General features: G+C 43.8%; 48 protein-coding genes and 1 pseudogene (1 of these 49 only partly in view). 16 read left to right on the top strand and 33 right to left on the bottom strand.

Features of this window, described 5'->3' with window-relative positions; translation table 11 throughout:
* From HUN01_RS10370 to HUN01_RS10360, 3 genes are all read right to left on the bottom strand, one after another.
* Window positions 1-410, bottom strand: the beginning of a protein-coding gene (locus HUN01_RS10370) for an AtzE family amidohydrolase (RefSeq protein ID WP_181931196.1). Its footprint begins 970 nt before the window's first position; only the first 410 of its 1,380 coding nucleotides appear in the window; its start codon is at window positions 408-410; its stop codon lies off the left edge, out of view.
* Window positions 411-419: 9 nt separating this feature from the next.
* Window positions 420-1,046, bottom strand: coding sequence for a DUF4328 domain-containing protein (locus tag HUN01_RS10365; protein ID WP_181931195.1), 627 nt, complete (start codon window positions 1,044-1,046; stop codon window positions 420-422).
* A gap of 101 nt (window positions 1,047-1,147) precedes the next feature.
* On the bottom strand, window positions 1,148-1,336 hold the full coding sequence (locus HUN01_RS10360) for a DUF4089 domain-containing protein (RefSeq protein ID WP_181931194.1): 189 nt from the start codon (window positions 1,334-1,336) through the stop codon (window positions 1,148-1,150).
* 238 nt (window positions 1,337-1,574) lie between these two features.
* Here HUN01_RS10360 and HUN01_RS10355 point away from each other — a divergent pair, with 238 nt between their 5' ends.
* The 3 genes from HUN01_RS10355 (at window position 1,575) to HUN01_RS10345 (ending at window position 5,132) form a co-directional block, all read left to right on the top strand.
* Window positions 1,575-1,856, top strand: coding sequence for a glutaredoxin family protein (locus HUN01_RS10355; protein WP_181931193.1), 282 nt, complete (start codon window positions 1,575-1,577; stop codon window positions 1,854-1,856).
* A 53-nt stretch (window positions 1,857-1,909) separates the two neighbouring features.
* Window positions 1,910-3,412 carry a UDP-N-acetylmuramoyl-L-alanyl-D-glutamate--2,6-diaminopimelate ligase gene (locus HUN01_RS10350; RefSeq protein ID WP_181931192.1) on the top strand — a complete coding sequence of 501 codons (1,503 nt, stop codon included), beginning with the start codon at window positions 1,910-1,912 and terminating at the stop codon, window positions 3,410-3,412.
* Window positions 3,413-3,650: 238 nt separating this feature from the next.
* Window positions 3,651-5,132: a DICT sensory domain-containing protein gene (locus HUN01_RS10345; RefSeq protein ID WP_181931191.1), complete on the top strand. Its 1,482-nt coding sequence runs from the start codon at window positions 3,651-3,653 to the stop codon at window positions 5,130-5,132.
* A gap of 75 nt (window positions 5,133-5,207) precedes the next feature.
* On the opposite strand, the gene HUN01_RS10340 is transcribed toward HUN01_RS10345, so the two are convergent.
* The 4 genes from HUN01_RS10340 to mnmE all read right to left on the bottom strand — a co-directional run bounded on the left by HUN01_RS10340 (window position 5,208) and on the right by mnmE (window position 7,822).
* A complete protein-coding gene (locus HUN01_RS10340) occupies window positions 5,208-5,537 on the bottom strand; it encodes a XisI protein (RefSeq protein ID WP_181931190.1) in 330 nt (109 codons plus the stop codon).
* Window positions 5,525-5,941, bottom strand: a complete 417-nt coding sequence (locus tag HUN01_RS10335) for a XisH family protein (protein ID WP_181931189.1) — start codon at window positions 5,939-5,941, stop codon at window positions 5,525-5,527. Before HUN01_RS10335 ends, HUN01_RS10340 begins: the two co-directional genes overlap by 13 nt.
* Before the next feature lie 153 nt (window positions 5,942-6,094).
* Window positions 6,095-6,391 carry a hypothetical protein gene (locus HUN01_RS10330; RefSeq protein WP_181931188.1) on the bottom strand — a complete coding sequence of 99 codons (297 nt, stop codon included), beginning with the start codon at window positions 6,389-6,391 and terminating at the stop codon, window positions 6,095-6,097.
* Between the two features lie 9 nt (window positions 6,392-6,400).
* On the bottom strand, window positions 6,401-7,822 hold the full coding sequence (gene mnmE / locus HUN01_RS10325) for a tRNA uridine-5-carboxymethylaminomethyl(34) synthesis GTPase MnmE (protein ID WP_181931187.1): 1,422 nt from the start codon (window positions 7,820-7,822) through the stop codon (window positions 6,401-6,403).
* A gap of 500 nt (window positions 7,823-8,322) precedes the next feature.
* Between mnmE and HUN01_RS10320 the strand changes: the two genes are divergently transcribed.
* On the top strand, window positions 8,323-8,523 hold the full coding sequence (locus tag HUN01_RS10320) for a hypothetical protein (RefSeq protein ID WP_181931186.1): 201 nt from the start codon (window positions 8,323-8,325) through the stop codon (window positions 8,521-8,523).
* Between the two features lie 62 nt (window positions 8,524-8,585).
* Here the strand turns inward: HUN01_RS10320 and HUN01_RS35290 are convergent.
* The 3 genes and pseudogenes from HUN01_RS35290 to HUN01_RS10310 form a co-directional block, all read right to left on the bottom strand.
* Window positions 8,586-8,678: pseudogene (locus HUN01_RS35290) on the bottom strand (Uma2 family endonuclease); the annotation flags it as partial.
* A 20-nt stretch (window positions 8,679-8,698) separates the two neighbouring features.
* On the bottom strand, window positions 8,699-9,745 hold the full coding sequence (locus HUN01_RS10315; RefSeq protein ID WP_181931185.1) for an N-acetyltransferase DgcN family protein: 1,047 nt from the start codon (window positions 9,743-9,745) through the stop codon (window positions 8,699-8,701).
* On the bottom strand, window positions 9,729-10,781 hold the full coding sequence (locus HUN01_RS10310; RefSeq protein ID WP_181931184.1) for a dipeptide epimerase: 1,053 nt from the start codon (window positions 10,779-10,781) through the stop codon (window positions 9,729-9,731). The genes HUN01_RS10315 and HUN01_RS10310 overlap by 17 nt, the downstream gene beginning before the upstream one ends.
* A 100-nt stretch (window positions 10,782-10,881) precedes the next feature.
* On the opposite strand from HUN01_RS10310, the gene HUN01_RS10305 reads away from it, so the two are divergent.
* The gene (locus HUN01_RS10305; RefSeq protein WP_181931183.1) at window positions 10,882-11,433 is read left to right on the top strand and encodes an NUDIX hydrolase; all 552 of its coding nucleotides are present in this window, start codon (window positions 10,882-10,884) and stop codon (window positions 11,431-11,433) included.
* A gap of 22 nt (window positions 11,434-11,455) precedes the next feature.
* Here the strand turns inward: HUN01_RS10305 and HUN01_RS10300 are convergent, their stop codons facing one another.
* Complete coding sequence (locus HUN01_RS10300) at window positions 11,456-12,862, bottom strand: cobyrinic acid a,c-diamide synthase CobB (RefSeq protein WP_181931182.1); 1,407 nt, start codon at window positions 12,860-12,862, stop codon at window positions 11,456-11,458.
* A gap of 255 nt (window positions 12,863-13,117) precedes the next feature.
* On the opposite strand from HUN01_RS10300, the gene HUN01_RS10295 reads away from it, so the two are divergent.
* Window positions 13,118-13,765, top strand: a complete 648-nt coding sequence (locus HUN01_RS10295) for a glutathione S-transferase family protein (protein ID WP_181931181.1) — start codon at window positions 13,118-13,120, stop codon at window positions 13,763-13,765.
* 105 nt (window positions 13,766-13,870) lie between these two features.
* Here HUN01_RS10295 and HUN01_RS10290 read toward each other — a convergent pair whose 3' ends face one another.
* Window positions 13,871-14,239, bottom strand: coding sequence for a hypothetical protein (locus HUN01_RS10290; RefSeq protein ID WP_181931180.1), 369 nt, complete (start codon window positions 14,237-14,239; stop codon window positions 13,871-13,873).
* A 111-nt stretch (window positions 14,240-14,350) separates the two neighbouring features.
* Between HUN01_RS10290 and HUN01_RS10285 the strand changes: the two genes are divergently transcribed.
* Window positions 14,351-14,512, top strand: a complete 162-nt coding sequence (locus HUN01_RS10285; protein ID WP_181931179.1) for a hypothetical protein — start codon at window positions 14,351-14,353, stop codon at window positions 14,510-14,512.
* A 25-nt stretch (window positions 14,513-14,537) separates the two neighbouring features.
* Here HUN01_RS10285 and HUN01_RS10280 read toward each other — a convergent pair whose 3' ends face one another.
* The 5 genes from HUN01_RS10280 to HUN01_RS36030 form a co-directional block, all read right to left on the bottom strand.
* Window positions 14,538-17,465, bottom strand: a complete 2,928-nt coding sequence (locus HUN01_RS10280) for an Ig-like domain-containing protein (protein WP_181931178.1) — start codon at window positions 17,463-17,465, stop codon at window positions 14,538-14,540.
* A 211-nt stretch (window positions 17,466-17,676) separates the two neighbouring features.
* Window positions 17,677-18,522, bottom strand: coding sequence for a sulfotransferase family protein (locus tag HUN01_RS10275; RefSeq protein WP_181931177.1), 846 nt, complete (start codon window positions 18,520-18,522; stop codon window positions 17,677-17,679).
* Window positions 18,523-19,055: 533 nt separating this feature from the next.
* Window positions 19,056-19,628: a CAP family protein gene (locus HUN01_RS10270; protein ID WP_181931176.1), complete on the bottom strand. Its 573-nt coding sequence runs from the start codon at window positions 19,626-19,628 to the stop codon at window positions 19,056-19,058.
* A 558-nt stretch (window positions 19,629-20,186) separates the two neighbouring features.
* Window positions 20,187-20,729 (bottom strand): hypothetical protein, encoded by a 543-nt coding sequence (locus tag HUN01_RS10265; protein ID WP_181931175.1) that lies wholly within the window; start codon window positions 20,727-20,729, stop codon window positions 20,187-20,189.
* A 92-nt stretch (window positions 20,730-20,821) separates the two neighbouring features.
* Window positions 20,822-20,950, bottom strand: coding sequence for a hypothetical protein (locus tag HUN01_RS36030; protein ID WP_257798122.1), 129 nt, complete (start codon window positions 20,948-20,950; stop codon window positions 20,822-20,824).
* A gap of 185 nt (window positions 20,951-21,135) precedes the next feature.
* On the opposite strand from HUN01_RS36030, the gene HUN01_RS10260 reads away from it, so the two are divergent.
* Window positions 21,136-22,509 carry a sensor histidine kinase gene (locus HUN01_RS10260; RefSeq protein WP_181931174.1) on the top strand — a complete coding sequence of 458 codons (1,374 nt, stop codon included), beginning with the start codon at window positions 21,136-21,138 and terminating at the stop codon, window positions 22,507-22,509.
* A 301-nt stretch (window positions 22,510-22,810) separates the two neighbouring features.
* A complete protein-coding gene (locus HUN01_RS10255) occupies window positions 22,811-23,458 on the top strand; it encodes a response regulator (protein ID WP_203219531.1) in 648 nt (215 codons plus the stop codon).
* Window positions 23,459-24,250: 792 nt separating this feature from the next.
* Here the strand turns inward: HUN01_RS10255 and opcA are convergent.
* The 5 genes from opcA to HUN01_RS10230 all read right to left on the bottom strand — a co-directional run bounded on the left by opcA (window position 24,251) and on the right by HUN01_RS10230 (window position 31,294).
* Window positions 24,251-25,624: a glucose-6-phosphate dehydrogenase assembly protein OpcA gene (gene opcA, locus HUN01_RS10250; RefSeq protein ID WP_181932639.1), complete on the bottom strand. Its 1,374-nt coding sequence runs from the start codon at window positions 25,622-25,624 to the stop codon at window positions 24,251-24,253.
* Between the two features lie 118 nt (window positions 25,625-25,742).
* Window positions 25,743-27,272, bottom strand: coding sequence for a glucose-6-phosphate dehydrogenase (gene zwf, locus HUN01_RS10245; RefSeq protein ID WP_181931173.1), 1,530 nt, complete (start codon window positions 27,270-27,272; stop codon window positions 25,743-25,745).
* A gap of 149 nt (window positions 27,273-27,421) precedes the next feature.
* Window positions 27,422-28,567: a transaldolase gene (gene tal, locus HUN01_RS10240; RefSeq protein WP_181931172.1), complete on the bottom strand. Its 1,146-nt coding sequence runs from the start codon at window positions 28,565-28,567 to the stop codon at window positions 27,422-27,424.
* A 329-nt stretch (window positions 28,568-28,896) separates the two neighbouring features.
* Window positions 28,897-29,946 (bottom strand): class 1 fructose-bisphosphatase, encoded by a 1,050-nt coding sequence (fbp, locus tag HUN01_RS10235; RefSeq protein WP_181931171.1) that lies wholly within the window; start codon window positions 29,944-29,946, stop codon window positions 28,897-28,899.
* A gap of 253 nt (window positions 29,947-30,199) precedes the next feature.
* Window positions 30,200-31,294 carry a hybrid sensor histidine kinase/response regulator gene (locus HUN01_RS10230; protein WP_181931170.1) on the bottom strand — a complete coding sequence of 365 codons (1,095 nt, stop codon included), beginning with the start codon at window positions 31,292-31,294 and terminating at the stop codon, window positions 30,200-30,202.
* Between the two features lie 548 nt (window positions 31,295-31,842).
* Here HUN01_RS10230 and HUN01_RS10225 point away from each other — a divergent pair.
* The gene (locus HUN01_RS10225) at window positions 31,843-32,562 is read left to right on the top strand and encodes a response regulator (RefSeq protein ID WP_069073764.1); all 720 of its coding nucleotides are present in this window, start codon (window positions 31,843-31,845) and stop codon (window positions 32,560-32,562) included.
* 405 nt (window positions 32,563-32,967) lie between these two features.
* Entirely contained in the window at window positions 32,968-34,656 is a 1,689-nt protein-coding gene (locus HUN01_RS10220; protein WP_181931169.1) for an NAD(P)H-quinone oxidoreductase subunit 4, read from the top strand.
* A 112-nt stretch (window positions 34,657-34,768) separates the two neighbouring features.
* On the opposite strand, the gene HUN01_RS10215 is transcribed toward HUN01_RS10220, so the two are convergent.
* The gene (locus HUN01_RS10215) at window positions 34,769-35,008 is read right to left on the bottom strand and encodes a hypothetical protein (RefSeq protein WP_181931168.1); all 240 of its coding nucleotides are present in this window, start codon (window positions 35,006-35,008) and stop codon (window positions 34,769-34,771) included.
* 60 nt (window positions 35,009-35,068) lie between these two features.
* Window positions 35,069-35,440, bottom strand: coding sequence for a hypothetical protein (locus HUN01_RS10210; RefSeq protein ID WP_181931167.1), 372 nt, complete (start codon window positions 35,438-35,440; stop codon window positions 35,069-35,071).
* A 206-nt stretch (window positions 35,441-35,646) separates the two neighbouring features.
* Between HUN01_RS10210 and thrB the strand changes: the two genes are divergently transcribed.
* The 3 genes from thrB to HUN01_RS10195 all read left to right on the top strand — a co-directional run bounded on the left by thrB (window position 35,647) and on the right by HUN01_RS10195 (window position 39,353).
* On the top strand, window positions 35,647-36,561 hold the full coding sequence (thrB, locus tag HUN01_RS10205; protein ID WP_181931166.1) for a homoserine kinase: 915 nt from the start codon (window positions 35,647-35,649) through the stop codon (window positions 36,559-36,561).
* A 29-nt stretch (window positions 36,562-36,590) separates the two neighbouring features.
* Window positions 36,591-37,100: a hypothetical protein gene (locus HUN01_RS10200; protein ID WP_181931165.1), complete on the top strand. Its 510-nt coding sequence runs from the start codon at window positions 36,591-36,593 to the stop codon at window positions 37,098-37,100.
* A 633-nt stretch (window positions 37,101-37,733) separates the two neighbouring features.
* Window positions 37,734-39,353, top strand: coding sequence for a tetratricopeptide repeat protein (locus tag HUN01_RS10195; protein WP_181931164.1), 1,620 nt, complete (start codon window positions 37,734-37,736; stop codon window positions 39,351-39,353).
* A 363-nt stretch (window positions 39,354-39,716) separates the two neighbouring features.
* Here the strand turns inward: HUN01_RS10195 and HUN01_RS10190 are convergent, their stop codons facing one another.
* Both HUN01_RS10190 and HUN01_RS10185 read right to left on the bottom strand, forming a co-directional pair.
* Window positions 39,717-40,382 carry a pentapeptide repeat-containing protein gene (locus HUN01_RS10190; RefSeq protein WP_238846139.1) on the bottom strand — a complete coding sequence of 222 codons (666 nt, stop codon included), beginning with the start codon at window positions 40,380-40,382 and terminating at the stop codon, window positions 39,717-39,719.
* 224 nt (window positions 40,383-40,606) lie between these two features.
* A complete protein-coding gene (locus HUN01_RS10185) occupies window positions 40,607-42,001 on the bottom strand; it encodes a TldD/PmbA family protein (protein ID WP_181931163.1) in 1,395 nt (464 codons plus the stop codon).
* A 351-nt stretch (window positions 42,002-42,352) separates the two neighbouring features.
* On the opposite strand from HUN01_RS10185, the gene HUN01_RS10180 reads away from it, so the two are divergent.
* Together HUN01_RS10180 and rpsU are read left to right on the top strand one after the other, a co-directional pair.
* A complete protein-coding gene (locus HUN01_RS10180; RefSeq protein ID WP_069073773.1) occupies window positions 42,353-42,673 on the top strand; it encodes an RNA recognition motif domain-containing protein in 321 nt (106 codons plus the stop codon).
* Window positions 42,674-42,888: 215 nt separating this feature from the next.
* Window positions 42,889-43,080: a 30S ribosomal protein S21 gene (gene rpsU, locus HUN01_RS10175; RefSeq protein WP_094333031.1), complete on the top strand. Its 192-nt coding sequence runs from the start codon at window positions 42,889-42,891 to the stop codon at window positions 43,078-43,080.
* 107 nt (window positions 43,081-43,187) lie between these two features.
* On the opposite strand, the gene HUN01_RS10170 is transcribed toward rpsU, so the two are convergent.
* The 7 genes from HUN01_RS10170 to HUN01_RS10140 all read right to left on the bottom strand — a co-directional run bounded on the left by HUN01_RS10170 (window position 43,188) and on the right by HUN01_RS10140 (window position 57,525).
* Window positions 43,188-44,489 carry a hybrid sensor histidine kinase/response regulator gene (locus HUN01_RS10170; RefSeq protein ID WP_181931162.1) on the bottom strand — a complete coding sequence of 434 codons (1,302 nt, stop codon included), beginning with the start codon at window positions 44,487-44,489 and terminating at the stop codon, window positions 43,188-43,190.
* Window positions 44,486-47,293, bottom strand: coding sequence for a CHASE2 domain-containing protein (locus HUN01_RS10165; protein WP_181931161.1), 2,808 nt, complete (start codon window positions 47,291-47,293; stop codon window positions 44,486-44,488). Before HUN01_RS10165 ends, HUN01_RS10170 begins: the two co-directional genes overlap by 4 nt.
* Before the next feature lie 156 nt (window positions 47,294-47,449).
* Window positions 47,450-48,436, bottom strand: a complete 987-nt coding sequence (locus tag HUN01_RS10160) for a DUF928 domain-containing protein (RefSeq protein ID WP_181931160.1) — start codon at window positions 48,434-48,436, stop codon at window positions 47,450-47,452.
* Between the two features lie 191 nt (window positions 48,437-48,627).
* Window positions 48,628-51,294 (bottom strand): CHAT domain-containing protein, encoded by a 2,667-nt coding sequence (locus HUN01_RS10155; protein WP_181931159.1) that lies wholly within the window; start codon window positions 51,292-51,294, stop codon window positions 48,628-48,630.
* A gap of 392 nt (window positions 51,295-51,686) precedes the next feature.
* Window positions 51,687-52,304 (bottom strand): Uma2 family endonuclease, encoded by a 618-nt coding sequence (locus HUN01_RS10150; RefSeq protein ID WP_181931158.1) that lies wholly within the window; start codon window positions 52,302-52,304, stop codon window positions 51,687-51,689.
* Window positions 52,305-52,354: 50 nt separating this feature from the next.
* Window positions 52,355-54,952: a two-partner secretion domain-containing protein gene (locus HUN01_RS10145; protein ID WP_181931157.1), complete on the bottom strand. Its 2,598-nt coding sequence runs from the start codon at window positions 54,950-54,952 to the stop codon at window positions 52,355-52,357.
* A 77-nt stretch (window positions 54,953-55,029) separates the two neighbouring features.
* The gene (locus tag HUN01_RS10140; RefSeq protein ID WP_420832787.1) at window positions 55,030-57,525 is read right to left on the bottom strand and encodes a two-partner secretion domain-containing protein; all 2,496 of its coding nucleotides are present in this window, start codon (window positions 57,523-57,525) and stop codon (window positions 55,030-55,032) included.
* Between the last annotated feature and the right edge of the window lie 146 nt (window positions 57,526-57,671).

Raw genomic sequence — 57,671 nt, 5'->3', positions numbered from 1 at the left:
GAATTTTCCGTCACAAACCCATAAGCGTACTCATCCATATTCAAAGCGCCAACCAGCACAGCACCCGCTTGTTTCAGCTTCGCTACTGCGGTTGCGTCTTGGGTAGCTGGTGGGTTTTCTGCATTGATTTTCGATCCCGCCAGAGTTGTTAACCCAGCGATATCGAAGAGATTTTTCACCGCAAAAGGCACACCAGCCAGCACTCCCGGATGATTACCTTGGACAATTTCCCTGTCAATACGGGCTGCATCTGTTAAAGCTGTTTCAGCAGTGACAGCCGTAAAACAGTTGAGTTGATCATCCCGCGTTGCTATTCGTGCTAATGCAGTTTTAGTAACTTCCACTGCGCTAACTTTACCTTCGCGGACAGCAGTTGATATTGTGATGGCATCGGCTGAATTAAAATTCATGCTGAAATATTAAGAGATAGCGCGTTTAGCTTTTTGAGTAATAGCAGTCCGCATAGTTTTTGTTAGTTGTAGCAAAGTAGCACTAAAACCTAAATCTAGAATACAAGATAATAAAAACCAAAAGGGCAAAAATTGGTTTTCAGGATTTTTAAAACTTTCTGTAAGAGCCATACGAGTCACAAGGTTTGACCCGATCATAAAACCATATAGCGGCCCTATTAACAATCGCACTTGTTCACTTAAACGTGTTAAATCATCACCTTCGGCTTTAAATCGATCGGCAAAAGTGGACAACGTGTTAGCTATTCCCCAAATGCTATATATGGGAATTAGAAATCGTGCGATCGCACCTCCTGGCGTAATCGGATATTCCTTAAATAGATTCTTTAAATCGGCATGGAGACGATATAGCCAAACAAAAAAAACAATGATTGAAATTAAGCTGATAAATAACGAAATGATTGATACAAGTGCATCAAGAGAAGCAAGTAGCTGGTAAAGTGGCTTTGCTATGACTTCCAACAAAGATAATAGCGTAGAAGCAATACCAAATCCTAACAGCATCCAAAGCAACCGCACCAACAATCTACCGACACCCGCAGACTTCAATGAACTAGAAGCATTGAAATTATTCATCTGATTTTCCAAGATATAGTCGGCTAATATCTTAGTATCGTTAGTTATACTGCAAGCTCGGTAATTTTACTAAAACATCAACATAGCTATTGTTGAAGTCATTATGGTTCAAACACTGGTGCAACTTCAATTTCTTCTGGTAAAGGGAAAGAATTTACAAGACTAGCGATCGCACTAATTCTCTCAAAATTTGCCACCACACCATCACGATACTCATCTCTGATCTCTAAATCCAACAAAAACCCCATCTGATCAACATACTCACCCACATTAAACTCTTCTCTTCTCATCTCTCCTCCTTTGCGGTAGCCTACGGCAAGTCGAAGCGTCTACGTTATTCTAAACTTATAACTTCCTGACTTTTTACGGCATCTGGAAAACCTCTCTCTAAATCTATCTCCTCAAAGGAGAGAGACTTTGAATTTTCCCCCTTCCCGCGTCGGGAAAGGGGTTAGGGGGTTAGGTTTTTGGTGGATTTTTCCTAACGTGAAAAGTCAGATAAGTTCTTAACGCCAACTCAAATAAACAATGCGATTAATTTTATACAGTAAACCCGGCTGTCATTTATGTGAAGGCTTGCAAGAAAAGCTAGAACAAATCCAAAATCTCAGTTTCGAGTTGGAAATTAGGGATATTACGACTCGTGAAGATTGGTTTGCTGCGTATGAGTATGAAGTGCCGGTACTTTATTTATCAAACCACAGAGGCGAGGAGGAAGAAGAGGAGAGTGAGAAACCATTGCCGCGTCCTTCTCCTCGTGCTAGTGTGCAGCAGTTGGAGCAAATGTTGCGAAAGTATTTAGCCAATTAGAAAAAAATAATGCAGAATAAGCGCAAGATTAAGAATGTGACGAGGTTCACAAAATGAAATTGCGGGAATTACTAACAGCGGTAGACAGTGTTGAACAATTACCTAGCCATCCAACTTTGGAGGATGTGGAAGTTAGGGGTTTGAAGACAAATTCTCATGCTTGTCGTGTGGGAGATTTGTTTATTGGGATGCCAGGAACGCGGGTTGATGGTGGGGAATTTTGGCAAAGTGCGATCGCATCGGGGGCTGTGGCTGCGATCGTTTCTCCCGAAGCTGCACAAAAAAATCCTCCCACAAATCAGGCTGTGGTCATCAGTGCAAGCAACATTACTCAAGCTTGTGCCCAGATAGCCAGTGCTTTTTACGGTTATCCGGGGAAAAAACTCAAGCTGGTAGGCGTGACTGGTACAAATGGCAAAACTACAACTACTCATCTAATTGAATTTCTCCTCAACAAAGCTAATCTAGCTACAGCTTTGATGGGAACTCTCTACACTCGTTGGGCAGGTTTTGAGCAAACTGCTGCTCACACTACCCCCTTTGCAGTAGAACTGCAACAGCAGCTAGCAGAGGCGGTAAATGCTGGTAGTGAGTTCGGCGTGATGGAAGTAAGTTCTCATGCTTTGGCCCAAGGTAGAGTGTTGGGTTGTGAATTTGAGGTAGCGGTATTCAGTAATCTTACCCAAGACCATCTCGACTATCACAGCGACATGGAAGATTACTTTGCTGCCAAAGCGTTGTTATTTAGCCCTGATTATCTCAAGGGACGGGCAATAATTAATGCTGATGATTCCTACGGGAAGCGGTTAATTGCCTCCTTAGATTCTGAGCGAGTTTGGAGTTACAGCGTCAACGACAACAGCGCTGATTTATGGATGAGTGATTTAAATTACCAGCCGAATGGTGTCAGTGGGACATTACATACACCGAAAGGTGATGTAGCTTTTCGATCGCCTCTAGTTGGACAATATAATTTAGAAAATCTTCTTGCAGCCGTAGGAGCAGTTTTACATTTAGGGCTAGATTTGCAATTAGTGGCATCTGTGATACCTGAGTTTCCAGGAGTTCCCGGACGAATGGAGCGAGTACAGATTAATCCTGAGCAGGATATTAGCGTGATTGTGGATTATGCCCACACACCCGATAGCTTAGAAAATTTACTGAAAGCTGCACGTCCGTTTATACCGGGTAAAGTGATTTGTGTCTTTGGTTGTGGAGGCGATCGCGATCGCACTAAGCGCCCAAAAATGGGTAAAATTGCTGCTGAGTTAGCTGATGTGGCAGTAGTGACATCAGATAATCCCCGGACTGAAGACCCAGAAAGGATTTTGCAAGATATTTTGGCGGGAATTGCTGATACAGTGCAGCCGACTGTAATTTGCGATCGTGCGATCGCAATTCGTACCGCTATTTTACAAGCACAACCAGGTGATGGAGTGTTACTTGCTGGTAAAGGTCACGAAGATTACCAAATTCTCGGCACCGAAAAAATCCATTTTGACGACCGAGAACACGCACGCGACGCCTTACACGAAAGACTGAAGACACAACATTAATTTGGGCATTGGGCATTGGGCATTGGGCATTGAAAAAAGGCAGAAGAGAAAACTCTTCCCCAGTCCCCATTCCCCAGTCCCCATTCCTCATTCCCCATTCCCCATTCCCCAGTCTCTTCCAGTTGGAGTTTTTTATAGTTAATATTTCTTTCCGTGGGGATTTTGTAAAAAATGCACACATAAAGGTGAAAATCGAAGACAGACTTATTTCTTGCTTCATCCTTTTTGTGCTTGACTCATGAATGTTTCTCTGGCCAAGGATCTGTCTGTTTATCAACTGGTTATGGGAGTGCAAGTGCCTCCTAAACCATTGTCCCTCAGTCCTGCGACTCTGCTATCACTGGTGAGAGCACAAATTGACTTACTAATTGAGCAGCAAATTGCAGCCACTTTATGGGTAAAGCTACCACCAGAAAAAATTTGGCAATCAGAATTAGCGCGTTATCAATCCTCGGTAGGTGCGTCTAGTCTCATTTATACTTGCCAGATTGACGAAAATGGAAAAGGGGGAGATGAGGGAGCAGGGGGAGATAAGGGAGAAGGAAAATTAAATACCTCCTCATCCCCCTCATCCCCCCTATCTCCCTCATCTTCCCATCATGTCCTCGTTCACCTACCACCAGATAGCCAACTGCGACGGGAAAACTTTCTGATGGTGTTATCGCCCCAGTTTTGCAGTTTAATTTTGGCTCATCGACCACTTAAAAAACGTAAAACTCAGACATCGGGGAAGGTAAATACTAATAAAAACCAGCCGTTGCTGATTATAACTACTGTTGAAGGGAGAGTAATTCAGCAAGTATTAGATGGTATCAAACAAGCGATTGCGCCAGAATTATCCCCAATTTTACCTGCTGATTTTATTTGTCCAAGCGTACCCCAAGCCGGATTGATGAATCAATTATTGGCAAAGCAACTCCTGCGACAAGATGAAATTAATCGTCAAATAATCACAGTACGCACCACCAAGTTTCAGCAACAAAATCAAGAACTGCACAACAAAGAGCAACTCAAAGATGAATATCTAAAAAATATATGCCAGGAATTGCGTATACCCCTAACGCACATGAAGACAGCACTTTCATTATTGAATTCCCCTAATCTTAAACCCCCCCAGCGACAACGTTATTTACAGATGTTAAATACCCAGTGTGATCATCAAAATTCCCTGATTACTGGTTTATTGGAACTGGTGCAACTGGAACGTAATTGGGAAGGGATGGCTTTGGAGTCAGTGCGGCTTTCAGATATTGTGCCTGGAGTAGTCAGTACCTACCAACCTGTAGCTCAAGAAAAAGGGATTATGCTAGCCTACACCATACCGACTGAACTCCCATCTATTTGGTGCGTGAGTGGTGGTCTGAGGCAAATTGTGATTAATCTGCTGCACAACAGTATTAAGTTTACCTCTAATGGGGGTGAAGTATGGGTGCGTGCCCGTCTTCAAGGTGATCATGTCCAATTAGAATTCCGCGACACAGGTATCGGTATTGCCGAAAATGAAATTCCCAAAATCTTTGACCGTTTTTATCGTGTGCGTACAGCAGCAACAGAAGATTATGGTGGTGCTGGGTTGGGGTTAACAATCGTACAGCAATTGCTACTACGCTGTGGTGGATCTATTTCTGTAAAAAGTAAATTATATGAAGGTTCTACTTTTACAGTGCAACTGGCAACTGTTGGCAATATTCCAAGAGCGATTACAGAAAATGAGTTATAAATTATGAGTTATAAGTGATGAGTTAAAAATTTATAACTCATCACTCATAACTTATAACTCCTACAGTTATTTTGCCTAACCTGCTGCAAACTCAGTAAACTTCCGCTTGTAAGGAGCATGAAAACCCAAAATAATATCTTGTTTTGGCACTCCAGCAGTTACTAACTCATTTGCTACTCCGGCCTCAGTTCCATCGCGCTGAATCCAAATTTTGTCGTCCTTAATATCAATATGGATGATGCAACCATAAACTCGCCTCAGTTCTTCCCATCCCAAATGAAGAACTTGATAATGGTCACGCTCTGTATCAAAAATTAACTGTACTTCTGTATCATCATTTGAGTGGTGAATTGAATGACGTTTCAGAATTGTCTGTACTAATTCACGGTAGTTTATTCTTTCCATAGCAAAACCTCTTCTTTAATTGGTTCAAAAATCAGAAGCTTCAGCCGATGTTCAGCGATTATTTCTTGAATAAATGGCCGAATAAAAAAGTCCTGATAAACATCTTCAGAGATAGCTAAGTATAAAATTCGTTCAGGGTGCTTTTTCCGTAATGCTGAACGGTAGGTGAGCGTCTGACCTAAAGCGACATAAAAATCACTAATTTCCGATGCACCGATAAAAGATTTAATCTCAACTGCGATTTTTTGACCAGCTTTTTGAGCAGCTAAGATTCTTTCTGCCCCTAAGTCTACATAAAATTCAATTTCATCAACTTTAACTGATAGAGGGTCATGGGTAATAGTCCACCCATCCTTTTTTAAAGCTGAACAAACAGCAATATGAAAAATATCTTTAGCTGACATAGTTTAATTATAAATATATTCACTGACAGTTTTTGTTGGCAGGGACTATAAAAATTCTATTCAAACAAACATTTTTTATTGATAATAATACTTAGATAATATTTCAAAATCAATGTATTTACAGAATTAATCTCATTGATAACAGACATAATGTTATTTGGATGAATCTTTTGACAACACTTGTGTAAACTCTCCACTTTCTCTATTACAAACTACTATAAATTCACTATTTGGCATTCGTAGCTCTACCGGAATTATTTCGGTTGGTAACTCCATTAGTAACCCACCATCTAACATCCCTACGCCGGGAAAGGCGATAACTGTGATTATACCTGGTCTAAGACACCCAATAACTTGAACTGGAATCTTATCAATCATTGCATTATATATTAGATTGATTAACAATTTGACATAAATATTCCGGGTTGGTACTTTCTTTTGCTTTGACACTTTTGTGTTTTATTTCCCAATACAAAACCTGCTGAAAATTCTCTCTAAAACTGATTCAGTGACTTCCTCTCCAGTAATTTCTCCTAAAGCTTGAATTGCACCCCGTAAGTCAATTGTCCAAAAATCGAGAGGGAACTCTTGGACAATTGTTGATTGTACTTGTTCCAAAGATATTTTAGCTTGAGTTAAGGCTGCTGCCTGTCTTTGGTTAATGGCTAAATCCATATCAGCAGCTTGCACTTTTCCTGTTTGAACTATTTCTAAAATTGCTGTTTCTAAATTATCAATACCTTGATTTTGGGCTGCTGCCGTGAAAATTTTAGATTTTGAGTCGCTACCTTGGTGCGCTTTCAGCGCAAGTGGAATTTTAGATTGAAGAGTTGTTCTCTCGCTTTCTTCTACTAAATCGATTTTGTTAATCACTATAATCAACGGACGGTGTTGTACCTTTTCGTAAATTTCTTGATCGCCTTCTGTCCAACCTGTTGAAGCATCAATGGTAAGCAAGACTAAATCAGCTGCATTGGCAGCAAGATGCGATCGCTCGACGCCAATTTTTTCCACTTGGTCTGTTGTTTCCCGAATCCCCGCTGTATCTAGCACTTGTACGGGAATTCCCCCGACAACTAACTGGGATTCCACCACATCGCGGGTTGTACCAGGTAAATCAGTCACAATGGCGCGATCGCTCCGGCTCCAAGCGTTCAATAAACTCGACTTACCCACATTCGGACGCCCAACAATTGCCACTTTTAAACCAGTGCGTAGCAATTCACCTTGATCTTTGGTTGCCAATAACCTAGTTATTTCTGCGGCAATTTTATCGATTTCTGATATTATTGCTTTATCATCCAGCGGAGGAAGGTCTTCCTCAAAATCAATCCGAGCTTCAATTTCTGCCAAAATATCCAAACAGTTAGCGCGTAACTGCCGAATCGGATGAGCTAATTTTCCTTGTAAACCAGCTAAGGCGCTTTGAGCCGCTTGGGGCGATTTAGCTCCCACTAAATCGGCAATACCTTCAGCTTGAGTTAAATCCAATCGTCCATTCAAAAAGGCGCGGAGAGTAAATTCTCCCGGTTGCGCTAGTCTAGCCCCATTTTCCAAACACAGTTGTAATACCTGCTGCACTGCCATAATTCCCCCGTGGCAATGGAATTCGACAACATCTTCACGGGTGTAAGAACGGGGTGCTTTCATAATCAACAACAGGGCTTCATCCACCAATTGTTGCGTTTGGGGATGGCGAATGTAACCGTAGAGAATCCGGTGGCTTTCCCAAACTTGTCGCCCTGGTGCATGAAAAAGACTTTGGGCGATTGCCATTGCTTGAGAACCGGATACCCGCACAATCCCAACACTACCCTGTTGGGGGACAACAGCAGTAGCGATCGCGGCTATAGTTCCAGTATTAGCAAAGATTTCCGACATGAGCGCCCTTTATAAAAGTGAGGAGTGAGGAGTTAGGAGTAAAAATCATACCTCATAACTCATGAAGAAGGCAGAAGGCAGAAGGAACTTTTTCGTCGGGGATTCAGTGGATTAGACGTAGGTTGGGTGGAGCGGAGCGCAACCCAACATATATCCTGACTTTTCACGTCATGTGGAAAAGTCCACGGAAAATCTAACTTCCAAACCAGTAATTCAAAGTCTCTCTCCTGCAAGGAGAGAGATTTAGAGAGAGGTTTTCCAGATACCGTGAAAAGTTAGAACATATATCAGGATGTTTGGTTACGCAAAGCCTTCACCCAACCTACAATTTTTTTGCCACTTTCTAAATGGTAAGTATTTGGACTAATGAAATGGCAACTGCAAGGTAAAATTTACCTGGAGGGTTATGCCTGATAGTAAAGAGTTAAGAGTGAAGAGTTAGGGGTGAAAATCATAACTCACAACTCATACCTCATAACTTTTAGAGAGAGGAATTTACTGTGGAGCAAAAGATTGACTGCGCCCAAGCCTGCGTTAACGGGTGTGTTTTAGGGGATAAATGTCCCAATATCGAGTTTAGAGAAGCAGCCGCAAAATTTATCGAAGAAACTCCCTTAGACAAAATGCTGGAGTTAGCACAAGAACGTCTGCGAAAAAAAATGACGGAACCGCCAAAATGGGTTTTTCCTGAAGATCCATAGTATTTGGGGTAACAGGCACAAGCAAGACAGCGTGGAAGTTAAATAGTATCTGGATCTATATTTTATTCTCGCAGTTTTGCTGCCAAGCGATCGCAGTGTTCCTTCTCCTGTTGTGCCACTTCTTCCGGTGTTGGAAGCAGTTCTCCTTCAGGAGTGGTTAAGTATTTTACAATAGCTAATTCTTCATCACTGCATCCAAAAGAATATTGGCATCAAAGCGGACTACATCGGTGCAAGGTAGCCCCGTTTCTGCTATTGTTTGAGCGATGCTTTCCTGTGCCGCAGCTTCATCTAAATGGGCTGTGTTCAGCGCTATACCCACTACAGGAACACTTCCAAAAGCACCACCGGCACTAGCAACAGTTTCATAAAGCCGAATCACCTCTGGTAAGGGTGGAATTATTACATGGGGATGATTACGTACATGAACTTGTCCCGCGCGATGTCCTAACACCAGTTGGGTTGGTTGCGAACCACGAATTAGGGGTAGGGTTGCCGTTGAACCAGGGTGTAGCAGTGAACCTTGTCCTTCAATATGCAAAATGTCGTAGTTTTTGCCATAGCGCATGACTATCTGTTCCACAGCACCGGCGGCAAAGTCTACCCGCACGGCATCTAAAGCTACGCCGTCTCCTTCTAACATCACCCCAGTTTGCCCTGTGGCGAGGAACTTAGAACGCCAGCCCCGCAGTTTTGACGCCCAATGTAACTCTAGGCTAGTTGACATTTTACCAATGGCCATATCGGTTCCCACTGTCAACACCCGGCGACAAGGGAGAGTGCGTGCCATTCCACTCGCAACACTGATATTAGATGGCTCTTTCCGCACATCCCAAATTAGTTGCCCTGGTTTGAGCAGTGCATTTAATTCTGGGATGCTTGCCATTGGTGTATGTAAACCGTTCACCAGCGACATCCCCGCTTCTAAAGCGTCTTTAATTTCCAGCCAATAATCATCTGGTACAGCACCACCACCTGGGGCAATGCCAATTACCAAGACTTCTGGCTTGTACTCTAGGGCTGCGGCTACAGATGCCACAATTGGCACATCACGCTTGATACCTGTTAATTCTGGTAGGGATTTGCCAGCACAATCGCGATCAATTACGGCTACGATTGGGGATTCACTGTAACGTAAAATCGCTAGCCCTGTTTTGCCGTGAGTCCCAATAGTTCCCTCATGAAGTAAAATAGCTACTCGTTGATTAAGTGGTAGACGCACTGTGTTGTACTCCCAAACCTGGTAAATCGTTTGGCAAAACTCTTCCTTCTTTTATCAATGCACCCGTAAAAGGGTCATCAATTAAATTCAGGTGACTATCTAAATCTAAATAATCAGCTAGTGGCGCTAGCTGTAATGCTGCTGTATTAGCTAGCGAACTGTCAGAATAGCAACCAAACATTACTTGCAACCGATATGCTCGTGCTGTATGTACCATTCGCATTGCCTCTGTTAGTCCCCCTGATTTCATCAGTTTGATATTAATACCATCCACGTAATTTGCCAAATAGGGAATATCGGTGCTGGTAAAACAACTTTCATCGACAAAGATGGGGAGGGGAGAATGTTCTTTGAGTTTTGCTAAACTTGGTTCCTGCCCCCGTGGCAATGGCTGCTCTACATACTTTATACCTAAATCTGCCAGCCAATTGCACATTGCGATCGCATCTTCTAAACTCCAACCCCCGTTGGCATCAACAAATAATTCTATTTCAGGCGCTTCTTCTCGCACCGCCAATAGCATTTTTTTATCTGCATCTATGCCATCAGGACTACCTAGCTTCACCTTGAAAAGACGGACATCGGTAAATTGTAGCCAGTCTCGCGCTCTTGCGATCGCACCTTCAGGCGAATTAATCCCAATTGTGACAGAAGTCGGGACTATTTGATTGCGATCGAGTCCCCAAATTTGCCACAAAGGTAATCCTACACGCTTACCCAACCAGTCGTGCATTGCCATATCCAAGGCAGCTTTTGCCGCAGAAGGAACTTGGTTTTGTGTTAAAACTTGTTCAATTTGCTGCCGCTGTAAGGGGCTGAATGCTTGTAAAAGTGGCACAACTTGTTCTAAAGCCTCTTTGATTGCATCAGTTGATTGCCGATGATTACCCACGCCAAATGGTGATGCTTCCCCCCAGCCTTCGATTCCATCGGATGAGATTCTCACCCATACATTAGTTGTTTGTGCCGTTGTACCTCGACTAATGGTCAACGGAAATCTTTTGTTGACTGTAAATAAATTTACATTTATTTGCATATTTATTTTGCATATTATGTTATTGCAAAAGCCAGTGTAAGTTCAAAGTTTAGATTATCGAATACATCTGTTATACTTTTTTACATTTATTACTTAATTTATGAGTAACTTAAAAAAATGGAAGATTTTAAAATCAAAAATGGTTTTAGATCACCCTTGGTGTCGGGTGAGGCAAGATGAAATAGAATTGCCCAATGGTAAAATTATAGATGATTATTTTGTCAGTATTAAGCCTGACGTAGCTATGGTTTTACCTATCACCAATAATAGAGAAATTATTTTTGTCCGGCAATATAGACACGCTGTAGGTGAATTTTTCTTGGAACTGCCAGCAGGGAATTTTGATCCTACAAAAGAGAGTGCGGAAGTAGCCGCAATTAGAGAACTGACAGAAGAAACTGGTTATATTCCCCAAGAATTTAGAAAACTCGTAACTCTATACGATAAGCCAAGTAAAGATACCAATCAAATACATTTATTTTTAGCAGAAAATGTGAGTAAAGTTGGGGAACAGCAACTAGATATTACAGAAGAGATTGAAGTTGTATTGATTCCTATAGAATCAGTTTTAGATAAAATTATTCAAGGAGAAATTTCGGTTTCCGGAACTGTTGCGGCTCTCTTCTTAGGTTTAAAATTTATCTGTGATTGAAGGAGGCTTTTCAAACATCCTCTTAAATCCATGTTCCTGAAGATGCTACTTTCAGACATTCTTGAAGAAACTGCTGGGGAATTTCTCTACTCTCTCCCCAATGCAGATGAACATAAGAAGCATGAACATTTGCAGGTAAACCCCATCCCTCGCATCCCATATTTTCCTCACAATCGTAGCGAGAAGTTTCAAAGAGGGGCTGAGTGGGAGTTAAGGTTAAATGGGAACGATGAAACTCATGTCCGTAAACAGTTGTATTTGCTTTAACTAACAGATTATCTTGCAAAGCTACTGCGCGACGATACCCTAAAGTTAAACGCCCACCCATCGCAGCAGATGTCGGTAACACTCCCGCCATTGGCCAAGATTTACCCTGAAAATCGATAATTTGCTCACACAAATACATCAATCCTCCGCATTCGGCAATTGTAGGCATTCCTTTAATTATTGCCGTTTTCACTGCATCACGAACCCTGGTATTTTCTGCTAATTGCTGGGCAAAAACTTCTGGGAAACCTCCGCCAAAATACATTCCCTGCACATCTTTTGGTATGTCAACATCTTCTAAAGGACTCCAGAAAACCAGTTCTGCACCAAGCTGTTGCAGCAAATCGAGATTGTCTTGGTAATAGAAATTAAAAGCGCGATCGCGGGCAATAGCAATCCTGACTGGGGATGATGGGGGATGATGGGGATGATGGGGATGAGAAAGAGGTTCTGATTTTAACAGGGGTAATAAGTGTTGCCAATCGAAGCAAGTATCTCCTAAATCGGCGAGGCGATCGATTAAAGCGTTGAGTTCGGGAAGTTCTGCTGTGGGAACTAAACCCAAATGGCGATCGGGAATTGTGATGTTATCTTGACGCCGCAGCACGCCGAGAATGGGTAATTGTAGGGGTTCTAGAGAATCTTTAAGGAGAGAGAGATGGCGATCGCTCCCCACGCGATTTAATACTACCCCAGCTATTTTAATTTGGGGATCAAAAGATCGATAGCCGTGAGCGATCGCAGCTACAGAACCAGATAAACGACTGCAATCAATCACCAACACCACAGGTAAATCTAAAAGCCGCGCAATGTGTGCCGTACTCGCAAAATCAGTTTTTTGTTTTTCTTGCCCATGCCCCATGCCCCATTCCTCATGCCCAATTCCATCAAATAACCCCATAACTCCTTCTACTAGGGCATATTCACTTAACTGGCTATGACGGGCAAAACATTCCTGAACGTAGGCTTCAGAAGTCAATACTGGGTCTAAATTCCGACAAGGACGACCAGTTACGTGTCGATGAAACATTGGATCAATGTAGTCTGGGCCTACCTTGAAAGATTGCACCAAGCGATCGCGACGACGTAAAGATGCTAAAAGGGTGAGCGTGACTGTTGTCTTACCCACCCCACTACGTTCTCCGGCAATGATTAAAGCCATAAATGAAACAAATGTGGTTTTTATACCCATTAAAAAGCAGAAAACTAGCCAATTAGGGGAGTTAAGCTGAAAAAGATTGTCTAATAATGACTAATAGCTAGAGATTATACCAATTTGAAAAAAGAATGCGACAAATGGTCTATTTGTAGAGACGCGATTCATCGCGTCTTTACCCAAGGATGTGTTGCAATCATTAATTGAATTGGTATTAGCTCAGATTGGATAGTAATCAGCCACCAGAAAAGGAACCTTTTTATGATCATTGTTCATCATCTTAACAACTCGCGATCGCAGCGTGTGCTGTGGCTCCTCGAAGAATTAGGTATCGAATATGAGATCAAATTCTATGAACGCGATCCAAAGACGATGATGGCGCCGGAGTCGCTACGCCAAGTTCATCCCCTCGGTAAGTCACCAGTAATCACAGATGCAGACCTCACCATTGCTGAATCGGGTGCAATCATCGAATACCTCGTTAATCGCTACGGCAATGGTCGCCTAGTTCCCGCATCCGATACACCAGAGCATCTGCGCTATACATATTGGCTGCATTACGCCGAAGGCTCTGCAATGCCACCGTTGGTAATGAGGCTGGTCTTGAACAATTTCGGGGAAGGAGACAGCAACGTAGTTAGAGGATTTGTTGCGCCCCAGATCAAACTTCACTTTGATTATATAGAAGGTGAACTTCGTAAAAGTACGTGGTTTACAGGAGAGGAATTCACCGCCGCTGATATCCAAATGAGCTTTCCCCTGGAAGTAGTCGCCATGCAAAAAGAAGAGGTTCAGAACCGGCCAAAGCTGAAAGAATTTGTCGATCGCATTCATGCGCGACCTGCTTACAAACGCGCCCTTGAGCGTGGAGGCGAGTATGACTATATCACAAAGACAAAGACGCGATAAATCGCCGTCTCTACAAAGGAATTATTGTAGAGACGGCGATTTATCGCGTCTCTTGCTCTTGGTGTAGAGCGATCGCACATCTAAAATGTGTTAATTTTTGCTAGCTCATGATGCGACTAACTTTTTGCGGCTAGGACGCTTATGGTCTGATTTTTTCTTCAGTCCTACAGCTTGGGCTTGATCGCTATCCGAACCATATTGTCCGCGCACAACTTCTTTCATTCCTAACACCGCATTGTGAAATTCCCATTCTGCTAATCGCGCAGCATCAGCAGCAGCACGGTATAAAGTTAGTTTTTCGGTTTCGGCTTGTTGCTGGGCTAACATAGCTTGATAAGTTTGCTGTAAGTTAGTAGCAGAGGCATCAGCACGGGTTGTTTCATAAGTGGCGATCGTTTGCAAACCGTGCCACGAAGTCACATCTTCACTAATTACTTGAGGGCGCAAACGACGTGTTTTATCTGGGATAGGCATATCAGTATACTGTTGTAATCTACATATTTAATGTGCCCATTGCAACCCTAAAGCTAACAGTAAGATGAGATTTTTAGATAAAACAAGGTTAAACAAAGAGTAAGCTCGTTCTTGCAGGGCGATGCATCAAAGGTGCAGGGCGATGCATCAAAGGTGCAGGGCAATGCATCAAAGGTGCAGGGCGATGCATCAAAGGTGCAGGGCGATGCATCAAAGGTGCAAGGCGATGCATCAAAGGTGCAGGGCGATGCAACTAAGCAATTTGTAGAGTGAGCAAACATTTGCCCACTCTACACACTTAAACAGAGATAAAATTGTTCTGTGTCAGCGTAGTGGTATTAAACCCACTCAGCACCGCTAGAGTTTGATTGCCTAAACTAATCTGATTGCCAGAGAAGGATAACTGATTGAAACTCAAGCCAGACAAGCCGATTTTATCACCCTGACCTAAACTAAAATCGGTAATTGTTTCTCGACCTGCGGCTTTCTCCAACACAAAGATATCGCTACCAGTACCGCCAGTCAAGTTATCATCTCCCTTGTCACCATCGAGGAAATCGTTACCCGCACCGCCGACGAGTAAATCTTGACCGTTACCACCAATTAGACTGTCGTTCCCGTCACCGCCATAGAGTTTGTCATCACCGTTATCGCCTTCAAGACGGTCGTTATCAGCATCACCATAGAGTGTATCTTGACCGTTACCGCCATAAAGTTTATCGTTGCCAGTACCGCCATAGAGTTTGTCATCACCATTGTCACCCACAAGGCAGTCATTCCCAGCATTGCCGGAAATGGTATCTTGGGCGTTGAGTCCGTTAATGATGTCGTTGCCGGATGTGCCGTTGAGGTTATCGTTATTATTAGTGCCGTTGAGGTTGACTCCCACAGCCACCGTTACCATTGCGACATCTGTGCCACCATTGCCATCGCTGACGGTATAGTTAAAGCTGCCATTGCCAGTAAAATTGGTTGTGGGAGTAAAGACGACATTGCCACTACCATTTAAGCTGACAGTACCGTTAACACCGTTACTCACAGCAGAGATGCTTAAAGTAGAACTGTCTACGTCGGTATCGTTAGCTAACAGGTCAGCTTTCAGCAGAGTCAAAGGTGTATTTTGATTGGCGCTGGCAGAGTCATCACCAGCGACAGGTGCATCGTTGACGGGAGTTACTGTTAGGTTAAAGGTATCGTTAGCACTGGCATTGCTGATGTCAGTTGCGGTAACTTTGATGCTAATTGTGCCGTTATTTGGGTCATTGGGGGTACCGCTGAAGGTGCGGGTATTGGCGTTGAAGGTTAACCAAGTAGGTAAGGGGTTGCCGTTAGCGAGGGTGGCTGAGTAAGTTAAGCTGTTACCAGCATCAACATCAGCAAAGGTATTAGTTGGAAGAGTAAAGCTGAAGAAACCATCTTCTAAGGTAGTTTGATCTGCGATCGCATTTGCTAAAGTTGGCGCATCGTTAACACCGTTGATGGTAACGACAATATCTTGAATAGCTGTGCCGTCAACAGATTGAACCGTAAAGGTTTCAGCTTTAGTTTGACCAGCACCTAAGAACTGCACTGCACTGTTAGCAACGCTGTAGCTGTAGGTTCCCGCATCGGTGATACTCAAGTTCCCAAGATTACCTATAGCTGATGTAACCGTAGTGTTGAATAGGCTTTCACCTGCATCAACATCGCTGACAGTGAGAGAACCTGTAGCGGTGAGGTTGGGGGTAGTTGTATCTTCTGTAACTGCTGCTGTGGCTGTGCCAGTAATACTTGCAGCATCATTAACACCGTTGATAGTGACGTTAACGGTAGCAGTATCCGTTCCACCGTTGCCATCAGAAATAGTGTAATCAAAGCTATCGGTAGAAGTTGCGCCAACAGCCAAAGATTCAAATTGACCGTTAGGGTTGTAGTCAAAACTTCCATTAGCATTAAGAGTCAGTAAAGCACCAGAGGTGAGGGTAATCTCAGTGCCAACATTAGCCGTATTACCATTAACTTCACTAACAGTCAGGATATCTCCCGTATCTGGGTCAGTATCATTGGCTAGGACATTGCCACTGAGGGTGGTGTCTTCATTGGTGGTGGCATTGTCGTCTACAGCAGTTGGCGGATTATTATTATTGGTGGAAGTTATTTCTGTGCCGTAGACATCATCATTATTAGTCGGTGTCCCCGCATCATTAGCTGCACTGTTGCCACTGAAGGTAGGCTGCGACCCCACAGAATTGACGGTAGGCAGAACGGTAGGCATTCCCTGGTTATTGCCGTTGGTATTGGTGGTGGACTGCATGATGAAGATTGCCCCACCTAAACCTTGACCTGAGTTAGTCCCCGTGCCACCTGTAGCCGTGTTGTTGGTAAAGCTGGTGTTGTCGAGGGTTAAAGAACCACTGCGGACGAAGATACCACCTCCTAGTCCAGCACCGCCGCCGCCGCCGTAGTAGCCGCCGTTGCCGCCGCCGAAGCCGCCGCCAGCGCCGCCATTGTTGCTACCACCGCCTAAGCCGCCGCCGCCGCCGTAGCCGCCATTGTTGCTACCACCGCCTAAACCGCCGCCGCCGCCGAAGCCGCCAGCACCGCTGCCGCCAGCACCGCCGCCGCCGAAGCCGCCAGCACCGCCGGCGAAGGTGCCACCACCGCCGAAGCCGCCATTGCTGCTACCGCCATAATTGCCGTTGCCGCCGTAACCGCCGTAACTGCCACTGCTAGAACCAAACAGTCCGCCGCCGCCGTTGCTAGAATTGCCAAACATCCCACCGCCGCCGGTACCACTGACAAGGACACTGCCGCCTTGTGCTGCGTTATTACTGAAAGCGACATTAGTTAAGGACACATTGCCATCATAGATAAATAACCCACCCCCCAGCCCGGCACCGCCGCTACCTAAACCACCGCCGCCTTGCGCCCGTCCGTTGGTAATCGTCAGGTCAGAAATACCGACGGTTCCTGACAGGATGAATAGGGGGCGCACGTCGCCATTGTCGTTGATGCCGTTGTTATTAGCATCGCCACTGATGCTGTTGCCGTTGCCCACAATAGTGATGTTGCTATTCACCAGGGTTTTCATTACCCCAGTGATACGGACATTGCTATTAATGGTAATGGTGTCATCCCCTTCTATTTGGTTAGCTTGCAGAATTGCCCAACTGAGAGTACCTTCAGTATTTCCAAGACCGTTATCTGTAGATTCGGTAACGATGAAATTATTTGAGTCTACTGGCATGATTTTTTCCTATTGTGTGAATTGAATGAGTAGAAACTTTCACCTTTAAAAAAACGTGAGTTTGACAAGTCTTATTTGACCTCTCCCCCAACCCCTCTCCGTGTCGGAGAGGGGAGCAAAAGGCTGAATTTTTCTTTGCTCCTCCCTTTCCGTTTCGGAGAGGGAGGCTGGGAGGGAGAGGTTCATTAAACTCACGTAAAAAAAAGGGGAATTAAGATTTAACCGTTGTGTCTGTTGGTTGGGCGACAATCAAATTCGCCAAACTATTGCTAGGATTTGTCCAAAAAGACAACTGATTAAATTGGGTAAATAAATCCGGTGGCAAAATGGTTTGCCTCTCTTGCAACTCGACTTTAGAACGAACTGTGTGCAGTCCTTTCAGGTTGAGTCGGTTGTCAAATTCCGGTGCATCATATTGGACATTTTCAAAGTCATGGTTAAATGGTTCTTCTTCTAAAAATTGATAAATTAAATGCAAAACCTTATCCGGCTTTTGCGCTAATAAGTCGTAATCGACTAACAATAACCGCGAGCTATATTCGCTATAAAAAGCTTCTTTAAGAGCGTTATAGGCAAACCCCACTAACCGTCCCCCTTGACTCAAGGCTTCGGTACGGGTGTAAACGGTGGCGCGTTCGGTGGGGTTGTTAAATAAGCGGGAAACATCAAAGGAGTTTTTTCTAACTAGCCTTTCGATGCTGTCCATAATCCAAGCCACATTCCGCACGCAGCAAATCACTTTGGAGTGAGGAAATAATTCGTGAATTAAGGACAATTTGCTACACCACAAGCGGTTAGTGTCGAAGATGACTTCTTTCTCGGCTTGGGACTGGTAGAATGTGGAAAAAATATTTAAAGTTAATGCCCGTTTTTGCTCTGGGGTGATGAAGACGGAAAATTCGTTGTCTTCGCTCATGGCTTCGAGCATTCGATTTACTAGACTACCCACAGGGCTAGACATACTGGCATGAAACTGGGGATTTTGCCGCAGTAAGGCTCCGAGTAAGGTGGAACCGGAACGAGGTAAGCCGGAAATAAAGTGAATTTTGGCAGTCATAATGGTTAATTAGCTTGATTTGTCGCCTGGAGAAATTGAATGTTTCTCTAGGCGCGACATCATTTAATAACGAACTAGCATTGAGGTTAGAAAAGCGCAGCGAAATCGCCCCCTATGCTGTCTGCGTTGGGGGATGAAAGCTAGAGCTTGATAGTCTGCTGACTAGGCAGTTGTTTACATTTTTGATAGTGAAGTGGATTATATAGCGATCGCCTTAATTGCCGCATCGAACAAAGATCCAAGTTTTGACTAGGATCTTTGTCCGATATAATTAATACTTATGTTGAATGATGAAAGTGGCGATACCTACGGTGGGCTACGCCAACGCTTCTACTCCATAAAGACTGAGCAAATATAGCGTTTCTCTGTTGAGTGCAATACAGACCTAACCCCCAGCCCCTTCCCTATAAGGGAAGGGGAGTAAGATTCAAAGCCTCTCTCCTTTTAGAAGAGAGATCAAAGTGTATTGCTTCCATTTAAGAACCGCTATATTTGCCCACTTTATTTAGACAAGTTGAGCAAACAGCAGACAACTAGGGTTTCAGCACGTTATCAGCAAACTGTCCTTGCACATTTCCTGCGGGAGAATACTGACAAACTACATAGAAGCCATCGTACTTAGTACCCTCAATTGTTGCAGGGCCAGGTGCAGCACCACAGCCTACTTTGGTACTGCCTTTCCAAACTACCTGAGTAAAATGCCCGGTGTCGCCAGAAAATACAGGCTTGGTGTAGTCATAGTTTTCAATTTCACTGTACCAGTCTTGAACTGCTGCGCTACCTAAGTTTGTTGAGTCTCCACCTCCACTCCAGTATATATTCTCTCCTACATTGTTTCGATTGGTACTGTGTTCTAAGTCACCTTTAGCTGCTATGGTTTGTGCCCAAGCTTGGGCGCTCTGGTTGAGAGTATCATCGATAGTCACGTTAGGACTCTTATGCTTGGCTCGATAAGTGTTGTGTGCAGGTACCACATCGCTACGCAACTTGGCTAGGTCAATAGATGTCTGTCCTAAAACAAAGTGAGTACCGATTGTTGCTCCAGTGAGTGCAATAGCTAAAGTTGTAGCTGTTGTTAGGGTTAGAGTTGAAAAAAATTTCTTCATGGTTTTGTATTTCTTGAGTTAACTTTTGTAGGTCAATGCAACTAAGGTGCAGGTCGATGCAACAACATTGGAGCCTGGTAGGTAAGGGGAAAAATTCCTAGAGCGGTAAAACTTGCTAGAGGTAGGTTGGAAGCATAGTAAACTCGTTTGATATTTTCTAAGACGCATACGTAATTAAGCCTTTAGTCTCACCTCTCCAGTTAGTTTTGCCGTTCTAGAAAAATTCAAAGCTTCATTAGCTCACCGCTTCTATCGGCTGGGCGACAATCTCACTTCCTTAAAAGCTACGGTGTACACACAAGTCTGAAATAGCTGAAAAACCCAAGGTTTTACCCCACCCTAACCCTCCCCGATGCATTGGGGAGGGAACTAGATTTTCTTGCCCAATGCATCGGGGGGATTGAGGGGGGTAATTCGACTTGTGTGTACGCCGTAGCCCTTAAAAAAGGAGGCTTTGAATTTTCTCTTTTCTAAGAAGAGAGCGTTAGAAAAAAGTGAAAAACTTAGAAGGTTCGGTTCCGCGTTGGATTTTGTACGCAGCTAAAACCCATGCCAAAGTTAATTGGCTTTGATTTGTTGTCCTGAAAAATTGAATGTTCCTACAGGCGGGACATTATCTAATAACGGATTAGCATTGAGGTTGAACAAACGCAGTGTGATAGTCCCTTGTACTGTCTGCGTTTGGGGATTAAAGCTGGCTTGATAGTCGGCTCGGCCAATGCTACCAGTAGATCCTGCGCTTCCTGGATAAGCAAAGGTAATTGATCTGGCACTGACCCCAGTTTTACCATCACACTTCCAAGCACCTTGTCCACTACTAAAGGGATTGAAGATGTTGGTAACACCACCTTGATTAGAGTCAATAACAAAAAAGTTACCATCTGCGGTAAGTGTTATGACTCCACGAGATCCGATTGTGCCATTTGGATTGAAAATTTTTGTTAGATAAGCACCAGTGACATTTAGGCGACAACGTGCTGTATTAGCAATAGTTTCTGGTACGGAGAAGTCGTCACCCCTAACGACATTAGGAGTGGCAAGCAATGTACAAGCCAAAACAGAACTAAACAACAAAGTATTGCGAGACCAGATTTTGTTCATTGATTACACAGATTTGGTTACTTTGTAAGTATTCTCAACCAAACATTGTGTAGAGATATTGCAATACAACATCTTTACGCAATGCAACGTTTCTACTGAACCGTATTGGCGCATAAGCTTCTACACCTGTGCGCTTCGATCGCAAAGGCAAAGCGATCGCCTAAATATTGCTTAAATCTTTGACGTAATGGATTGTACAGCGATCGCCTTGGTGAGCGCATCGGATACTTGTCCTATTTTTGACTAGGATCAATGACCTATAATGCACTAGGTCATTGATCCTATATATCTATAATTTTGTTCTATTTTCTGATTTGCAGAATCAACATTGATCTGCGCGAGTAGCAGTAAAGTACGGTGAAATTTCTACGTTATCTATCAAACAAGTTTCTTGTGAAATCAGGTAATGACTATTATTTCAACCCTCTTGGGTATATTTGCTGGCATTTGCTTGTATGTTGGTCTGTTACACCTGCTAATTGCCTCTGGGCGATTAAAACCGGTGCTGCACTTCTGCTTTGGGCTAACTTGTTTGGTAACTTTTAGTTATATCTTGGCTCTTATACCAAAATATAAAGCCATTGATGTGGATGAATATATCAATGCGAAAAGATTGGCATCGTCTTTAGGGTTTCTTTTCACAAGTGTTTGTGTCTGGTTTGTAGCTGTATATACCCAATTTAAGCCAGTGCGTATACTTTTGGGACTCAATAGCCTCTACGTCATCTGCTTCCTAATTAACCAAATTTCACCGGCTAGCATTCAGTATTCTTATATCAATAAGCTATCGACTATCACTATGCCTTGGGGTGAACCGATTACCCAGCCAGAAGGTATGCTCAATTACTTATTTGGGTTGCAACTCCTAGCTTTAACCAGTAATGTAGTTTTTGCTTTTTACGCTTGTTACCGTCAATATCAGCGTGGTGAAAAGTCATCTGCTCTGACTCTAGGTGTAAGCTTGGCGATATTAGTAGGAACTGCTCAACACGATCGCTTAGTGGATTTGGGGCAAATAAAATCCATATATATTGCTGAATATGGTTTTGTGTCCTTGGTTGTAATTATGAGTCTACGCCTGACAAAGGAGTTGATGCAAGCGGTGAAGCTACGCGAACAATTGGTTGAAAGCGAACGGCTACGCAAGATTGCTGTGGAACTGGAGCGAAATCGCCTCGCCCGTGACTTACACGATTCAGTATCGCAGACATTGTTTACTGTGGCGACAATTGCCGAAGCTTTGCCTAGAGTCTGGAAACGCAACCCAGAGACAGCCCAACAGGGATTAGAAGAACTCGCCCAATTGACACAGGGGGCGTTAGCAGAAATGCGGAATCTACTAGTCGAGTTGCGTCCTAATGGTTTGGTAGAGAAACCTTTAGGTGAGTTGCTACAGCAGTTAATCAAGGGAATTCTAGGACGGACAAGTTTAGAGGTAATAACTACGGTAGAAGGCGATCGGCCTCTATCTGATGAGGTAAAGCTTGTTTTCTGCCGCATTACTCAAGAGGCACTGAATAATATTATTAAATATGCCCAAGCAACGCAAGTATCAGTCAGACTCCACGGCGATTCACAGGAAATAGTCTTGCGTATCAGTGATAATGGCTGTGGTTTTGACTCCAACAAAATACCATCTGGTCATTTGGGAATAGCAATTATGAAAGAACGGGCTGAGTCGATTGCTGCTACTTTCCATTTGTCAAGCTATCCAGGAGAGGGAACTGAGATTGTCCTGAGTTGGTCAACGGCTGTGAATAAAATAGGGAGTGAGGAGTAAAGAATTGGGTATTGAGCATTAAGCATAAATAAAGTTAACTATATAAAGGCGTGATTTATTCTTTTTGATTGTTGATTGGTAAAGTTTTTAGGCATATTTATTTTTGTAATATAGTTATGTTTATTTCCATCGGCTTACCGAGAAAAGATCGCTTTACATACTATGTTGTAAGATTTTCCCGTGATTGACTGGCGAGAAATAAAAAATTAAAGATTAAGAATATAACGTATAAATACTGAAAATAAAACAATTAATGTAATGTAAATGTACTAAAAATAGTTTTAATACTGCGGATTTATTTATGGAAAAAGATAAATCAGTGAAACCGATTCGGGTCATTACTGTTGACGATCATGAAATCTTGCGGGGAGGTATTAAATTTCTCTTGCTGGCATTTGATGACATGGAATTAGTGGGTGAAGCGCGTAATGGAGATGAAGCAGTAGATTTGTGCGAACAGTTGCAACCAGATGTAGTGCTGATGGATTTGATGATGGTGGGGATGAATGGGGCAGAAGCAACCAAAGCTATCCGCAAAAAATATCCAGAAATTCAAGTTTTAATTTTGACGAGTTTTTTTGCGAATGACTTGGTACAGCAAGCAATGCAAGCCGGAGCTATTGGCTACCTGCTCAAGGGTATCTCGATTGATGAGTTGGCGGATGCCATCCGATCTGCTGCGATCGGTCGTTCTATGTTGGCAGCAGAGATTATTCAGGCTTTGCTGCAACCGAGCAAACCATCATCTCAACCTGTTTACGAACTGAGCAAGCGACAGGAAGAGGTCTTAGCACTGCTGGCTTTAGGATTAAGTAATGACGCGATCGCTCAACGAATGAAATTGAGTCCTTCTACCATCAGGCATCATGTCAGCCAAGTACTAAATAAATTAGGAGTAACAAACCGCACTGAGGCTGCAACTACAGCAGTGCGAGTCGGATGTGTTTAGTATTGGTGAATTAACTTAGTTACTTTTGAATATTTGATATTGCAAACAAAGTTTTAAGATAATTGATTTTGACAAGAGTAGTAGCGATACTTACGGTGGGCTACGCCAACGCTACTACTCTTGTCACGCCAGTAGGCTAATTAGTTTTTACAACTTTAATGCATCAAAGTTGCAGCCTAGTAGGGGGCAATAGCTCTCAGTTAAGGCAAGAGACGCGATAAATCAGGACTTTGGTATCTCAATATAGTTCAGATAAGACCAAAACACTTGTAGAGACGGCGATTTATCGCGTCTCAAAAACCCACGATTTTGTCAAGTAGCCCTTAACCCAAGCGTATTGTTTGGTATCTAGTCCAAAAAACCAAGGAAAATAAAAAAACCCTCCAGATTATTGAAATATCCAAAAATCTGAAGAGTTTGTGTTTGATTTTCGCATTTGGTAACTTTTATTTTTTCTAGGCGAAGCTAACGCCAAAGGGGTTTCCCTCATGAGTGACGGCAGCGCAGCGTTAGCGAGTCTTATCTACGACACCCTACGCCAGCGTCTCCGTTAGGAGCTACGGTGTACACACTGGTAATGAAGCCCAAACCCTGGATTTACCCCCCTTAATCCCCCCTTGCAAAGAGGGGAAATATTCGGTTCTCCCCCTTTGCAAGGGGGAGTTAGAGGGGGTGAGAAGGACTTGTGTGTACACCGTAGCCGTTAGGAGAGGGGTCAGGATTTTAGTCCTTGACTTGAGCGCTTTAGCGCTCACTACAAAGCCGGCATTGTTGTGTTGCCTTGTCAGAGTACTAATTTGTTTCCAATTTGAAAATACTCGCTGTCACTCCCAGACTTTCTTCAAACAGTGATTCGCGTCCCCAACGTTGTACCTGCTGACTCAGCAATGCTTCCGCCTTTTGTTCCGAAAGTGAAGTCACCTGTTGAAACAGACCGGCAGATTGGGCGCCACCGTGGGTTTCCATCCGCATACAGCCACCAGTTTCCGAGCAAATTACGGTACCTGAGTCTGCCTTCGGATTTGTCGAACTTAGGCGCAAGGCAATCAAGTCGCCAGCAATCTCACCCACATCAGCCAGGGGAACACCCGCTAATTCGGTTTCCACTTGCCGTTGGTCTTGGGCAATAAAACGAATGCGAGTGATATCATAATCTCCCGTTTCCTTTTGGTATGAAACTGGCTGCCATTCTAGACGACTTGCCAGCCAACCCAAAAACAGCAAAGCTTGGGCGGGGTTGCCTTTTTCGTAATCAATAGTTACTCGGTCAACTTCTCTGAGGGCCGCCCGACGGTGAGGTGAGTCGTAGGCTTCAGCTGTCAATTCCTGCCATGCTGAGAGGCGACGCCAGTTGAGGTCAGCCAGAGGAACCCCACTTTCCACCAATTCTTGTAGGCGGAGTAAATCACTTTCTGGCTCGTTAAAGCGGCAAGAATCCACAATTACATTGTTACAAACTGCTGCCAGCCGCTTGAATAGGTTGTTGTTGGGGACTGGAGTTGCTTTCCACCAAAGAAACTTTGGTAAGCCACCAATCAATAATGCTGGAATCAAGCCACCAATGCGTTCCAAGGCAGCAGCAGTTCCACTAAGAGTTATGTATTCGCAGCAAATTAGTGTACTTGACGATTGCTTTTGGATGGGGCAATAGGCAGAAACTTGAGCCTTGACACCTTCATCTTCGCCAGCAATGGGAAACAGCGCAATAATCCGGCAAGGGTTGCGGAGGGCGATTTCATCGGCAATTCTGGGGCTTGGGGCATTTAAGCTGGGAAGATCAATAGAACCATTATCCCCACCAGCCCCGTTTCCTTGACGTTTGGCGAATTCTTCTCTCAAGATAGCCAAGGTTTCAGGTGTTGCTGTGCCAGTATCCGGCAGTCCATATTTTGTCTGCACTTGCCGCAAAGCAGCTACCATCTGAGGCCCTAAAATTCCGTCAAGCGGACCGTTGTAAAATCCCAAACTAGCCAAAAGATATTGGGTTTCTTCTGGTTCGTAAACCACTAAGGTAAATGTCGTGGCCCGAGTCGCAGCAGGAAGCCCACCGTCCTCGCCAGTAATGCCGTAGCTTTGCCAAATTTGATTAAGTTCCGCCTCTATTTCATTAAGCGAAATATCTTTTGGCGCCTGAAGTGAAAAAATTGTAGAAGCTTGGGGAGCCATAGGAAGTTTTGGATTTTGGATTTTGGATTTTGTCATTTGTCATCTGTCATTTGTCATCTGTCATTTGTGTTTTTACTAGTGACTAATGACCAATGACTTAATGACTAATGACTAATATTTAGAGTCTGCGCCAGCGACGGCCATCTTGGTTAATTAACAATTCTGCTTCCGCTGGTTCCCAGGTACCGGCTTCGTACTGGGGAATAGTATTTGCGTCGGCGGGTGCATCCCAAACGGAAAGGGCTGGTGTTACTACCTGCCAAGCTGCTTCTACTTCGTCCGCGCGGGTGAACAATGTTTGATCGCCCATCATACAATCAAGGAATAAGCGATCGTAGGCATCAGATGTTGCTTGGATGCCAAAGGAACCATAACTAAAGTCCATGTCAACGGAACGGGTGCGGAATTCTGCCCCTGGCATTTTCACATCAAAACGCAGGGAAATACCTTCATTTGGCTGAATCCGCATCGTCAAAACATTGGCGTTTGTCTGCTGGGCAGCCGATTGGAACATCCGAGACGGAACTTCGCGGAAGTGAATGGAAATCTCACTGACTTTTTTCGGCATCCGCTTTCCGGTACGCAAGTAGAAAGGAACACCTTTCCAGCGCCAGTTGTCCACCAAAAACTTCATTGCGACGTAGGTGGGTGTGGTGGAGTTGGGATCAACACCTGGTTCTACTCGATACCCTGGCACTGCTTGACCCTTCATCCAGCCGGCGCTATATTGACCACGGACTGCTGACCGCGACAGATTGTGAACATCAGCTAAACGAGTAGCTTGGAGTACCTTCACTTTTTCTGTGCGGATGCTGTCGGCATCCATTGCGTTGGGTGCTTCCATCGCCGTTAGGCAGTAAAGTTGCATGAGGTGATTTTGCAACATATCCCGTAGTGCGCCGGCGCTTTCATAGTAACCAGCCCGGTCTTCCACTCCCACGGTTTCTGCCACGGTAATTTGCACGTGGTCAACAAATTGACGATTCCACAACGGCTCAAAAATCGCATTGGCAAAGCGAAACACCAGCAAATTCTGGACTGTTTCTTTACCCAAGTAGTGATCAATCCGGTATACTTGATTTTCTTTGCAATATTTCTGTACCACTTGGTTAAGACTCTGGGCAGAAGCCAAGTCCCGACCAAAGGGTTTTTCAACTACTAGACGATGTTTGTAGGGATCTTCTAGCATCCCGGCGCTTCCTAGCTGCTTAATCGCTTCGGGAAAGAATGAGGGAGCAACCGAAAGGTAAAACATGCGATTACCTCGCGTGCCCCGTTTTTCGTCTAATTCACTCAATAAGTTTTTTAGTTTCTGGTAGCCTTCGGGGTTGTCTATATCCCCAGGACTGTAAAACAGACCTTGAGAGAAGTCTTGCCAGAGTTCCCCTAAATCGACATCAGGATGCGCTTCTTCCATGCCCTTTTGCATTTGTTCACGGAAGTACTCGTGACTCCATTCTCGACGTGCCACACCGACAATGGTCGTTTCTGGGGGAATCCGCCGTTCTCGCCGCAATTTGTAAAGCGCTGGCACTAGTTTGCGCCAGGTGAGATCACCAGAAGCGCCAAAAATGACTATAATCTGGGGTTCAGGCATCCCTTGTTGTTGCAGACCAACGCGCAAGGGATTTTCTAGCAGACTAACCATAACAATTTTGGATTTTGGGTTTTGGATTTTGGATTTTGGAATTGGGAATTGGGAATTGGGAATTGGGCATTGGGAATTGAGGAAAGAATTCTTATAACTCCCATTCCCCATTCCCCATTCCCCATTCCCCATTCACCATTCCCCATTCCCTACACTGGTGACAATACCTTGATCTTGTCTTCTAAAGAGTTCATCAAGGACTGGAAGGGCTGGATAAACTTGTCAATACCATCGACTAACAGTTCATCCATTACGTTATCGAGATCGATGTTGATGTCGGGATCTTTGAGGTTTTCGATCAGCGTGTAAGCATTATCTAAATCTGTTTCTAAGCGATCGCCTACGTTACAATGATCGGCACAAGCTTTAATGGTCGCTGGTGGTACGGTGTTGACAGTATCATGACCAATCAACTCTTCGATATACATCACGTCTCTGTAGTTGGGGTCTTTGGTACTGGTGCTAGCCCAAAGTAGCCGTTGTACTGTGGCTCCTTTTGCTGCCAAATCTTGCCAACGCTCGCTTCTAATGATTTTCTTGTATTCTTGATACGCAATCTTAGCGTTAGCGATCGCTACTTTTCCTTTAACAGCTCTTAGCTTTGCTTCCACGGAAATATCATCAACGCCTTTTTTCAACTTAGCATCAATCTTGCCATCAATGTTGCTATCGATCCGGCTGAGGAAGAAACTAGCAACTGATGCAATTTTACTAATGTCCTTACCTTCAGCTACCCGTTTTTCTAAGCCACGAATATAAGCCAAAGCTGTGTTGATATAGCTTTCTACAGAAAACAGCAGCGTAATATTAACATTCATCCCTTCGGCTATTACCTGTTCTACTGCTGGCAAACCAGGTTCTGTACCGGGAATTTTAATCATCAGATTTTCCCGACCAATTTCTTGGAAATAGCGGCGGGCTTCGGTTATGGTTGCTTCAGTATCATGGGCGATGGTTGGCGGTACTTCAATACTCACATAACCATCTAGTCCATCCGAGGCTTCATAAACAGGGCGTAAAATATCACAGGCATTACGGATATCTTTAAAAACTAGGGATTCGTAAATTTTGTATGTCGGTAAGCCAGCCCGAACTCCGGCTTCGATATCGGCATCATAAATAACGTTACCAGCGATCGCTTTTTCAAAGATAGCTGGGTTAGAAGTTATCCCAGATATACCTTGATTTTCCACTAGGTCTTTGAGTTCGCCTGATTGAAGAATGTCACGGGTCAAATTATCCATCCAGATACTTTGACCGTATTGCTTAATTTCTAGTAGATGATTGGTAGACATAGCTAGTTTATTTCACTCCTGTATTGTGATGCTTCTAAGTAAAGTTGGCAAAACGCATCAAATTATTGATGGTTACTTTTGAATTGTGGCGTTGCCAATCACTTATTACATCGGCCAGCTGAGATAATCCTTAATTGATCTTCAAAAAGCGCTATTTTGCATCCCCAATCCTAAATCACCATGATTAACGTTTAATTAATGGCAGATGAGAGTACAGCATAGAGAAAATAAGTCACCCTTATAAAACGTCTAAGACCCTTACGTAACAGTAATTACGAATTACGTTAGCGCAGCGTTAGCGACGCAGGAGCGTCATTACGAATTGTCTTCTAGTGCCCGTTTTGAATAAAAGACTCCACCTTTGCGACATCCTCTTTGCTACCAATAATTAAAGGCGTGCGTTGATGCAGTTTTTTTGGCACCACATCCAAGATATTTACCAGTCCTGTAGTAGCACGACCACCTGCTTGCTCAATCAAAAAGGCAAGAGGAGCGGTTTCATAAAGCAAGCGTAATTTCCCTTCTGGGTTTTGAATTGTCCCTGGGTAGAGAAACACACCGCCTTGAACCAAAATTCTATGGATGTCGCTGACCATTGCGCCGCTATAACGAGCGCTGTAGCCTTCTGTGCGATGAACGTAGCGAATGTATTCTCGAATCGATTCTTCCCACTGCCAGAAGTTACCTTCGTTCACGCTGTAAACAGAACCATGTTTAGGAATCTGAATATTCTCTTCTGTGAGAATAAACTCTCCTAAGCTGGGATCGAGGACAAAGGAATGAACGCCCTTACCTATAGTATAAACCAGCATCGTGCAGGGGCCATACAGGATGTATCCAGCAGCAAGCTGCTTACGTCCGTTGGTGAGGAGGTCAGTTGCTTTACCATCGCTATCAGTTCCTTCTTGCTGGCGAATGGCGAAAATGGAACCTAAGCTGAGATTGTTATCAGTGTTAGATGAGCCATCAATTGGGTCATATAGTAGGGTATAGCGACCAATGGGGCAATTTTCCGGGATGTAATAGGGATTTTCCATTTCCTCAGAAGCGAGGCGACAGACTAAGCCGCTTTGCTTAAACACTGAGATAAATACATCATTGGCGTAGACATCCATCTTTTTGACGGATTCACCTTGGACATTAACTTCTCCAGTAAATCCGAGAACGCCTTCCATTAAACCAGCGCGACTCATGCGCCGAGCAACCAGTTTGCCGGCCAAGGCGATGCGATTCATCAGCGCACTTAAATCTTGTGCATCTGGCGAAAAACTCTGAAGTTGTTGGAGGACGTGACGGGATAAGGTTGTACAATCACGATCTAAGGCTCTGTCTGTAATTTCATTGATAGGCGATTCTAAGGATTCTGGCGTTTTAGCCATTTTTATGTTCTCCGCAGCCACTAGCTGTTAGTTGGGTTTTAGTCGTGTATGGCAACTTATAGTTGCTGCTTCTATCTTAGAAAGGTAATTTGATAACTTAGATGCGACTTTAGATAAACTAAAGAAATGAATCTTTATTTTAGAGAGCGATTCTCCTAAAACGTTACTCATCTCTAGAAAGTTCAACTCACGACTTTGCTCATCAGGATTTATCCTCTTTAGCCAAGACGAGGTTTTTCTATGAATCCTTCTTTTAGTTTTCGCTAGCTATAGGTAGACGGATAGTGAATGTACTACCCTGCCCTGGTTCAGATATCACATCGATTGAGCCTTGATGTGCTTCGATAATGTAGCGAGATAGATATAGTCCCAAACCACTACCAGAACGTTGGTGTTTCCCTTGACGAAATCGCTCGAATAATCTTGCCTGGTCTGGTTTAGAAATTCCTGGCCCCGTATCTTGGATATCAATAGTCACATCTGCCGGAGTGAGGTAGCAGCGAATATCTACAGAGCCTTTGTCTGTAAATTTGATAGCATTGCCAATGAGATTTGTCAATACTCGTCGCAGTTCTACGCGATCGCCCATGATGGTGATTGCAGTTTCACTTCGATCAATATTTACAGCTAATCCTTTTTCTTCAGCTAAGGGAGTTAATTCTAGAGAAACTTCACTAACTAATTCCTGAATATTGCAGGGAGAAATTTTTAAGGTTTTACAGCCCGCTTCATGACGATAAACTTCTAGCAAGGTATTTACCATTTCCAGCAGGTCTTGATTGCTGCCGATCATGGTATCAATTATTTCTTGCAATTGTGGCGAAACTTCGCAAAATCTTCCTTCCAACAATAATTTTAGTACGCGGTTGGAGGCTACCAGCGGTATACGTAAATCGTGAGTAAAACGCGAGACAAAATCTGCTCGGAGGTTAGCCATCTGATCTCGTTCGTCGATACTATGTTTGAGGCGCAGGAGCGATCGCACTCGTGCATGTAGTTCATCAGGATCAAATGGTTTACGAATGAAGTCATCGGCACCAGCATCGAGTCCTTCCACAACGCTAGACTCATAGTGAGCCGTGAGCAGCAGAATGGGGATAAATGGCAACGCCTGATTCTGCCGGACGCGGCGAGTAAATTCATAGCCATCGATCTCCGGCATCATCACATCTAAGAGAATTATGTCTGGGAGTAACTCCTCAACCATAGCCAGAGCAATTTTGCTATCTTCCACCAAGCTAATTTCATAGTCCTCATCTTCTAGGACTGCTTCTAACACCAGTAGATTGTCAAAAACATCATCGACAACGAGAATTTTATCTTTTTTGACAGTTTTAGTTAAAGACATGGCTAAATAAAAAAAAGAAGTGCTTGGCTATCCCTAGCAAATCTAGTAATAGCTTACTTCACCAGCGCTGAGATGATTAAGGATTCACATTTTCCTTTAAAGTCTCCCGAATTTAATCTCTTTTTAAGTAATTAAACGTATGCGTTATTGCAATATACAGCACATAGTGATGTATATTGCCTTTGGAGACATCGACCTCTGCGTGGCTGGATAAATTCCTCCAAGTAAGTCGAGTCATAGAAAGAGAAAACCCAAGAAGTAATTATTGGAATCCTATTGGGTATCTTCCGTGGGAGGATGTCAAGGGATAAGGTTATGGCGTTAATTACATGAGGTATATCATAGTCTTCTCCTCTTGCTAAGGTGAAGGGGCTGGGGGCGGGGTTTTTGTACCTCACTCAAGCAAGAAGTGCCATATTTATGCCTAATGGTAGATGAAGTTCAGGGAACAATACCAAAGGCATTGCTTTTTGTATAAGATACCGAATAGAAGAACGAGATTATTTTAATCTGTACTTTGAGATAAATAACAGTAAAGTTAAGCAACTATGAGTGAAATCAAGATCCTTGTGATTGAAGATCACAACCTGACAAGAATCGGTTTACGATCTGCCTTACAAACCCAGCCAGAGTTTAACATTGTTGGTGAAGCAGCCAATGCAACTGATGGCATCAAGCTTCTGAAAAGTCTCAAGCCGGATGTTGCTACTATTGACATTGGTTTGCCTGACATGGATGGTATTGAGCTAACACGCACATTTAGGCAATACCAAGCAGAGAATGAAGACTATACAACAAAGCTGCTAATTTTAACGATGCAGAATAGTGAACAGGCAGTTTTAGCAGCGTTTGCAGCAGGTGCAGATTCTTATTGCATGAAGGATATCGAAACTGAGAAACTAGTAGAGGCTGTGCAAACGACATACTCAGGTAGTTCGTGGATTGATCCAGCGATCGCAGACCTTGTACTACAACAAATACGTCAAGATTTCCCCGATGGCAGCAGAGGCGCATCTGGAAAAAGAGTCTTGATTGAAGGTATTGACCCAGATACAGAGAAAAGTATAGTCAGCTATCCTTTAACTCACAGAGAGATGGATGTTTTAGAGTTGATTGTCGCTGGCTGTGACAATGCAGAAATTGCCAAAAGACTCTATTTAACAGTCGGTACTGTCAAAACTCATGTTCGAGGTATTCTCAATAAACTCTGTGTTGCTGACCGTACACAGGCTGCTGTCCGTGCGTTGCGGGCTGGATTAGTCCCGTGAGCAGTTCAGAAGGCAGGAGGCAGGAGGCAGAAGGCAGGAGGCAGGAGGCAGGAGGCAGGAGGCAGAAGGGAACCCATGTTTAAAAAGGTGGGATTGAAGTAAGGACGCTAAGTTTTCTCGTGCTAGGCATCTCCACACAATTTTTTTATACTAGTGGGCTGCTAGACCCACAACTAAAGTTTTTATTAATACTTCTTTCCTTCTGCCCTCTGCTCTCTGCCTTTCTTTGTAAATAGCCATCATGAACTGCCTACACAAGACCAGATTATAATCTTTCTTCCCCATTCCCCATTCCCCATTCCCCATTCCCTAAAAGCATTTAACTGGGACAAAGATTTATTAAGAAATTGTTACAAAGTTTAGTAGAATGACATAATTGACGAATAAGTATTTTTTCTCATATACATGATAGCGGATCAATTTCCTTGGCTTACCGCAATTGTCTTGCTGCCACTCGTTGCTTCCCTGCTTATCCCTGTGCTGCCTGATAAAGATGGCAAGCGCGTGCGGTGGTATGCATTGGGTGTAGGTATTGCAGACTTTGCATTAATGTGCTACGCCTTTTGGAAGCATTACGATGCCAGCAGTGCTAGTTTTCAAATGGTGGAAAATTATGCCTGGGTGCCTCAGTTAGGTTTTAACTGGGCGGTATCAGTTGATGGGCTTTCAGCGCCACTTGTGCTTTTAGCAGGATTTGTCACCACACTCTCGATATTTTCAGCTTGGCAAGTTGATCACCGACCCCGCCTTTTCTATTTCCTGATGCTGGTGCTGTATTCGGCACAAGTAGGGGTGTTTGTTGCTAAAGACTTGCTGCTATTTTTCATCATGTGGGAAGTAGAGCTGATTCCCGTCTACCTACTAGTCTGTATTTGGGGTGGGCAAAGGCGTCGTTATGCGGCTACGAAATTTTTATTGTATACCGCAGCAGCTTCTATATTTATTTTGGTAGCAGCCCTGGCAATGGGGCTATACGGCGGCGGTAATATGACATTTGACATCACCGCCCTGGCCAACAAGGAATATCCCCTTAGTCTACAACTGCTACTTTATGCAGGATTGTTGATTGCATTTGGTGTCAAACTTGCTGTTTTCCCCATGCATACTTGGTTGCCTGATGCTCACGGCGAAGCATCATCTCCTGTATCGATGATTCTGGCTGGTGTGTTGCTGAAGATGGGCGGATATGGACTAATTCGCCTAAATCTTGAACTACTTCCCGATGCACATATTTACTTTGCGCCGGTTCTAGCTATTCTGGGTGTTGTCAACATTATCTATGGTGCATTGAACTCCTTTGCTCAGACCAATATGAAGCGGCGTTTGGCTTATTCGTCGATTTCTCACATGGGGTTTGTACTGCTTGGGATTGCGTCCTTCACTGATTTGGGAATCAACGGCGCGATGTTGCAGATGATTTCGCATGGTTTGATTGCATCGGTGCTGTTTTTCTTAGCGGGCGTTACTTACGATCGCACCCACACAATGGTAATGAAAGATATGGGCGGTATTGGTCAAGCCATGCCCAAAGTCTTTGCCCTGTTTACAATCGGAACAATGGCATCTCTGGCACTTCCCGGTATGAGCGGCTTTGCTGGCGAACTCTCGGTATTTGTTGGGATGACAAGCAGTGACGTTTACAGTTCAACTTTCTGCACCGTAACGGTTTTTCTTGCCGCAGTTGGAGTCATCCTTACACCGATTTATCTACTTTCCATGCTGCGAGAGGTGTTTTATGGTAAAGACGCAGCACTGCTATGCGACATTAATAATGCAGGCTTGGAAAATCAAGAAGATGACGGAACAGTTTGTTTTGGTACAGACTGTCTTGTGCCAGAAGATGCAGTCTACGAGGATGCTAGACCCCGTGAGGTGTTTATCGCTGCCTGTTTTCTGCTGATGATTGTTGGCATTGGTTTCTATCCCAAAATGGCGATGCAGATGTACGACGTGAAGACTGTCGCAGTGAATGCTAATCTTCGCCAGTCTTATGCCATAGTCTCGCAAACCAATCCCCAGATTTATGCGAAGGTACTCTTGGTTCCGCAAATTTCCGAGGTTGAAGTAGCGCCCGTTTTGGGAACTTTGAAGTAAGTTTTTTAACCAAAAGACTTGTTGAAAAGAGCTATCTCTAGATGTCTTTCTGAGGAATAACAGAGTATTGATAGCCGCTCAGTATGAGTAGGCTATCAATTTCAAATAATTCTCAAGATGCCCAAGATGTTTTTTCTGGAAAAGCTCCTTTTTTCCAATTTTGCCAAACCTTTACTGCTGCTCGTTGAAAAAATGCCTGCGAGTTTTGCTCTGGGGTTTCTTGAAGTTCCTTAATTTCTCCACTTAATTTATCTATCCATAAAGAGCCGAGACGATCTTCATGTGCGCCAAAGCGATAAGTAACGCCGATCTCATCCTCCTTTTCTTTTAGAATCAATACGTAAAAAGCCATAATAGATTAATGTGGTCTTTAAAAGTTGGATACTTTAGTTTTAACTCATTTGAGTTATGCTCATGTTACTGAGGGACTCCACAAACGACCAGAGCGTTCAGTAGCGTCATGAGCTGTACGGTAGTTAGTATGGAAAATGCCTTCAAATCTCGATTCAAAGTATTCATGTTCCAGTAATCTCAAATCTTCAGGGTTAAAATTACCTTGCTGTAACCTAATCCAGGCATCTGCTATGTCTGGATCGGGACTAAAGCGGTTAAATCCGAGATCGTAATCCAACTGGTGTTCATCATAAAACAAATGTTTTTTGATCCGTCGAATGCGAAACTCTGCCCATCCAGTGTTACATACAATCCCTGCTACATCGTCAGCATTACGAATAGCATCATACGCTTCAGGAGCGTACTCAAGAAAGCGCTTTAAATATTCCATTTATTAAGTTAGTTAATATAAATAGTCAATAATAAATATATGAAGTAACAATAACATTATTTTTCAATCATTAGGTAAAAAAACAGATTAATAAAATATAAACACTCAGATGGGTATGCAAACTACCACAATAGATAATTAGCATCATTAGTAAACAAATCACCCCTTTACATGGGATGCTAGTTGATGATTAGTGAGTTTTGCCAATGTCTGTTGTTTCTACCATTACTGTTACCGTTCCCGCCACAACTGCGAATTTGGGGCCTGGTTTTGATTGCATCGGTGCAGCATTAAAGCTGTACAACGAGTTCAAGTTCACTCGCCTAGAAGAAGGTGGGTTAACTATTCATGTCACGGGTTCGGAAGCTGAACGAGTCCAAACTGATGAGAGTAATCTCCTTTACCAAGCCTTTGTCAAGTTCTATCAACATATAGAGCAGACGCCGCCGACTGTGAAAATAGAGATTAAGTTAGGTGTCCCGTTGGCGCGGGGTTTGGGTAGTTCGGCCACAGCAATTGTTGGTGGGTTGGTTGCTGCTAATCAACTTGAAGGTACGCCGATGAGTCAGTTGCAGGTGATGGAGTTAGCGATCGCAATGGAAGGACATCCTGATAATGTAGTTCCAGCTTTGTTGGGAGGATGTCGTCTTGCTGCTACCAGTGGTACAGCTTGGGAAATTTGTGATGTCCCCTGGCATAAAGATGTTGTACCAGTTGTGGCTATTCCTAATTTTGAACTTTCTACTTCAGAGGCGCGGGGTGTTCTCCCCACTGAAGTGAGTCGCGCCGATGCGATTTTCAATACAGCACATTTGGGATTATTGTTGCGCGGCTTGGAAACTGGTAACGGACAATGGTTAAAGACAGCTTTGCAAGATAGATTGCATCAGCCATATCGCAAAGCTTTGATTCCTGGTTATGATGCTCTCAACATCGCAGCTGTTAGTGCTGGTGCTTATGGTATGGTAATTAGTGGTGCGGGGCCGACACTGTTAGCTTTGGCGGATAAATTACACTCAGAGGCTGTGGAGGCGGCGATGTTAGCTGCTTGGCAAGAAGAAGGAATTACAGCCGAGGTGCGATCGCTTTCTCTCGATACCCAAGGCGCAAAAAGCTTTTAATATTTTACTCAGCACTTAAAACTCGATTTATGGAGCAAATTCAGGCTGAAATGGCGGCGCTTAAATCTCAAATTCAGATTCTCCTAGAAGAACGCGCTGCACTCACTATCAATAATGTAATCTCTGGCGAGAATGAATCACCCCAGGCAATGGTGGAAGCTTACCGCCGTCAAGCCAGAGAAAATGCCCAATTATCAGTTGAACTCCAGGGCATAGATGCAGCGATCGCCGCTTTGGAAGGCCAGATAAAACAAAAACAAACTAAATTAGTGCGTTGGGAAGGTCAATCAAAACAACTTATTCAACAGCAGCAGCTAGAGGAAGCGAAAGAAGTGGCACAGGTTCATGCTCAACGCATTAATCAACTAGCAAGTGAACTGGCGACAGAAGTCCGTTTTCTTAAGGCTTGTGCCAATCAACTGAGTCCAATGTATTGGCAGATTTATTACAAACCCTTCATCACTGGATTCAAAACAATCTCTGTTCCCTATGTCCGCTCTGATGGGGAAGTTTGGACAATTGTCAACAGAATCATTTAATACTTTAGATTCAGGAGGTAGAAGGTCGAACGTAACAGCGTGTCGTAGACAAGGCAGTTCAAGAGAGAGGAACCCCTTTCAAGCTTACGGTGTACACACAAGTCCTAAAAACCTAGCTTGATAAGCATTTCCTCGTTCCCAGTCTCCGACTGGGAATGCATTCATTGAGTCTCTGACTCAATATCTGATACCAGTTAAATTAATGATTGCAACACATCCTTGGGTAAAGACGCGATGAATCGCGTCTCTACAAATGGTCTATTTGTCGCATTCTTTTTTCAAATTGGTATGACTAGAGGCTCTGCCTCTAATCAGGCATTCCTATGCTCTGCATAGGAAGGAGATAAACGAGAGAACAATGAGAAATTGATCTTTTTGCGACTTGTGTGTACATCGTAGGCAAGCTAGGAGAGGGTAATGGAGTCGGTGAGAGGCTTTAGCTTGGGGTTGGGATCATTTGCGATTTCATGTATTATTCCCAGCGATCGCACTCTCCCAACTTCTCAAACTCTGGCATAATCAGACATAGTTGCACCTTTAAAACTGATGTAAATCCGACAAGGTAATTAAAAGGTTTACGCCGAATGGATATTTTAATAGAATAATCTCATCAAAAGATTCGCAGAAATATAAATGGACTGGATTACACTACTGCGATCGCTACAGTCTGATTTTATTAAAAGGTTAACATCTGGTTCTCTGCTTCATTGTGAAACAGAAGGTCAATATAGTGAATTAACTGTGATCTCTGGAGAAAGGTTAAGGGCATTACGGGAATTTTGCTGGCTGATGGCTGAGAAATATAAGCGTGTTTTACCAGTCCGTGATGTTTTTATTAGTTATCTCAAAGGTAAGTTGGGTGAGGAAGTTGTCAAAGAACGTTTAGCTGATTTTATTACCGAAGTCGATTATGAAAAGCGATTCGGGGGTGATGGCAATATAGATTTTACCTTGACTTCTGACCCATCTATTGGTATTGAGGTTAAATCTCGTCATGGTCGAATTGACAGAGTAAGATGGTCAATTAGTTCTGAAGAGGTCGAAAAAAATGCAGTTGTAGTTTGCATTTTGATTCAAGAGGATGTGAGTGAAGCACAATCTGAGTATCACCTTTTTTTGGCTGGCTTTCTCCCGACTCGGATGATTAAGTTGAAGACTGGTAAAATTTCCTTTGGAATAGAACAATTACTATATGGTGGTGGTTTATGGTGCTATTTAGAACAGTTACAATCTTCTATAAATAATTCTTCTAGGCAACAACCACCAATTTATAAATATCTTCCGAAACAGGAAATTCTATCTAAGCCAACTAATAATCAGATATTAAAATCTTATTTTAAACCTGAATATCGTGATGAAGATTTAAATATACTTTATGCAAAATTAGGTGATGAATGTTTTGAAAAAGGAGAATATACGAACGCAATTACCAACTACAATCAAGGGTTAAAAGCTAATTATACTGATTTTGATTTATATTACAAAAGAGGTTTATCGCATTATCAAATAGGAGATTATGAAGCTGCGATCGCGGATTATTCTCAGGCAATTCAGATAAATATTAATGATGCAAAATCTTACAATAAACGAGGTTTAGCCCTATATCAACTGGGTCGATTAGAAGAAGCAATTAACGATTATACCCAAGCTATTAGAATTAATCCTAATGTTGCCGTAGCCTATAAAAATCGGGCTGAAGCTCGTTCTCATGTAGGAGATAACCAAGGAGCAATTGAGGATTATACCCAAGCCATTAAAATTAACCCCCATTATGCTGATGCTTATAAAAACCGTGGAATTGCTCGTTATTTATTAGGATCTCAACCGGGATTTCCCCAAGCGATCAAGATTAATCCTCAAGATGCCATAGCTTATAAAAAACGTGGTAATGCTCGTTCAGATTTAGGAGATTTTGAGGGAGCAATTGAAGATTATACTCAAGCAATTCAGATGAATCCTAATTATGCCGATGCTTATTACAACCGTGGTAATGCTCGTTCAGATTTAGGAGATTTTGAGAAAGCAATTGAAGATTATACTCAGGCAATCCAGATTAATTCAAATTATGCTGACGCTTATTACAATCGTGGCAATATTCGTTTAGAAATCACAGATAAACAGGGAGCAATTGAAGACTTTCAAAAAGCAGCAGATATATATCGTAAAGAAGGTAAGCTAGAAGCACTCAAAGATACACGAGAAAGAATCGTAGATTTAGAAATCGAAGAATCATTAGATATTTTAAACTTCTAGACAATTGGCTAAGGGGATGTTTGAAAAGTCCTTTTGTTGGTATTAAAAGTTTTAGATCCCTCTAAATCTCCCGATAAATTGGGAGACTTTGATTCCAGTTCCCACTTTTTTAAGCTACGGTGTACACACAAGTCTGAAATAGCTGATTAACCAGGGTTTTACCCCACCCTAACCCTCCCCTTGCAAAGGGGAGGGAGCTAGATTTCTTTTTCCCCCTTGACAAGGGGGGATTAAGGGGGGTAATTCGACTTGTATGTACACCGTAGCCTTTTTAAAGGGGGTTAGAGGGGATCTAAAAGTGCCTAAATTAGCCTCTTATATCCCGCCGCTATGGTTGGTAATGCGATTTAGCAGTGAGAGATGTTACACATTCTCATCTAAGATTGTTCCTTCTGTATTGGCTCCCTCCAAATTTGTTCCGCTCAAATTTGTCTGGTTCAAATCTGCTTGAGTGAGATTAGCCTGGGATAAGTCGGCTACAGTTAAGTCTGCACCACTCAAATCAGCTCCATCTAGATTTGCCGCTATCAAGCTTGCTTCCTGCAAATCCGCCTCACTCAAGTTAGTGTCAATCAGTTTAGCAACCGTCAAATTAGCCTGACTCAAATTAGCTCCTTCCATTGCTGCTTCATCCAAGATAGCTCCATCCAAGATAGCTCCGCTCAAGTTGCTACCACTGAGGTTAGCATTGCTCAAATCTGCTCCATTTAAGTCTGTCTCAATCAAACTGGCGTGGGCTAAATTAGCGTGACTCAGATTAGCTCCATCTAAAATTGCTCTATCTAAAATTACGCCACTGAGATTAGCTTCCCTTAAGTTTGCCTCGCTCAAGTTGACACCAGTAAAATCTCTGACACCTGCGGCATAGTTTTTCAGGAGTTGATCTGCTTTCATATTCTGTCGCTGTGCTAAGGAACGTTTAATTAAGGCTATCCAGACAGGCAGTAAATCCCCAGCACGCGCCACGGAGGATTGATGTAGTGAATTAAGCCAGAGTGAATGTCTAATATCTGTATCTAGGTTAGCCATCTTCAACTACTGGCGCTACTACCTAGAGTTGTGAGTTTTTTTCATACTTGGGAGGGATGTTGAGGCATTTAAAAACTTCAGCATTAGTGCAAAATTAGAGGATATTAAAACCTATGTGCGTAACGTCGCTTTTTAGCTAGCAAATTGATTAAGTAGTCATTGGTCATTGGGTCAACCGTAAGTCCACCGCGATACGTAGTATTTTCAGTATCGCGGTGGATAGTTCACGTTTCCCCGCCAACCACTACATCTCGAATTCGGAGACTAGGGCCACCACAACCCACCGACAGGCCGTTTTGCCCTCCCTTTCCACAACCGCCGGATTCATCCCAGTAAAAATCATCACCAAGTGCTTCAATATCCGCTAATGTTTGGAATACATTTCCTGAAAGCGTCACATCCCGCACAGGTTCAGCAATTTTGCCGTTCCTAATCATCCACGCTTCCCCAGCACTAAAGGTGAACATTTCTCCATTCGTCATCCCACCCAACCAATTACGAGCATAAACTCCTTCTTTGATATCGGTGAATAAGTCTTCGACTGGTGTTTTACCGCGTTCAATCCAGGTATTTGTCATCCGCACAATGGGAGTAAAGTGATAGTTGAGACAGCGTGCGTTCCCCGTGGGTGCTTCCTCCAATTTGCCAGCGGTTTCACGAGAATGTAAACGTCCAACTAAAACTCCATCTTTAATTAGTTGAGTTGTAGTAGCAGGTGTACCTTCATCGTCATAAAAATAGCTGCCGCGATGTCCCTCTGGGGCCGCACCATCAAAAATTTGGAGTTCGTCTGGGCCAAACCGCCGTCCAATGGTCATAACTTCCAGGAGATCGGGGTTTTCGTAAGCCATATCAGCTTCAGAAAGATGTCCGAAGGCTTCGTGGACAAATAAACCCGTGAGAATTGGGTCAATGACTACGGTGTAAGTATTACCTTTCACCGATGGTAGAGATAAAGCGGCGATCGCTCTTTGAGCTGCACTTTTTACCTGTTCATCCAAATCAGTTAAATCTTCGTAAGCTTTGCGAGAGCCAGTAGTTTCCCGTCCAGTTTGTACGGTTTCGCCATTTCTGGCGGTGGCGGCAAAGCGCATTTCCATATCCACCCAAGATTGCTCGATCAAAGTGCCTTCTGAGGTAGCTATGATCACTTTTTGGGCGCTATCTCCATAGCGTACCGAGGTAGTGGTAACCCGGCCATCAACGCTTTTGAGCAATTGGGCATAGCGATCGCACAATTGTTTTTTCTTCGAGAGGGAGATTTTGCGGGGATCAGTACCTTTTAGTGGGAGAGTGCATACTGCTTGCACCGGGTCAATGGGTGCAAGTAAAGTTTCTTCATCACCAACCATCCGCGCAGCTGCGATCGCTTCTTCAATACGATCCTTAATTGTCGCCAGTTGGTTAAAGCAGCTCAAACCCCATCCACCTTTATAACAAGCGCGAATATGTCCACCAATGGAGATGCCTTCACTGAGAGTTTCTACCTTGTCGCCACGCAACAAGATATCAGTCCCTTCTGCTTCTTCAAGGCGAATCATCAGATAATCTACACGCTGTGAATAGCGGGCGATCAGGTCAGAAAGTAAATTTTGGGCGTCAGCAAGTGTAGTCGGCATTTCCAGGTAGTAACAATGACGAACTGCATTTATTTTGCAATTATTTGGGGAATTTCTGCTAATTAATATCATGAGGGGACTGGGGATTAGGGACTGGGGACTAAATTCTTCCTAATCCCCAATGCCCAATACCCCATGCCCCATGCCTAATCCCGCCCGTAGCCCTCTGAACTCTTAGTACTTCCTTTTTTACGGTGGGTAAGAACTGAATGATGTGCTAAGGTAATCAAGTGAGAATAAAATTCGGTTACAGTGTTTGTTTTTAGTATTGACAGGCTTTTCCCTTTTGGTCTTAACAAGCTTGTCTCCGAAATCTAAATCTCTACACACCTATGATTTTGGAGATAATGCATGTCAATTTATGTAGGTAATCTATCCTACGAGGTCACACAAGAAGACCTCAATTCTGTTTTTGCCGAACACGGTACTGTAAAACGGGTTCAGTTGCCTACTGACCGTGAAACAGGACGTCCACGCGGCTTTGCTTTCGTAGAGATGGGCACAGAAGCTGAAGAAACAGCTGCCATTGATGCTCTTGATGGTGCTGAGTGGATGGGACGCGATCTCAAAGTAAATAAGGCTAAACCAAAAGAAGATAGAGGCGGTTCCTTTGGTGGTGGAAACCGAGGCAACAGTGGTGGTGGCGGCGGATATAACAGAAATCGCTACTAAACTTTAAGATCAAAAATTAAGTTTTAACGTCTTAAGGGCAGAATTATTATCTGCCCTTTTTGCGCTCCGGTCTACTGGATGGCGTGAAGGAGGCAGAAGGCAGATCGCTTTTAGCGTCTCCCCTTGGGAGAAGGCAGAAGTCAGGAGGTAGGAGGCAGGAGGAAAAGTGCCTTTCCTGTTAAAAGTGCCTAGTATCAATTAAGTAGGAGATAAAAATGACCCAAGTATTTGTGGGCGAAAATGAAGGAATTGAGTCAGCCTTGCGTCGATTTAAGAGGGAAGTTTCCAAAGCTGGTATTTTTCCAGATATGAGAAAGCATCGTCACTTTGAAACGCCTTTGGAAAAACACAAGCGCAAGGAAGTCGCAAGGCACAAACAACGCAAGAGAAATTTTCGTCGGAATTGAGAATTAGCCATACCTACACTGACGCACTTCTCATTTAGATTCTTAAATGTCCTAGAGGCGATCGCTATACTCCAAATAAGAATCTAAAGGGTATTTTTCTGTTTCGGTCAAATGGGCAGAGTAATAATAAACTTTGTCCCCTCACCGGGGATTGACAAACAGTTCACTTTTCCATTGTGTTTCTCAACAATAATTTGGTGGCTAATAGCTAATCCTAGCCCGGTTCCCTTACCCACAGCCTTGGTTGTGAAAGATTGCTCAAAAATTCTAGCTTGCACCTCAGCAAGCATACCGGGGCCGTTATCTTGGATGCAAATTGTGACGGTTTGTTGCTGAGAATCAACTGATGTGGTAATGGTGATGGTGTTCGGATAAGCAGTAATCTCTTGATTGGAGTGATTTTGATCGAGTTCATCAAATGCATCAATCGCATTGGCGATAATATTCATGAACACCTGGTTCAGTTGTCCGGGATAGCAACTAATTGCAGGTAATTCACCGTATTGTGTTACAACTTGGATTTTAGGGCGATCGCCATTGCCTTTGAGTCGATGTTTCAACAGCATTAAGGTGCTATCGATTCCTTGGTGAATCTGAAACTCCACCTGAGATGAAATATCTGTGCGAGTAAAAGTTCTCAGAGAAAGGCTAATATCTTTAAGACGGGTAATTCCCTGGCGCATTGATGACAGTAGCTTCGGCAGATCCTCTGCCAGATACTCCAAGTCGATTTCTTCAACAAGCTCTTGAATTTCCGGGTCTAGCTGCGCTAGCTTCTGCTGTTGGAGGCTCACCAAGCGAAGCAAATTATTGACATATTCCTCGATATAAGATATATTTCCGCCAATAAAACCAACCGGATTATTAATCTCATGACCAATACCTGCAACCATCTGCCCGAGAGTGGACATTTTCTCACTCTGGATCATTTGTAGTTGGGTTTGTTGTAACTGCTCTAGAGATTGAGTTAATTCTGCGGTGCGGTTTTGCACACGTTCTTCTAATGTCCGGGTGAGATGGGAAATTTTCAGGTGTAATTTTAAACGGGCAATGACTTCTTCCTGTTGAAAGGGTTTGGTAATGTAGTCAACTGCACCAATTTCCAATCCTGTCACCTTATCTGTAGAATCAGCCAGGGCAGTCATGAAAATCACCGGAATATTCTGAGTGATGGGATTGGTTTTCAGCCTGCGACAAGTTTCAAATCCATCAATACCTGCCATCATCACATCTAAGAGAATCAGATCGGGACGGGCATATTCTGTTTGTTCGATCGCTGACTCCCCATCTGTTGCCATGAGGGCTTTCCAGCCACACCCCTGAATCGCTTCAGATAGTACCTTGAGATTGTTTGGATTGTCATCCACCAACAAAATATGTATGGGTTTCGAGACAGAAACAGCGATCATGGATGTAACTCCGTTGTGACAAATGATTTGAGGAACTTACGGATTTTTCCGGTTTGGAAATTGGCAGTGAGTTTGTTTAACTCTGCCGCGAAGGGAGCTAGCTGACTGTTATGCTCAACCAGTTCCCCTACCATTCCCTCGATCGCTGAGATATCTCCCATCATTGCCAGATGATAGAGTTGTTGCAAAATATCCTCAGATGGTAGAACCCATTCAGCTTTGGGAGACGGCTGCTGAGACGAAGATTTGGCATACATCCACTCCACTCCTAACAGCGATCGCAGTCTATTAAGTAGTTCGTCAATCTGGAGGGGTTTGGGCAGGAATGCTGTTGCCCCTGCCTCTAAACTCCGCTGACGATTTTCTTCAAAGACACTGGCACTAGAGACAATAATGGGAATAGAGCGGGTTTGCGGATTTCCTTGCAAGTGAACCATTAGTTCAAAACCATCCATATTGGGCATGGCTAAATCGAGCAGAATCACATCTGGATTGTGTTCAGTTGCCATCTGTAGCCCATTTTTGCCATCGCTCGCTTCTAAGGTTCGACAACCAATTTCTTGCAACAAACTGGTCAACATAGAACAGTGGTTGCGATCGTCATCAACAATGAGAATCTGCGGCGCACTACCCCGAATCCCAGTAATTTTCTGGGTAGTTGGGGCAATTGCTCCTCCATGCCAGTCATGAGCCAGTGGTACTGGTACTGTCAAATCTAGCCAAAATAAACTTCCTTCACCTAGGTGACTCTGCACCTGAATTCCGCTCCCCATCAATGCCGCAATTCTTTGGCTAATGGCCAATCCCAAGCCAGTCCCTTCAGATCGCTGCCCTGCTTTACCCACTTGCTCAAAGGGCAAAAATATTTTTTCCAGTTGGTCTGGTGACATCCCAATACCCGTGTCTTCAATCTGAAAACGAATCTTGATTGTTGGGGATTGAGGATTGGGGATTGGTGAAAAATTACCCCTCTGCTCCTCTGCTTCTTTGCTCTCCAGTCCCCAGTCCCCAGTCCCCAGCACCTCTACTTTGAACGTTACGCTACCGCTATCTGTAAATTTGATCGCGTTGCCCAGCAAGTTAATCAACACTTGCCGCAGCCGTTTTTCATCGACTTCAATGGCAAGTGGTAGGCGATCGCTAATTAATACGTTAAATCCAATCCCTTTCTGTTCAGCTCGGATACCACAAATTTCAGTCACACCATGTAAGAAATTGGGCAGATGCACACTGGTGACAACCAAATCCAATTTCCTCGCTTCTATCTTCGAGAGATCGAGAATGTCATTAATCAGCATTAGGAGGTGCGATCCGCATTGGTAGATGATGCTGACTCCTTCGAGGTTTTTAGCCGTCATGTTTGGCGATCCTTCTAGTACTTGGGCAAAACCAAGGATGCCATTGAGAGGTGTACGTAGTTCGTGGCTCATGTTGGCGAGAAACTCACTCTTGGCCTGATTGGCAGCATCGGCAGCTTGCTTTGCCTCAACTAATTCATGAGTGCGTTCTTCGACTTTTGTCTCCAGGGTTTTGGAATAATCCAAGAGTTGACTGTTGGCAATTTCTAGTTGGCGATTTGTTTCTTCTAACTTCCGCTGTTTATAGGCATTTGTTGTGGCAATCACACTACCGATAAACGCAGCTAAGGCGGGTGTTACCGGAATTAAAACACCATGCAAAAACATCCCATAGCCACCCCATACACAGGTTCCACTGATGCCTACAGTTGCCCAAAGAATTTTGCCACCGGGAATCCGCAGCTTGCTATTGGATAACAACCAACTACCAGTAGAACCAGCAAAAGACCACAAAACAATCCACAGCGACAGGAAAGTGCCAGAAACGCCATGTAAGCTGGCTTTTCCTGTTTTTGCCCCTCGTACTAGTTGATGAGCAATATTGGCATGAATAACGACACCTGGAGTCGGTTTTTGAGCAGACATCCAGGAAGAGAAGGGTGTGCTGAAGAAATCATTAGTACTAGAGGCAACTGACCCAATAAATACCATGCGATCGCGCATCAAATTTGCTGGAATTTTCCCTGCTAACACATCGCGCATCGCAACTGTACGAAATGCTGCTTCTGAACCATGCCAATTGAGCAGAATTTGGTAGCCTCCTAAATCGGCATCGGTGTAACCTGCTTCTTGATTTTGCAGTGGCAGGTAAATTTCCTTGCCCAACTGGAACTTTTGCTTTTGGGGGTCAATGCTTTCTAAGCTAATGCCTTCAGCTTCAAGGTACTTCAGGGCTACAAGGGTTGCCAGTCCGGCTTTAATGGTGTTTTGCTCTTTGGCATCTTCAGCTGTCAGCAGGGCACGACGCACAAAGCGATCGCCATCCAACACTAAATCTGCTAATCCTACCTGATCCTTTTTTTTCAATTCCGGTGGGGGATTGACTCGTTCACCAGTAATTTTCTCAACTCCGATCAAATTGGGAGTGTTGCCAAAGACTTGAACAAGTTGATCGTGTCCGCTTCCTTCCGGTAAATCTCGATAGAGATCCAGTCCAATGGCGCGGGGTTGTTGCGATCGGATTTTTTCTAGTAATTGTGCCAGCGCCCAGTCTGGAATTGGCCATTTACGCACCGATTGGATATCGCGCTCATCAATTGTGACAATCACAATTTCATCAGCGATCGCCTCTGAAGATTGCTGACGAACCCATTCGTCGCGAATTTTCCATTCCGGTAAATTGAAAAGTCCCAACGATTGCCCAACCATAACCGTTAAAGCAACGCTGGGAGTAATAATTAAGACGCTGCGAGTATGTTGGATAAAAGCCTGGAATCTGCGCCACATATTTGTGTCATACAAGGGGGATGGGGATTGGGGACTGGGCACTGGGGACTGGGTGGAAATAAGAAGGGGGGCAAGGGGGAATTATTCTTTGTCTCCCTCCTCACCCTTGTCTACCTTGTCTCTTCCCATGCCCCATGCCCAATGCCCAAATTGGCATTAGTTGTTAGATGCCAATAAGCTCGCTGTTACAATCTCCTTCAAACTCACTGAAGACAGAAGTTCTTCCCATTGTTTGCGGAGAGTTGCATTGTTAGGTTGGGCTGTGTATGTCGCTGCAAGTGTTGCTACACAGTCATACCAAACACCGTTTTTACCCAAAGCTGTAGCCTGTTTCAGAGCATCTTTTTCTTGCATTGCTGTTACCAACTCAGCATTGGGCTGGATACGCTGAACCCAACCATCGACATAAGGCGTACTGGGGCTGAGTTGTCCATCTACTTTGAGCGCTAGGAACCATTGATAGTTTTTACCAACAGCTAAAGCGGGCGCATTCGCTGGTAATTTGATCGCGATTATCCCAGTTTTTCCTGCAACTGGAATGTTCATCTGATGTTGCATGTTGCCAGCTTCATCCTTGAGGCTGAACAAGGCTTCTTGGGCATTGGAAGACGGGAGATACACCAGAATTGTAGGACGTTCAGACACTGTTGTGCCATAGAAGCTTTGGGGCAAGAGGGCGATTAGTGCTGCTGGTTCTGTTGTCTTTACAGTTGATGGATTCAAGTAGTAAGTACCAACGCGAGAAGCACCCCCACTTGCTTGTTGGGGAGCGCCTTTTCCGGCAGCAGGTGTAAAGAGCTTGCCGCGAGAAGCTCCTCCTGTTGCTTGTCTGGGCGCACCTGTCCCGGCACTAGGTGTAAAGAGCTTGCCGCGAGACGCTCCTCCTGTTGCTTGTCTAGGCGCACCTGTCCCGGCACTAGGTGTAAAGAGCTTGCCGCGAGACGCTCCTCCTGTTGCTTGTCTAGGCGCACCTTTCCCGGCACTAGGTGTAAAGATGCTACCTCTAGAAGCTCCTCCGGTTGCTTGTCTGGGCGCACCATTGTTGGTGGGTGGGGTAAAGCTAACAGCATGGGCAGTAGTCCATGCACTGCTAGTTATCAGAGCGATGACGCTCAATGTACTAGCTAAATATCGACGTTTCATAATGTTTGACCTCATTTAATTGCAACGTGATGCAAGATATGTTTCCTTCGACTATGGACAGAAGCTTAGAGAATAAGCCTAAGTAACAGTCAAGTTAGGTAACTTCTACTATCAATATAAGCGATGATTGCTAACAAAAGTGTAAAAAAACAGCATAACTATATGATATATAGCGCCGTGTTATTACGTAGCTAAATCCAGTTACCGATCAAAACAAAGCCAGACCAAAAGAACGGATCGTGAAAATCAGTTTGGTGAATTAAGTTAATTTGTGCTTGTCTTAGTGCTTCGGCTTTAGTTATTTTAGGTTGTCGCAGTTGGTCATAAAAGCGAGTCATCAGCATTGCAGCTGCCCGATCTTTGACGGGCCATAGGGTGGCAATAGTTGAGCGTGCGCCGGATTTAACAGCTAAACCCGCCAATCCCAGGACGGCGCGATCATCTCCGGCTGCTGTATCGCAGGCACTTAGTACCAGCAACTCTATGGCTTTTGATGGATCGCTACCCCGATTTTTCAAGAGTTCAGATAACTCCTTAACGTTGACTTGTCCATCCCAAGTGAGCAAGAAGGTATCTTCGAGGCGGGAACTAAACTGTCCGTGGGTTGCTAGGTGGACAATACCTGCGCTACTAGATTTCACCAGTTCAGCAAGGGCTTGACTGGTGAATTCCTGGTTCAGCAACAGAGAGGAGGACATCGCCTTGGAGATTTGTTTCACTTCTGATTCCACTGCGGGTAAAGCACTAAAACCAGCGCGGGATTGGCTGATGCCACCGACGATCGCACCGATGTGGTTTGATCGCGTAGCCATCAATTGCAATCCTGGTGAGAGCGCTACAGCATACTTCTCGATCAGATATTGCTTACCGTCAAAAAGAGCTGCTATAGGAATATTTCGCAACCGACCGTCCAAAACAAACACCAATGTCTTAGTATCAATGAATGCTTGATCCACCTCTGCTGGACGAATCAACCAATTATAAATCTGTTGGGATAATCGATCCCGATCTTTGGAATCCGAAACAGGGTTAAGAGTAACCAAAAAGTTTTCCAGAGTTTGCTCAATTTCAGCTTGAGATTTGTGAATGACATAGGAACGGAGTGGTTGCCCTGCTTTTGAGAGGATTACTGTTAAACGATCTGGCAGGATAATCGGATAAACGACAGTTGCAGTGGGATCAACTTGATCAATTTGTTGAGTTCTATCTAAACAGGCTTCCCGAAAAAAGTTATCGAGTTCGGCAATTTGGAGTGCCTCAATTAATTCACGAGCTTGCATCAGTGCTGCTTGACTGGGTTGATCAGAGGCAGGGGGGCGGAGTGCAGAGGCAAATGCCTTGGGTTTGTACCCTTGCCCCAATTTCTCTTTATTCTCCCTGCTCCCTGTTCCCTGCTCCCCTGCTTTTTCACTCTCTAGAAGTAAATCAACCAGTTCCCGATAGACAGGCTCCACACTGGTGCGAAAAGAGAACTGAACATCAGGGTTGATAGCAACCAAATCCCCCCGTAATGCCTTTAAAGCATTGACTGCTTCTGTATAGGCAGTAATTGCTTTTGAGCGATCGCCTTGTTGCTTATACAACTGTCCCACCTGCCAAGCCGATTGAGCAATGATATCGTTAGCTTGGAGTTGACGGGCAATGTTGAGGGATTTCTGAGTTAACTCCTGTGCTTGTGATACCTGCTGTGTACGACGATAGAGTTTTCCCCACTGATGCAATGCATAAGCTTCTGCTCGAGTATCTTGGATTTGCTGTGCAGACTTGACTGTGACTGCCATTAGTTGCGCCAAATCTTTGAGTGGTAGGATTTCGGCAGAGTTTGACTGGTGATGATTGACAGTAGCAACAAAATTGATTGCTGCGTAGAGAGATGTATGACTAGGGGGTAGTTCTCGGAGTTGTTGGAGTAGTTGAGGTGCGAGTGGGTTAGCAAACTCCGGTTTATCGTAATTGAGGAAAAGTTTAAACTGAGCTAAACGCGCTTGCAACTGATCGCTTGGGTTGGTGGCTACCTGTTGAGCCTGCTCGAAGTAATCTAATCCTGTTTCTGGATCTTCCAAGTCAACGGCAGTTTGTCCCAGGCTGATCAGAATAGAACTTAACTGGGGTTGGGCTGAAATTTGGCGAGCGATCGCTAAACTTTGCTCTAAAACCTGTTGACTTTTACCAGAGTCGCCAATTATTTGCAAGGCCAAACCAAGCGATCGCAATCCGCTAACTTTGATTTCATTGTCTGGCATCTCTTGGAGTTTTTCAGTTAGCGCCTCCAACTGTTGTTTAGAACGCCGATAAAATCCTAAACTTTGTAAAGCTTGTGCCTGGTTGATTTGACTACCCAGGCTTCCCATTGTGTCGCCTGCTTGGTCATAATATTTTTGAGCTTGTTGCCAACTGGCGATCGCAATTTCGGCTTTGCCAGTATGTAATTGCAAATTTGCTTGGGTATTGAGTGCTTGTGCCCAAAGAATTGCATCAGCAGAGGGAATAGAGGTTTGCAATAGTTTCAGACTTTGCTCAATAGACTGTTGGGCTGCTTCCCATTGATTAAGTTCCTGTTGTGCCAGTGAAAGGTAACTCAAGCTTAGAGCTTCGTTCAAGCGATCGCCTTGGGTATGATACTGTTGTGCTGCCGTTTGCCAAACTGTAACAGCTTCCACAAAACGTCCTGAATGGTAGAGATTTCGTCCCTGTTCTAGCCAATTGATCGGTTGGGCAGTGGATGCAGACACATTCAGGGTAGAAGTTGTTGGTACTTGCAGAGATGCTCTAGCAGGTGTAATGGCCACTGCCAAACACAAGCTCAAAATACTTAGGCTGATATATAGCCAACGACGTTGTTTAATTTGTAAAAGCATAAATGATTACTGATACTTTCAAGATTCATTCACAGCACTCACCTACATATTGCCCAACTGATTGGGGGATCTATCAGTTGCAACTTTCATCGATTAGTCTTTAGGGAGCGATCGCAAACAAATCGCGATCGCTTCGGGGAATTAGTTAGTCTATTTGACCCCCAGAAAAATTAACTCCTCTTAACCGCAACACAGGTTTAGGACTTACACAAAACTATATATACGCTGTAGGGGCAATTCATGTAGATGCATACTCCTACGTAGAAGCAAGCTACGCGGAGCGTCTCGTAGAAAAGCAGGCTTTATATCTGGCTTTGGGACTTCGCTTGTGTACTTCACTAACTTGAAATCTGCTGTATTACACTTCCCAGGACTGTACCTCAAAAAATGCTCTAAAAAGCACCATTAAAAATCTGATTAGCAGTCAGGTTTAAATCTGGAAAAGTAGCGGATATAATACGTTCAGAATTCCTAAATTGAGCTACTTGATATTCTTCATCAACTAGATTATAAATAGAAATAGTTGGTTGTTTCGGATTACCAATAAATTTTCTTGCTCCCAAAGCTGCATAATCAACGATCCAATATTCGGGAATCTTCATTGATTCGTAATTACCTAACTTGGTGTAATAATCATCTTCCCAATTTGTACTGACAACCTCAATAACTAAAGGGATGGATTCACCTTGAGTTACAGTAGATTCTTTTGACCATAATTCTTCATTGTGTAGATTCGCATCATTGATTAATATGACATCTGGCAAGTAACCCGACGATTTTCTCGGTGGTTTTACTAATGCTGTTTTGGGGATAAAGTAGGGTAACTTTAATCGCTTATATTCAACAGTAATTTCCCCAGCTAAAAATCCCGTAACTTTTTCATGTTTTCCACTGGGTTGAGACATTTCTACAATTATCCCATCGTGTAATTCATAACGCTTCCCGGTGTTTTCTGGCAGCCATGCAATAAATTCTTCAAAATTAAAGATTTTGGGTAAAACTTGAGCCATATCAAAACCTCCAATTGTTTTGACTTTACCATTTCCAAGGTTGGGATTAATTAGTTCGACACCGCAGCACAGGTTAAAGATGGTTGTATGTAGTCTGCTTGAGCAGCAATTAACTCAATTTTACCGTCAGCATTGCGTCTCCAACCAGTAGCTTGAATAAGAGTTCTTGATGATGGTGATATTTGTGTTGTTACATTGCCAGTTTTGTGGTGTGTAGAGAGATCGCGGAGATCAGACCAAGTGCGATTGCTCGTTACTTGCTGATTGGGATTTTGCGGCACACCACCCCGCCCCGTTGCCACAAACCGACTGCCTTCATTGCCCGCGCAACCTGTAGCAATTTGCTGGGATGGATCGGTGACATTTGCTGGTAGTTCAACTAAGCCGGAATTTGGATCAACACCGATAGTATTAACTTGAACAGTGCCACTCACTCCAAATTGAGAACTGGCGGTGATGTCACTATCTGGTGTGAGTTGGTCGCGAAATTGCAATCCGAAGATACCTTGAGTGGTAATTTGGATGCTGCCACCTTGTCCGAGTACAGCATTAGCCGAAATATCGCTGTTTTCTTTTGGGACAGCAACAATAGACCCCGCACTGATTTCAATGTTGCCTCCTGTAGAAGCACCACGGGCATTGGTGATGATGTTACTGCCGCGTCGCAACAAGAGCAAATCACTTGCCTGGAGACGGATGTTACCACGGTTGCCTCCATTCACTTCTGAACGTAAGCTGGCTCCACGATCCAAGAAAATCTGACGGGCATTGATATTCAGATTCCCGGCATCTCCTGTACCTGTATTGCTGACGGTGATTTGGGCATTGTCTTGCACACGCACTGTATCAGATTGAATATTCACAGAACCTGCCGCAAAGTTAGTTGTCGAAGATGCGGTGATGCTACTGGGTAGAATCAGTCCACTACTCAAGGGTTGAGATAAACCCTGTAAATCCAGATTTTTGACTTGTAAGTTAATACTGCCAGCATTTCCCTGACCTTGTGTTGAGGAAGTGATTTGACCACCGTTGAAGACTCTTAAGTTATCTGCTGTTAAGTTAATAGTGCCACCCGAACCAACTACATTTTTACCCACGGAGGTATTAATGCCAGTCACTAAACCGCTAAAAGTTTCAATAACTGGGTCGCTGAGGGTAACATCTGTCGCTTGGATAGTGATATTGCCGGCAGTACCATTTCCGGCTAAGGTACTGCGAATCGAACCACCATCACTCACCTGTAATCTAGCAGTCTCAATGACAATATTTCCGGCTTGACCTACTCCCGATGGTTGTACAGAAGTTGTCACTCCAGAAGCTAGGGAATTTAGACCATTAGTTTCACCTGCAATTTCAAAACTCTCGGTTGCTCGAATATAAATATTTCCGGTTCTGCCTGTAGCGGTTAATCGACCACCCAATAAATCAGAACTAATCAGTCCACCATCAACTGTACGTAGTCGATTTGTTTCTATCGTGATGTTGCCACCTGTATTATTCGTTCCACTAGAAACAGTGTTAATGTTAGTAGACGGGATTATATTCCTATTAGGAATAGTATTAGTACCTATCAACTCTAAATCAGCAGATCGGATATAAATATCTCCTGTTCTAGAGTTGTTACCCCTAGTTGTAGATTGAAGTGATGCACCATTAGTAACGCGTAAGCGTCCAGTTTCAATAGTCACATCTCCAGCGCGACCAGTACTTGAGGCATTAACAGAAGTATCAAGGAAAGTTTTGGGTTGTCCTTGATTAGATGCTCCCAATATCTCAACAAAGTCTGTGGTATTAACAATTATTCCCTTGCCTCGACCGCCGGAAGTACTGGATTGAATACTTGACCCATCTTGTAAAGTCAACCCCCGCCCACGAATATTGATAGCACCCCCATTAGTGCCATTGGTATTAATCGATGAGGCTGTTTGCAAAGTAATCGCACCCCAATCAGCCGTATTAGCTATGCCCGTTAATTGCCATCCGGCTTGATTGTCTATCTTTATCTGTGCATTTTGCACAGCCCACAATTCCACACGTCCATCACTCGCCGTCAGACCTGCTCCTGTGAGATCAATTTGACTACCGACTAACGCCAAAGTTTGGTTAGTCGGAACTTGTAGTTTGCTTTGCACTTCAATGGATGCAGCATTGGCTCCCATTTGTAAACCCACAGGTTCACTCATGGTTAACAAAGGAGATATATTTGTATCAGTGCTAAACTCTTTGCCATCAGCAAATTTGATGCTATTTGCAGTTGTCCCGATAAATGAACCACCAATATTTAAGCTGGCATTTTTGCCAAAAATAATTCCGGCGGGGTTGATTAAAAATAAGTTGGCATTACCATTGGCACTGATAGAACCATTAATATTGGAAACATTACCGCCAGTCACACGACTAAAAATATTTTGGATATCTACGGCATTATCGAATGATGCCGAGCCGTTGCTAAGAACAGAGAATTGGCTGAAGCTATGAAATAAATTATTACCGACACGAGAGCCATTGGTGATGGTGTAATTACTACTACCACTAACAACGGTGTTGAGAGTGCCATCAGGAATCACTTGTGCCTGAATACCATTGTTGTAAATAGTACAGATGAGAATTGCACCTATGAAGCCAAACCCAATAAAAGTTAATTTCATCAACCCATCTCTATTTTTTACGCCGTATTTATTTTTCCCATATACTAAAATTAGTAACATTTGATGATAAATTATATTTAACTTTTGGGAATAGCAGCACAGGTTAATGATGGTTGCATAGATGTAGAAGACTGGGCTGCAACCAGTTCAATTTTGCCTTGGCTATTACGTCGCCAAGATGTAGCTTGGACAAGAACTTCTGGAGATGGTGATATTTGGGCTGTGATTTCGCTAGTTTTGCGGTATGCAGAGAGATCGCGGATATCAGACCAAGTGCGATTGCTCCTCGCTTCCTGATTAGGATTTTGCGGCACACCACCCCGCCCCGTTGCCACAAACCGACTGCCTTCATTGCCCGCGCAACCTGTAGCAATTTGCTGGGATGGATCGGTGACATTTGCTGGTAGTTCAACTAAGCCGGAATTTGGATCAACGCCGATAGTATTAACTTGAACAGTGCCACTTACGCCAAATTGCGAACTGGCGGTGATGTCATTTTCGGGAGTAAGTTCGGGACGATATTTCAGCCCAATAATTCCCTGAGTAGTGATTTGAATATTGCCACCCCTTCCTTTCTCAGCATTGGCAATAATGTCACTGTTTTCTAAACCCACGATGTTCGGAGCATTAATCGTAATATTGCCACCATTACCATTGCTACCTGCTTCTGCACTGATAAAGCTGCCATGACGCATCAGTAGTAGATCCCGTAGTTGCAAATTAGTATTACCGCCACCGCCTGCTTTTGTGGATGCTGAAATACTGGCACCATTATCGAGTCGTAGGGTGTTCGCCTGAATGTTCAGGGTACCAGCTTTACCGGAGCCAAGGTTTTGGACAAAAACTGTTGCACCATTGCTGATGTTAAGAAGTGGGGTGTTAATCGTGGTGTTACCTGAAGTAGCTCTGGAAAATCCAGAAACAGGACGAACAGCAGTACCAATATAGCTGGGATTTTCTGCATCTTTGACACCATTCACATCAATCGATTCAGAAGCATTGATAGTCAGCGAACCCGCATTTCCTGAAACTATGCTAGAAGCAGACACTCTAGCGCCAGCTTGAACCGACAGCTTGCGGGTATCGATTTTCAAATCCCCTGCATTACCAGAACCGAATGTGGCAGTAGACAACAGACTAAAATAATTACCCTTTGGCGCTCCTTCATTTGTCACCTGAATCGTATCTGCCTTGACGATCAGATCGCCGCCATTGCCTGAAGCGTAGGGTCTTGCTGCTATATTGCCGCCAGCTAAAATAGACAGGTTTTGAGTGGAGATGGCAACATTTCCACCTTTCCCAGTCCCATAGGAAGCGGCTAATATCTGGCTGACTGCTCGAAAAGGAGAAGGGTCGCCAAATGCAAAACCGTTGACCCGCATTTCACCAGTATTGAGTGCAATATTGCCACCCAGCCCTGTGCTAAAAGTACGGTTGAAGATATACCCACCTTGATCAATATCCAATTGTGGGGTGGTAACGATAATATTGCCAGCCGCGCCGGAGGATATAGTTTCATTCACCAAACTGCTGGAACTCTTAAAATCAGGAGACTTGCCGATGATCTGAAGGGACTGAGTAGCATTGATTGCAATATCACCAGCAGTTTGGTTACTGCGATTTTGCACTAATATCAGCGAACCATCTCGGATACTGACCTGTTTCCCCTGAATTTGGATTGCTCCTCCACTTTCATTACTGAGATCGCGTGTAGATGCTAAAGCTCGTTGGTTGATCTGAATATCGCCAAAACTCGAAGCATTGGGATAACTTAGTGCAAATCCTTGAGGGATGGAATTGAGGGCAACGCTTCCGTTAGTGATGCTACCCAGTTCTATTAGTCCTCCCGGTGCAGAAAGCAACCCTCCATCCAAGGCAACATTCCCACCCAGTAATGCTAGCGTTTTTCCAGGTTGCAACTGTAATCCTCTTGTGCCGATGTTCAGTCCAGAAACCTGAAGCGAGTCGCCTAATTGGGCATTGTGCCCTGACCCTTGGACTGTAATAGCTCCCGGATTGCTGCCAAATTGTAAGCCAATAGGTACGCTCATAGTTAATAAGGGTGGCGTGGCATCAATGGCATTAAACTTCAACCCATCGGCAAATACTACGCTGTCGGCAGTTGTACCAACAAATGAACCGCCAATATTTAGGCTGGAATTGGGCCCAAATACAATTCCACTGGGATTGAGCAGAAATAAACTAACAGGGTTGCTGCTATTAAGAGTCCGAATTAAGCCATCAATATTGGAAACACTTCCACCCGTAACTCGACTAAATATAGTTGTAATATTTGGTGTATTGACTAAATCAAAGCTAGCGGAACCACCAGTGGGTACCGAAAAATTACTGAAACTGTGAAATAAATTATCACCTTTTTCAGTCCCGTTAAGAATAGTAAAATTATTACCGTTTTGGTTGATAAGGCTGTTGGTAGTACTATCGGATATGACTTGAGCATTTGCGTCACCACTCCAAAGGAGTATCGCAGGTAATACCATCCCGGAAGCCAAAAATCCTGTTGTGAGTGCAGATAGAAAAGCATAAACGCTTTGTGGCTTTTTGTTAGGCATCGCTCTCATGGCATAAATACTTACTTTTAACTGATAGTCTTAAGATTCCCGCAATAGTCGTGTTGAGAACAACTATTGCTAGAATCAAAATAATTTGAATTTACCATTTCCAGCATCGGGACTGATTAGTGGTCTGTCCCATTAAT

It is taken from the genome of Nostoc edaphicum CCNP1411 (assembly GCF_014023275.1).
GTDB lineage: Bacteria > Cyanobacteriota > Cyanobacteriia > Cyanobacteriales > Nostocaceae > Nostoc > Nostoc edaphicum_A.
Note: the sequence above shows the minus strand (reverse complement) of the source record. Positions and strands in the feature narration are given on the sequence as shown.

Coding starts and splice junctions, on each gene's coding strand:
- HUN01_RS10345 (WP_181931191.1), top strand. CDS start 3,651: ATGAATGTTTCTCTGGCCAAGGATCTGTCTGTTTATCAACTGGTTATG.
- HUN01_RS10140 (WP_420832787.1), bottom strand. CDS start 57,525: ATGCCTAACAAAAAGCCACAAAGCGTTTATGCTTTTCTATCTGCACTC.
- HUN01_RS10165 (WP_181931161.1), bottom strand. CDS start 47,293: ATGTGGCGCAGATTCCAGGCTTTTATCCAACATACTCGCAGCGTCTTA.
- HUN01_RS10280 (WP_181931178.1), bottom strand. CDS start 17,465: ATGCCAGTAGACTCAAATAATTTCATCGTTACCGAATCTACAGATAAC.
- HUN01_RS36030 (WP_257798122.1), bottom strand. CDS start 20,950: ATGCGCTCACCAAGGCGATCGCTGTACAATCCATTACGTCAAAGATTT.
- HUN01_RS10340 (WP_181931190.1), bottom strand. CDS start 5,537: ATGGAAAGAATAAACTACCGTGAATTAGTACAGACAATTCTGAAACGT.
- thrB (WP_181931166.1), top strand. CDS start 35,647: ATGTCTGTTGTTTCTACCATTACTGTTACCGTTCCCGCCACAACTGCG.
- HUN01_RS10255 (WP_203219531.1), top strand. CDS start 22,811: ATGGAAAAAGATAAATCAGTGAAACCGATTCGGGTCATTACTGTTGAC.
- HUN01_RS10155 (WP_181931159.1), bottom strand. CDS start 51,294: ATGCTTTTACAAATTAAACAACGTCGTTGGCTATATATCAGCCTAAGT.
- HUN01_RS10270 (WP_181931176.1), bottom strand. CDS start 19,628: ATGAAGAAATTTTTTTCAACTCTAACCCTAACAACAGCTACAACTTTA.
- HUN01_RS10300 (WP_181931182.1), bottom strand. CDS start 12,862: ATGGCTTTAATCATTGCCGGAGAACGTAGTGGGGTGGGTAAGACAACA.
- HUN01_RS10200 (WP_181931165.1), top strand. CDS start 36,591: ATGGAGCAAATTCAGGCTGAAATGGCGGCGCTTAAATCTCAAATTCAG.
- HUN01_RS10190 (WP_238846139.1), bottom strand. CDS start 40,382: ATGGCTAACCTAGATACAGATATTAGACATTCACTCTGGCTTAATTCA.
- HUN01_RS10210 (WP_181931167.1), bottom strand. CDS start 35,440: ATGGAATATTTAAAGCGCTTTCTTGAGTACGCTCCTGAAGCGTATGAT.
- fbp (WP_181931171.1), bottom strand. CDS start 29,946: ATGGCTAAAACGCCAGAATCCTTAGAATCGCCTATCAATGAAATTACA.
- HUN01_RS10360 (WP_181931194.1), bottom strand. CDS start 1,336: ATGAGAAGAGAAGAGTTTAATGTGGGTGAGTATGTTGATCAGATGGGG.
- HUN01_RS10215 (WP_181931168.1), bottom strand. CDS start 35,008: ATGGCTTTTTACGTATTGATTCTAAAAGAAAAGGAGGATGAGATCGGC.
- rpsU (WP_094333031.1), top strand. CDS start 42,889: ATGACCCAAGTATTTGTGGGCGAAAATGAAGGAATTGAGTCAGCCTTG.
- tal (WP_181931172.1), bottom strand. CDS start 28,567: ATGTCTACCAATCATCTACTAGAAATTAAGCAATACGGTCAAAGTATC.
- HUN01_RS10295 (WP_181931181.1), top strand. CDS start 13,118: ATGATCATTGTTCATCATCTTAACAACTCGCGATCGCAGCGTGTGCTG.
- HUN01_RS10265 (WP_181931175.1), bottom strand. CDS start 20,729: ATGAACAAAATCTGGTCTCGCAATACTTTGTTGTTTAGTTCTGTTTTG.
- zwf (WP_181931173.1), bottom strand. CDS start 27,272: ATGGTTAGTCTGCTAGAAAATCCCTTGCGCGTTGGTCTGCAACAACAA.
- HUN01_RS10195 (WP_181931164.1), top strand. CDS start 37,734: ATGGACTGGATTACACTACTGCGATCGCTACAGTCTGATTTTATTAAA.
- HUN01_RS10145 (WP_181931157.1), bottom strand. CDS start 54,952: ATGAAATTAACTTTTATTGGGTTTGGCTTCATAGGTGCAATTCTCATC.
- HUN01_RS10150 (WP_181931158.1), bottom strand. CDS start 52,304: ATGGCTCAAGTTTTACCCAAAATCTTTAATTTTGAAGAATTTATTGCA.
- HUN01_RS10355 (WP_181931193.1), top strand. CDS start 1,575: ATGCGATTAATTTTATACAGTAAACCCGGCTGTCATTTATGTGAAGGC.
- HUN01_RS10350 (WP_181931192.1), top strand. CDS start 1,910: ATGAAATTGCGGGAATTACTAACAGCGGTAGACAGTGTTGAACAATTA.
- HUN01_RS10180 (WP_069073773.1), top strand. CDS start 42,353: ATGTCAATTTATGTAGGTAATCTATCCTACGAGGTCACACAAGAAGAC.
- HUN01_RS10365 (WP_181931195.1), bottom strand. CDS start 1,046: ATGAATAATTTCAATGCTTCTAGTTCATTGAAGTCTGCGGGTGTCGGT.
- HUN01_RS10290 (WP_181931180.1), bottom strand. CDS start 14,239: ATGCCTATCCCAGATAAAACACGTCGTTTGCGCCCTCAAGTAATTAGT.
- HUN01_RS10170 (WP_181931162.1), bottom strand. CDS start 44,489: ATGATCGCTGTTTCTGTCTCGAAACCCATACATATTTTGTTGGTGGAT.
- HUN01_RS10335 (WP_181931189.1), bottom strand. CDS start 5,941: ATGTCAGCTAAAGATATTTTTCATATTGCTGTTTGTTCAGCTTTAAAA.
- HUN01_RS10185 (WP_181931163.1), bottom strand. CDS start 42,001: ATGCCGACTACACTTGCTGACGCCCAAAATTTACTTTCTGACCTGATC.
- HUN01_RS10260 (WP_181931174.1), top strand. CDS start 21,136: ATGACTATTATTTCAACCCTCTTGGGTATATTTGCTGGCATTTGCTTG.
- HUN01_RS10305 (WP_181931183.1), top strand. CDS start 10,882: ATGAGTAACTTAAAAAAATGGAAGATTTTAAAATCAAAAATGGTTTTA.
- HUN01_RS10160 (WP_181931160.1), bottom strand. CDS start 48,436: ATGAAACGTCGATATTTAGCTAGTACATTGAGCGTCATCGCTCTGATA.
- HUN01_RS10275 (WP_181931177.1), bottom strand. CDS start 18,522: ATGACTGCCAAAATTCACTTTATTTCCGGCTTACCTCGTTCCGGTTCC.
- HUN01_RS10225 (WP_069073764.1), top strand. CDS start 31,843: ATGAGTGAAATCAAGATCCTTGTGATTGAAGATCACAACCTGACAAGA.
- mnmE (WP_181931187.1), bottom strand. CDS start 7,822: ATGTCGGAAATCTTTGCTAATACTGGAACTATAGCCGCGATCGCTACT.
- HUN01_RS10220 (WP_181931169.1), top strand. CDS start 32,968: ATGATAGCGGATCAATTTCCTTGGCTTACCGCAATTGTCTTGCTGCCA.
- HUN01_RS10230 (WP_181931170.1), bottom strand. CDS start 31,294: ATGTCTTTAACTAAAACTGTCAAAAAAGATAAAATTCTCGTTGTCGAT.
- HUN01_RS10310 (WP_181931184.1), bottom strand. CDS start 10,781: ATGCAAATAAATGTAAATTTATTTACAGTCAACAAAAGATTTCCGTTG.
- opcA (WP_181932639.1), bottom strand. CDS start 25,624: ATGGCTCCCCAAGCTTCTACAATTTTTTCACTTCAGGCGCCAAAAGAT.